Annotated in this window: 45 protein-coding genes and 3 tRNA genes (1 of these 48 running past the window's edge); 29 read left to right on the top strand and 19 right to left on the bottom strand. The window is 48.6% G+C overall.

Annotation, left to right across the window (positions count from 1 at the left end):
* Positions 1–12, bottom strand: partial view of a DUF2288 domain-containing protein gene (locus ACTHRE_RS10570; RefSeq protein WP_377073250.1) — the beginning only. The gene continues 285 nt to the left of window position 1, outside the view; the window shows 12 of its 297 coding nt (coding positions 1–12); it begins with the start codon at positions 10–12; its stop codon lies off the left edge, out of view.
* A 270-nt stretch (positions 13–282) separates the two neighbouring features.
* Here ACTHRE_RS10570 and ACTHRE_RS10565 point away from each other — a divergent pair, with 270 nt between their 5' ends.
* The 4 genes from ACTHRE_RS10565 (at position 283) to ACTHRE_RS10550 (ending at position 4549) form a co-directional block, all read left to right on the top strand.
* The gene (locus tag ACTHRE_RS10565; protein ID WP_188208635.1) at positions 283–1008 is read left to right on the top strand and encodes a metal ABC transporter ATP-binding protein; all 726 of its coding nucleotides are present in this window, start codon (positions 283–285) and stop codon (positions 1006–1008) included.
* A 76-nt stretch (positions 1009–1084) separates the two neighbouring features.
* A complete protein-coding gene (locus ACTHRE_RS10560; protein WP_003747573.1) occupies positions 1085–1960 on the top strand; it encodes a metal ABC transporter permease in 876 nt (291 codons plus the stop codon).
* A gap of 79 nt (positions 1961–2039) precedes the next feature.
* A complete protein-coding gene (locus ACTHRE_RS10555) occupies positions 2040–2945 on the top strand; it encodes a metal ABC transporter solute-binding protein, Zn/Mn family (protein WP_049323129.1) in 906 nt (301 codons plus the stop codon).
* A 266-nt stretch (positions 2946–3211) separates the two neighbouring features.
* A complete protein-coding gene (locus tag ACTHRE_RS10550) occupies positions 3212–4549 on the top strand; it encodes a sodium-dependent transporter (protein WP_049344650.1) in 1338 nt (445 codons plus the stop codon).
* A gap of 127 nt (positions 4550–4676) precedes the next feature.
* Here ACTHRE_RS10550 and ACTHRE_RS10545 read toward each other — a convergent pair whose 3' ends face one another.
* The 3 genes from ACTHRE_RS10545 to ACTHRE_RS10535 form a co-directional block, all read right to left on the bottom strand.
* On the bottom strand, positions 4677–6653 hold the full coding sequence (locus ACTHRE_RS10545) for a TonB-dependent copper receptor (protein WP_440345057.1): 1977 nt from the start codon (positions 6651–6653) through the stop codon (positions 4677–4679).
* 211 nt (positions 6654–6864) lie between these two features.
* A protein-coding gene (locus ACTHRE_RS10540; protein WP_377073245.1) for an IS630 family transposase occupies positions 6865–7712 on the bottom strand; the annotation gives its coding sequence in 2 pieces (ribosomal slippage) (positions 6865–7397 and positions 7397–7712; 849 coding nt in all).
* A gap of 197 nt (positions 7713–7909) precedes the next feature.
* Positions 7910–9553: a lactate permease LctP family transporter gene (locus ACTHRE_RS10535; protein ID WP_070461656.1), complete on the bottom strand. Its 1644-nt coding sequence runs from the start codon at positions 9551–9553 to the stop codon at positions 7910–7912.
* A gap of 393 nt (positions 9554–9946) precedes the next feature.
* Here ACTHRE_RS10535 and ACTHRE_RS10530 point away from each other — a divergent pair, with 393 nt between their 5' ends.
* Both ACTHRE_RS10530 and ACTHRE_RS10525 read left to right on the top strand, forming a co-directional pair.
* Complete coding sequence (locus tag ACTHRE_RS10530) at positions 9947–10720, top strand: FadR/GntR family transcriptional regulator (RefSeq protein WP_070461657.1); 774 nt, start codon at positions 9947–9949, stop codon at positions 10718–10720.
* Positions 10721–10830: 110 nt separating this feature from the next.
* The gene (locus ACTHRE_RS10525; RefSeq protein WP_377073243.1) at positions 10831–12024 is read left to right on the top strand and encodes an amino acid aminotransferase; all 1194 of its coding nucleotides are present in this window, start codon (positions 10831–10833) and stop codon (positions 12022–12024) included.
* 91 nt (positions 12025–12115) lie between these two features.
* Here the strand turns inward: ACTHRE_RS10525 and ACTHRE_RS10520 are convergent.
* Positions 12116–12191, bottom strand: a tRNA-Arg gene (locus tag ACTHRE_RS10520).
* A gap of 285 nt (positions 12192–12476) precedes the next feature.
* On the opposite strand from ACTHRE_RS10520, the gene ACTHRE_RS10515 reads away from it, so the two are divergent.
* Positions 12477–13334, top strand: a complete 858-nt coding sequence (locus ACTHRE_RS10515) for a c-type cytochrome (protein ID WP_377073241.1) — start codon at positions 12477–12479, stop codon at positions 13332–13334.
* Between the two features lie 199 nt (positions 13335–13533).
* Positions 13534–14871: a phosphoglucosamine mutase gene (gene glmM / locus ACTHRE_RS10510; RefSeq protein WP_070646694.1), complete on the top strand. Its 1338-nt coding sequence runs from the start codon at positions 13534–13536 to the stop codon at positions 14869–14871.
* Between the two features lie 76 nt (positions 14872–14947).
* Here the strand turns inward: glmM and lolA are convergent, their stop codons facing one another.
* A complete protein-coding gene (lolA, locus tag ACTHRE_RS10505) occupies positions 14948–15568 on the bottom strand; it encodes an outer membrane lipoprotein chaperone LolA (RefSeq protein WP_070646695.1) in 621 nt (206 codons plus the stop codon).
* 289 nt (positions 15569–15857) lie between these two features.
* Here lolA and ACTHRE_RS10500 point away from each other — a divergent pair, with 289 nt between their 5' ends.
* From ACTHRE_RS10500 to ACTHRE_RS10485, 4 genes are all read left to right on the top strand, one after another.
* The gene (locus tag ACTHRE_RS10500; RefSeq protein WP_070460979.1) at positions 15858–16688 is read left to right on the top strand and encodes a ferritin-like domain-containing protein; all 831 of its coding nucleotides are present in this window, start codon (positions 15858–15860) and stop codon (positions 16686–16688) included.
* Between the two features lie 15 nt (positions 16689–16703).
* Positions 16704–17648, top strand: coding sequence for a cation diffusion facilitator family transporter (locus tag ACTHRE_RS10495; protein WP_377073238.1), 945 nt, complete (start codon positions 16704–16706; stop codon positions 17646–17648).
* 69 nt (positions 17649–17717) lie between these two features.
* Positions 17718–18368, top strand: a complete 651-nt coding sequence (locus ACTHRE_RS10490) for an HAD family hydrolase (protein ID WP_107867444.1) — start codon at positions 17718–17720, stop codon at positions 18366–18368.
* Positions 18369–18467: 99 nt separating this feature from the next.
* Positions 18468–19661, top strand: coding sequence for an amino acid aminotransferase (locus ACTHRE_RS10485; protein WP_070588069.1), 1194 nt, complete (start codon positions 18468–18470; stop codon positions 19659–19661).
* Between the two features lie 66 nt (positions 19662–19727).
* On the opposite strand, the gene ACTHRE_RS10480 is transcribed toward ACTHRE_RS10485, so the two are convergent.
* Positions 19728–20141, bottom strand: coding sequence for a YqaA family protein (locus tag ACTHRE_RS10480; RefSeq protein ID WP_101756118.1), 414 nt, complete (start codon positions 20139–20141; stop codon positions 19728–19730).
* Between the two features lie 274 nt (positions 20142–20415).
* On the opposite strand from ACTHRE_RS10480, the gene ACTHRE_RS10475 reads away from it, so the two are divergent.
* The 4 genes from ACTHRE_RS10475 (at position 20416) to nth (ending at position 24688) form a co-directional block, all read left to right on the top strand.
* Positions 20416–21639 carry a sugar MFS transporter gene (locus tag ACTHRE_RS10475; RefSeq protein ID WP_101756119.1) on the top strand — a complete coding sequence of 408 codons (1224 nt, stop codon included), beginning with the start codon at positions 20416–20418 and terminating at the stop codon, positions 21637–21639.
* 99 nt (positions 21640–21738) lie between these two features.
* Positions 21739–22362, top strand: a complete 624-nt coding sequence (locus tag ACTHRE_RS10470) for an alpha/beta fold hydrolase (protein WP_101756120.1) — start codon at positions 21739–21741, stop codon at positions 22360–22362.
* 180 nt (positions 22363–22542) lie between these two features.
* Complete coding sequence (gene nhaC / locus ACTHRE_RS10465; RefSeq protein ID WP_070607613.1) at positions 22543–23922, top strand: Na+/H+ antiporter NhaC; 1380 nt, start codon at positions 22543–22545, stop codon at positions 23920–23922.
* 136 nt (positions 23923–24058) lie between these two features.
* Positions 24059–24688, top strand: coding sequence for an endonuclease III (gene nth / locus ACTHRE_RS10460; protein ID WP_101756121.1), 630 nt, complete (start codon positions 24059–24061; stop codon positions 24686–24688).
* Positions 24689–24745: 57 nt separating this feature from the next.
* On the opposite strand, the gene putA is transcribed toward nth, so the two are convergent.
* From putA to ACTHRE_RS10440, 4 genes are all read right to left on the bottom strand, one after another.
* Positions 24746–28354 carry a bifunctional proline dehydrogenase/L-glutamate gamma-semialdehyde dehydrogenase PutA gene (putA, locus tag ACTHRE_RS10455; protein ID WP_440345058.1) on the bottom strand — a complete coding sequence of 1203 codons (3609 nt, stop codon included), beginning with the start codon at positions 28352–28354 and terminating at the stop codon, positions 24746–24748.
* A gap of 225 nt (positions 28355–28579) precedes the next feature.
* Positions 28580–30106, bottom strand: a complete 1527-nt coding sequence (gene putP, locus ACTHRE_RS10450) for a sodium/proline symporter PutP (RefSeq protein ID WP_070583822.1) — start codon at positions 30104–30106, stop codon at positions 28580–28582.
* Between the two features lie 455 nt (positions 30107–30561).
* Positions 30562–31356, bottom strand: a complete 795-nt coding sequence (locus ACTHRE_RS10445; RefSeq protein ID WP_377073229.1) for a formate/nitrite transporter family protein — start codon at positions 31354–31356, stop codon at positions 30562–30564.
* A 251-nt stretch (positions 31357–31607) separates the two neighbouring features.
* On the bottom strand, positions 31608–33821 hold the full coding sequence (locus ACTHRE_RS10440; RefSeq protein WP_377073227.1) for a RelA/SpoT family protein: 2214 nt from the start codon (positions 33819–33821) through the stop codon (positions 31608–31610).
* A 245-nt stretch (positions 33822–34066) separates the two neighbouring features.
* Here ACTHRE_RS10440 and ACTHRE_RS10435 point away from each other — a divergent pair, with 245 nt between their 5' ends.
* The 3 genes from ACTHRE_RS10435 (at position 34067) to ACTHRE_RS10425 (ending at position 37472) form a co-directional block, all read left to right on the top strand.
* Positions 34067–34864, top strand: a complete 798-nt coding sequence (locus ACTHRE_RS10435) for a hypothetical protein (RefSeq protein ID WP_377073225.1) — start codon at positions 34067–34069, stop codon at positions 34862–34864.
* 39 nt (positions 34865–34903) lie between these two features.
* The gene (locus ACTHRE_RS10430) at positions 34904–36730 is read left to right on the top strand and encodes a hypothetical protein (protein ID WP_377073223.1); all 1827 of its coding nucleotides are present in this window, start codon (positions 34904–34906) and stop codon (positions 36728–36730) included.
* Positions 36731–36836: 106 nt separating this feature from the next.
* Complete coding sequence (locus ACTHRE_RS10425) at positions 36837–37472, top strand: GrxB family glutaredoxin (protein WP_377073221.1); 636 nt, start codon at positions 36837–36839, stop codon at positions 37470–37472.
* Between the two features lie 55 nt (positions 37473–37527).
* Here the strand turns inward: ACTHRE_RS10425 and ACTHRE_RS10420 are convergent, their stop codons facing one another.
* Genes ACTHRE_RS10420 through ACTHRE_RS10410 form a run of 3 tightly spaced genes read right to left on the bottom strand, consistent with a single transcriptional unit; the run spans position 37528 to position 41014 of the window.
* On the bottom strand, positions 37528–38046 hold the full coding sequence (locus ACTHRE_RS10420; protein WP_070711805.1) for a PqiC family protein: 519 nt from the start codon (positions 38044–38046) through the stop codon (positions 37528–37530).
* Complete coding sequence (gene pqiB, locus ACTHRE_RS10415) at positions 38046–39707, bottom strand: intermembrane transport protein PqiB (protein ID WP_288971516.1); 1662 nt, start codon at positions 39705–39707, stop codon at positions 38046–38048. Before pqiB ends, ACTHRE_RS10420 begins: the two co-directional genes overlap by 1 nt.
* On the bottom strand, positions 39704–41014 hold the full coding sequence (locus ACTHRE_RS10410; RefSeq protein ID WP_377073218.1) for a PqiA/YebS family transporter subunit: 1311 nt from the start codon (positions 41012–41014) through the stop codon (positions 39704–39706). The genes pqiB and ACTHRE_RS10410 overlap by 4 nt, the downstream gene beginning before the upstream one ends.
* Positions 41015–41416: 402 nt before the next feature.
* Between ACTHRE_RS10410 and ACTHRE_RS10405 the strand changes: the two genes are divergently transcribed.
* Positions 41417–42040, top strand: coding sequence for a biliverdin-producing heme oxygenase (locus ACTHRE_RS10405; RefSeq protein ID WP_070646711.1), 624 nt, complete (start codon positions 41417–41419; stop codon positions 42038–42040).
* Positions 42041–42160: 120 nt separating this feature from the next.
* Here the strand turns inward: ACTHRE_RS10405 and ACTHRE_RS10400 are convergent, their stop codons facing one another.
* On the bottom strand, positions 42161–43702 hold the full coding sequence (locus ACTHRE_RS10400; RefSeq protein ID WP_070646712.1) for a surface lipoprotein assembly modifier: 1542 nt from the start codon (positions 43700–43702) through the stop codon (positions 42161–42163).
* Between the two features lie 367 nt (positions 43703–44069).
* Here ACTHRE_RS10400 and ACTHRE_RS10395 point away from each other — a divergent pair, with 367 nt between their 5' ends.
* Complete coding sequence (locus ACTHRE_RS10395) at positions 44070–45062, top strand: Slam-dependent surface lipoprotein (protein ID WP_377073216.1); 993 nt, start codon at positions 44070–44072, stop codon at positions 45060–45062.
* Positions 45063–45116: 54 nt separating this feature from the next.
* Positions 45117–47534 (top strand): TonB-dependent hemoglobin/transferrin/lactoferrin family receptor, encoded by a 2418-nt coding sequence (locus ACTHRE_RS10390; RefSeq protein WP_377073214.1) that lies wholly within the window; start codon positions 45117–45119, stop codon positions 47532–47534.
* 208 nt (positions 47535–47742) lie between these two features.
* Here the strand turns inward: ACTHRE_RS10390 and mnmC are convergent, their stop codons facing one another.
* A complete protein-coding gene (gene mnmC, locus ACTHRE_RS10385) occupies positions 47743–49353 on the bottom strand; it encodes an FAD-dependent 5-carboxymethylaminomethyl-2-thiouridine(34) oxidoreductase MnmC (protein ID WP_377073212.1) in 1611 nt (536 codons plus the stop codon).
* A 125-nt stretch (positions 49354–49478) separates the two neighbouring features.
* Between mnmC and ACTHRE_RS10380 the strand changes: the two genes are divergently transcribed.
* Entirely contained in the window at positions 49479–50069 is a 591-nt protein-coding gene (locus ACTHRE_RS10380) for a phosphatase domain-containing putative toxin (protein ID WP_070646715.1), read from the top strand.
* A gap of 74 nt (positions 50070–50143) precedes the next feature.
* Here ACTHRE_RS10380 and cysE read toward each other — a convergent pair whose 3' ends face one another.
* Entirely contained in the window at positions 50144–50962 is an 819-nt protein-coding gene (gene cysE / locus ACTHRE_RS10375; RefSeq protein WP_377073210.1) for a serine O-acetyltransferase, read from the bottom strand.
* Between the two features lie 150 nt (positions 50963–51112).
* On the opposite strand from cysE, the gene grpE reads away from it, so the two are divergent.
* From grpE to ACTHRE_RS10360, 3 genes are all read left to right on the top strand, one after another.
* Positions 51113–51673: a nucleotide exchange factor GrpE gene (gene grpE, locus ACTHRE_RS10370; protein WP_377073208.1), complete on the top strand. Its 561-nt coding sequence runs from the start codon at positions 51113–51115 to the stop codon at positions 51671–51673.
* 305 nt (positions 51674–51978) lie between these two features.
* Positions 51979–53907: a molecular chaperone DnaK gene (gene dnaK / locus ACTHRE_RS10365; RefSeq protein WP_377073206.1), complete on the top strand. Its 1929-nt coding sequence runs from the start codon at positions 51979–51981 to the stop codon at positions 53905–53907.
* Positions 53908–54177: 270 nt separating this feature from the next.
* The gene (locus ACTHRE_RS10360) at positions 54178–54396 is read left to right on the top strand and encodes a hypothetical protein (protein WP_070843159.1); all 219 of its coding nucleotides are present in this window, start codon (positions 54178–54180) and stop codon (positions 54394–54396) included.
* Positions 54397–54469: 73 nt separating this feature from the next.
* Here ACTHRE_RS10360 and ACTHRE_RS10355 read toward each other — a convergent pair whose 3' ends face one another.
* Together ACTHRE_RS10355 and ACTHRE_RS10350 are read right to left on the bottom strand one after the other, a co-directional pair.
* Positions 54470–55810, bottom strand: coding sequence for a DUF2868 domain-containing protein (locus ACTHRE_RS10355; RefSeq protein ID WP_070843160.1), 1341 nt, complete (start codon positions 55808–55810; stop codon positions 54470–54472).
* A 163-nt stretch (positions 55811–55973) separates the two neighbouring features.
* Positions 55974–56058 (bottom strand) — tRNA-Leu (locus ACTHRE_RS10350).
* A 161-nt stretch (positions 56059–56219) separates the two neighbouring features.
* Here ACTHRE_RS10350 and ACTHRE_RS10345 point away from each other — a divergent pair.
* From ACTHRE_RS10345 to ACTHRE_RS10335, 3 genes are all read left to right on the top strand, one after another.
* Positions 56220–56885: a hypothetical protein gene (locus ACTHRE_RS10345; protein ID WP_070646721.1), complete on the top strand. Its 666-nt coding sequence runs from the start codon at positions 56220–56222 to the stop codon at positions 56883–56885.
* Positions 56878–57471 (top strand): GTP cyclohydrolase II, encoded by a 594-nt coding sequence (gene ribA, locus ACTHRE_RS10340; RefSeq protein WP_063068903.1) that lies wholly within the window; start codon positions 56878–56880, stop codon positions 57469–57471. The genes ACTHRE_RS10345 and ribA overlap by 8 nt, the downstream gene beginning before the upstream one ends.
* 125 nt (positions 57472–57596) lie before the next feature.
* Positions 57597–57669 (top strand) — tRNA-Val (locus ACTHRE_RS10335).
* Positions 57670–57671: the final 2 nt, after the last annotated feature.

The following is a 57671-nucleotide window of genomic DNA, read 5'->3' as shown; positions in this document are numbered from 1 at the left end:
TGGAATAGACATAGGATAATCATCAAATAAAAAATGGATTGTAACCGATATTCGGCCTTTTACCCGATGCCGTCTGAAAACGAAAGAAATTTACAGGGTTAACGTTATACAGTATCATTTTAATGTTTTAATTTTCTTTCAGACGGCCTGTTGTCCGTATTCGGACAAGGGCGGTTTTAGGCTTATGAATTCTGTATTGTTGACCGGATTGCTGCAAAGGCTGCTGATTGCGCTTGTCGCATTGGCAGCGTTGTGGGCTGTATATTTTTGGGCGGTATCGCCATGAGTATCGTGGTGGAAAATCTGACGGTCAGCTATCAGCGCAGGCCGGTGGTGCACCATGTCGATATGGTGTTTGAAGATGGCAAGATGTGGACGATTTTCGGGCCGAACGGCGCGGGTAAATCGACCCTGCTCAAAGCCATTATGGGCTTGCAGAAGACGGATACGGGCAGCGTGCGCTATGAAAATATGGCACGCAAGGATATTGCCTATCTGCCGCAGCAGTCGGACATTGACCGCAGCCAGCCGATGACGGTGTTTGAACTGGCAGCGATGGGGCTGTGGTATGAAATCGGCTTTTTCGGGCGTGTGAACGCGGCGCAGAAAAAGCGCGTGATGGTGGCTTTGGAACGCGTGGAAATGCAGGATTTTGCCACGCGCCAAATCGCGCACTTGTCCAATGGCCAATTCCAACGCGTATTGTTTGCGCGGATGCTAGTGCAGGATGCCAAATTTTTGCTGCTGGATGAGCCGTTTAACGCGGTGGATGCGCGGACGACTTATGCGCTGTTGGAAGTTTTGCGCCAGTGCCATCAGGACGGTCAGGCAGTGATTGCCGTGTTGCATGATTACGAGCAGGTGCGGGCATATTTTGCCAACACGCTGCTTTTGGCGCGTGAAAAAGTGACAGCCGGTGCGACGGAAAATGTGTTGACCGATGAATTTTTGGCACAGGCCAACCGAATGATGCAGAAGCAGGAAGCGGCCGATTGGTGCGCGGTTTAATGGACAAGGCCGTCTGAAAGTAAGTGTTTTTCAGACGGCCTCAGGCTTTCAGAGATTAATAAAAAAGCGATAAAACATGGATTTATATGATTTGGTCGTCGCGCCGTTCGTCGAATTCGACTTTATGCGCTATGCCCTGGCGTCGATTTTCTGCCTGGCATTGAGCGCGGCGCCTGTCGGTGTATTTTTGGTGATGCGCCGCATGAGTTTGGTGGGCGATGCCTTGAGCCATGCGGTTTTGCCCGGTGCGGCCATTGGCTATATGTTTGCCGGTTTGAGTTTGCCTGCGATGAGTGTTGGCGGTTTTGCAGCCGGTTTGCTGATGGCTTTGTTGGCCGGTTTAGTCAGCCGGTTTACTTCATTGAAAGAAGATGCGAACTTTGCCGCATTTTATTTGAGCAGCCTCGCCATCGGTGTGGTTTTGGTCAGCAAAAACGGCAGCAGCGTCGATTTGCTGCATTTGCTGTTTGGCTCGGTCTTGGCGGTGGATATTCCGGCTTTGCAGCTGATTGCCGTTTCTGCAAGTGTCACTATTTTGCTGATGGCGGTCATGTTCCGCCCGCTGGTGTTGGAAAGCATAGACCCTTTGTTCCTCAAGGCTGTCGGCGGTAAGGGCGGCTTTTGGCATGTGTTGTTTTTGGTACTGGTCGTGATGAATCTGGTTGCCGGTTTTCAGGCATTGGGTACGCTGATGTCGGTCGGTTTGATGATGTTGCCGGCGATTACTGCCAGACTGTGGGCGAAAAGCATGGGTTGGCTGATGATTTTGTCGGTCGCATTGGCTTTGCTTTGCGGCTTGGCAGGATTGTTGTTTTCCTACCATATCGAAATCCCGTCCGGCCCGGCGATTATTTTATGCTGCGGCACGCTTTACCTGATTTCCGTCGTGTTCGGTTGGGAAGGCGGCATTTTGGCAAAATGGCTGCGCCGCAAGAAACACCGCACGGCATGATTTTTCAGACGGCCGCTTGAATAATCAGACAGTCTGTCTTATGATGATGTTAATGTTACGTTATATCACTGGAGAGAATATGAAACATTGGAAACTCGGCATCGTTGCCGCATTATTGACCGGTGCCGCTTATGCCGCTCCGTTGCCTGTTGTCACCAGCTTCAGCATTTTGGGCGACGTGGCCAAACAGATTGGCGGCGACCGCGTGGCCGTTCAAAGCTTGGTGGGTGCCAACCAAGACAGCCATGCCTACCACATGACCAGCGGCGACATCAAAAAAATCCGCAGCGCAAAATTGGTATTGCTCAACGGCTTGGGCTTGGAAGCCGCCGATGTACAACGCGCAGTTAAACAAAGCAAAGTGCCTTTCGCCGAAGCGACCAAAGGCATTCAGGCTTTGAAAGCAGAAGAGGGCGGCCATCATCATGACCACGATCATGAAGGCCATCATCACGATCACGGCGAATTTGACCCGCACGTTTGGACCGACCCCGTCTTGATGGGTACTTATGCGCAAAACGTTGCCAATGCGCTGATTCAAGCCGACCCTGAAGGCAAAACCTACTATCAGCAACGTTTGGGCAACTATCAAATGCAGCTGAAAAAATTGCACAGCGATGCGCAGGCTGCCTTTAATGCCGTACCTGCCGCCAAGCGTAAAGTCTTGACCGGACACGATGCGTTCACGTACATGGGCAAACGCTACAATATTGAATTCATCGCCCCTCAAGGCGTGAGCAGCGAAGCCGAGCCGTCTGCCAAACAAGTGGCTTCCATCATCCGTCAAATCAAACGCGAGGGCATTAAAGCCGTCTTTACCGAAAACATCAAAGACACGCGCATGATTGACCGTATCGCCAAAGAAACCGGCGTCAATGTCAGCGGACGTTTGTATTCCGATGCACTGGGTGGCGCACCGGCCAACAGTTACATCGGCATGTACCGCTACAATGTCAAAGTTTTGACTGATGCCATGAAAAAATAAAACGGTTTCAAGATAAAGGCCGTCTGAAACTTGGAAACAAGGTTTCAGACGGCCTTTTATATGCTTATTTTTAAAACAAATCGTCAAATTTAAAATATAAAAATTAGTTTTGTGCTATTAAAAGCTTAATTATCAAAAATTCATGCCAATTTGCTTGATAAGTACGCACCATCCGTGCGAATTGCTTATCGGCTGTCCGTCAGCCACTCACGGCTTGACTTCACCCTGTTACAATTCGGCATCTTCACGTTTCTTAAACTTACATCATGAGCAATCATTCGTCTTGGTCATCCAAAATCGGCTTTGTGCTTGCTGCGGCAGGCTCGGCCATCGGTTTGGGTGCAATTTGGAAATTCCCTTATACAGCCGGTACCAACGGCGGCGCCGTATTCTTTCTTTTGTTTTTGATTTTCACCATTTTGGTGGCTTTACCGGTTCAACTGGCTGAGTTTTACATCGGCCGTACAGGCGGTAAAAACGCCATTGATTCCTTTAAAGTATTGCGCCCGGGTTCGCAGTGGCCGTGGGTCGGCCGCATGGGTGTGGCCGCGTGTTTTATTTTGCTGTCGTTTTATAGCGTGGTCGGCGGCTGGGTATTGAACTACGTCGTGCACAGCTTTACCGGTGAAATTCATGCCGGCGCAGACTTTGAAGCCTTGTTCGGCAACACGATTTCTTCACCGTTTGGTTCGCTGTTTTACCAAGGCTTGTTCATGCTGATTACCATTTGGGTGGTTAAAGGCGGCATTTCAGACGGCATTGAAAAGGCAAACCGCGTGTTGATGCCGGGTTTGTTTATCCTTTTTATCGCGCTGGCTATCCGTTCGCTGACCTTGCCCGGCGCAATGGAGGGCGTGGCATTCTTGTTGAAACCGGATTGGTCGTATTTGAAACCGGGTACGATGCTGACTGCTTTGGGTCAGGCATTTTTTGCGTTGAGTATTGGCGTGTCCGCGATGATTACCTATGCCTCGTATTTGGGTAAGGATCAGGATATGTTCCGCTCCGGCCATATGATTATGTGGATGAACCTGTTTGTGTCGCTGCTGGCCGGTTTGGTGATTTTCCCTGCGGTATTTGCCTTCGGTTTTGAACCCGGCCAAGGCCCTGGTTTGATTTTTGTCGTGTTGCCTGCGGTCTTCATGAAAATGCCGATGGGTACGTATTTGTTTGCCGTGTTTATGCTGTTGGTTGTCTTTGCGACGCTGACTTCCGCGTTTTCCATGCTGGAAACCGTTATCGCGGCAACCATCCGCCAAGACGAGAAAAAGCGCAGCAGCCACGCTTGGGTAACCGGTATTGCGATTTTCATAGTTGGTATTCCTTCGGCGCTGTCATTTGGCGTTTGGGGCGATTTTAAGATTTTCGGAAAAACTATTTTTGATTTGTGGGACTTCATTATTTCTGCCGTCATCATGCCGATTGGCGCATTGAGCGTTGCCGTGTTTACATCATGGGTTCAGGACAAACAGTCTGTCCTGCGTGATGCGGGCATGGGCAGCACCATTCCGAAACAGCTGCTTTACCTGTGGTTGGGTGCGCTTCGCTATCTTGCGCCGATTGCGATTATTGTCGTGTTCATCAACTCTTTGGGTTTGATTTAATCCGATAGAGAGCAAACAGTCCGGCGTTGCATTGTTTCGCCGGACTGTTTGTTTAAAAACATCATTAAAAATATTAAGGCCGTCTGAAAATTTTTCAGACGGCCTTTTTATATACGCATGAGGCTGATTAGAACTTCGCTTGCAGTCTCAGCCATGCAGTACGGCCGGGTTCGTTCACGCGCATGGTTTGTGTACCGGCAGACGGGTCGCCGCCGCGGCTGACGAATTCAGCATAGTTTTTGTTGAACACGTTGTCCACGCCACCTTGTAATGTGGCGTATTTGCTGAATTTCCAACCAGCGTTGAGCGAGAGTACGCCAAAGCCCGAAGAAGCGCCGATGTCTTGGCCGACGATATTGCCTTGGCCTTTGCTGTAACGGTTTTGTTTGGCCACGACGCGCCATAATGCGCCCGCACTGAATTTGCCGTTGTCAAAGGCGAGGGTGTTGTTCCACTCGAGCGGTGGCGTTTGTGCCAAAGGTTTGCCGTCGGTACGGTTTTTGCCGTGGGTGTAGGCGAGGCTGGTGCCGACTTCCCAGTTAGGCGCAAATGTCCATTTGACTTCGGCTTCGCCGCCAAAGCGTGAAGCGTTGATGTTGCGCACGTTGAAAATCTTGTCTTTGCTCTCCATCATGATGAAGTCTTTGATGTCGCTGCCGAATACGGATACGGATGCGTGGAGATTAGGACGTTTCCAGATTACGCCTGCATCGATTTGGCGGTTTTGCTCTGCGCGGATGGCTTTGTTTTCAGAGTGCAGGCGTTCCCAGTAGTCAGGCGCGCGTTCGGCAATGCCGAATCCGGCATAGTATTTCAGACCGTTGTCCGTATTTCTTTCCCAACGCAGGAAGCCTGAGTTCAAATTGAATTTCTGATGTTTCAAAACGGGGTCGGTAACACGCGCGGTATCGTAATGCGCTTTGACTTGGTCATGGCGAAAACCTGCTACCCAGCGTTGATTGTCGGTTTGTTGCCAAGAGGCTTCGGTGAAAATACCCCATTGTTTGAAACTTTGGTTGGGCATGTAAGGCTTGTGGCTGTAGCCGTCGCCGCCACGCTCATGACGCGCGACGTGGACGTCGTCCAAATAATCCAAACCGGTTTGCAGGTTGAGCTTGTCCCAATCGAAAGTGGCTTTCAGACGGCCTGTATCGGTATTGCGTTTAGGGTTGTTGGCATTTTTAATCTGCTTGCCGGCAGGATTGTAGATGGTACGCAGGCTGTATGTGTCCATCACGTGGTCGATTTCGCTTTTACCGTGGCGCAGTTCCAACTCGCTGAACCATGGTGTGAGGTTGCGTTGGGTAAAACGGATATTCCACGCATCACGGTCGAATTTGCTGCCGTCCATCATGCGGTCGGCGTAGGCAACCTTGGCTCTGCTGCGCTCGTATGTGCCGGCAATGGTGGTGTTTTCTGTCGGAGTAACACCCAGTTGCAACATTTGGCTGTCGCGTTTGAAGTGGGAGTGAATGCGGTTGCCGTCGCCGTCTTTGTAATCGTCGGCTTCGTTATGGGAGATATTGGTACGGACGTAGCCGTATTTGCCGCCGAACTCGGCTTCCAACGAGCCGTCAAGACGGTCGTTGCTGCCTGCCGTCAGGGTAGCGTTAACGTTGTAAGGTTTTTCAGTGAAATCAGGGTCTTTGCGGATAAATTGCACCGAGCCGCTGACCAATCCCATGCCTTGGGTTACGGTTTGCGGGCCTTTGGTAACGACAACTTTATCAAACGAATTGGGGTGGATATAGGCAGTCGGCGGGTCCATGCGCATACCGCAACCGCCATAAATAAACTGGTCATCGGCATTGACGGAGAGGCGCGAGCCGCCCAAACCGCGGAACAGCGGATCGCCCGAGCTGCCGCCTTTGCGGATGATGCTCATGTTGGGCACGGATTGTAAAAGGTCTGCCCCGTCTCCGGCAGGGAGGGGTTGCAAAGCAGCTTTGGGGTTGAAAGTAACGCGATTGGCTTTTTCTTGTTGTGTGCCGGTGACGGTGACAGGGGAAAGGGTAACCGTTTCTTCAGGTGTAGGGTTAGTCTCTGCCCATGCTTGGGATACGGCTAAGACGATAGGCAAGATAAGTAATGGTGGGTATTTCATATCGTTTCTCTCTATTATTAGGAATTATATTAACTAATACCTAGGTATTATACATAAAGTCTAGTGAAATAGAAGCAGTGGGATTTTAATCTAAATCAATATTTTCAGATTTTTGGCGTATAGGTTGTTTATTAAGATTGGTCATACCAAAATATTGATTTGAAGACATTGGTGAGGTTAATCAATAAAAATGAATGTGTTTGAATTATAGTCAATTAAAATCAAAATAGGACAGTAACGCATCGTCAAATCGGGCGTAATCAGACAATACGGTTCGCAGATACCGCTTAATATTCGCCCACACCTTCTCAATCGGGTTGAGCTCAGGTGAATAAGGTGCAAGAGGCAATACCTTATGTCCCAATTTTTCCGCCATTTCCCGTAAGACACCCATACGGTGAAATCGCGCATTATCTAAAATAATCACCGATTTTTGAGTCAATGCGGGCCGTAGGCATTGCTGAAACCACTCTTCAAAAAAGACTCCGGTCATCGTATTTTGATAAACCATCGGAGCAATCAGCCGGTTGCCGACTTGTGCGGACACCAGAGATAAGCGTCGGTATCTTTTTCCACTTATCTGCGCTTTCACTATTTGCCCTTTCAGGCTGCGGGCATAGGGACGGAACAGGTAGCGGTCAAATCCTGTTTCATCCAAATAAACGCGTTGGTAGTCGGAAAATTCGGCCAGCTGTGTCAAATAATGCGTTACTTTGGCCGGATCTTGTTCTTTGTAAGTGGTGGTCTTTTTTTGCGCGTCATCCCCATCTGTTTGAGTGCATAGCAAACGGCGGCTGGCGTACAATCAAAATGTTTGGCGATTTTATGCAGATAGGCATCCTGGTGTTGCCCAACATATTGAGCCGGTTTTTGCCTATCCAATTTGACGGCATTTAGACCGGTAACTTGATGTTTTAGGCTGCCTGTTTGTTTTTTAAGGCGAATCCACAGGTAAAGCGTGTTTCTTGACAAGTTAAACGTTGCTGCGGTTTGGCTGATGTTTTTGCATTGTTCGTAATAGTTTAAAGCTTTGTTTCTTAAGTCCGCAGAGTATGCCATGGTTAAACCTTCAAAGTTGAGTATTGTACCATTTTGTTTTTAATTGACTATAACTTAAGCCATCTTCGATTCACGCATTCCCCTACTGTTTAAACGAAACGGAAATGACGGTAAACCCGATCACGCCCACAACGACAAAAAGGTCGTCTGAAACCCAAATTGGATTTCAGACGACCTTTTATTTCAAGCCGGTTGGCTTATTTGTTGAAGAAAACCAGCGTCCACGGCAAAACATAAGCTTGCAGCAGGGTCAGCAGGCCGACGAAGGTACAGAAAATCAAGCTGTGTTTCACGGTGAAGCGGAACAGGTTGGATTCTTTGCCTTCCAGACCGACTGCCGCGCAGGCGATGGCGATGGATTGCGGCGAAATCATTTTGCCGGTCACGCCGCCGGTGGTGTTGGCAGCGACGGTCAGCTCGGGTACGACGTTGATTTGATGCGCGGTGCTGGCTTGCAGCGAACCGAAGAGCGCGTTGGCGGAGGTGTCCGAACCGGTCAGGAATACGCCCAGCCAGCCGAGGAACGGCGAGAAGAACGGGAACACGGTGCCGGTGGCGGCGAGGACGAGTGCCAATGTGGACGACAGGCCTGAATAGTTTGCCACGAATGCAAAGCCAAGTACCAAGCCGATAGACAGGATGGACAGGCGCAGTTCTTTGAGCGTTTCAAAGAAAGTGCTGACGGCTTCGGAGGGTTTCATTTTCAGCAAAGCGGCGGAAACGATGGAAGCAAACAGGATTGCCGTACCGACTGCGCCGAGGAGGTCAATTTTGAACACGGCGGCGTATGGTGTCGGTTCGCTGACGATGGGCGCGGCTTTTTGTACCAAGTTGTGCAGCATCGGCCAGTCGAATTTGATGGTGGCAACGCCCAAAGCCTCTTTAACACCCTTAATCGTCCACACGCTGACGAAAACGGTCAGGATGGCGAAAGGCGACCAGGCTTTGATGATTTGCCCGGCAGTGTATTCGCCCGCTTTGCGTTCGGACGGTTTTTTCATGCCGTTGAAGGTGAAGATTTCTTTAGGCTGCCATTTTTTCAGGAAGGCAGACAGGCAGACCAGGCTGACCAATGCGGAGGTCACGTCGGGTAACTCGGGGCCGATGAAGTTGGCGGTAATGAACTGGGTAGTGGCGAAAGACACGCCTGCCACCAATACGGCAGGCCAAGTTTGGCGTATGCCGCGCATACCGTCCATCATGGCGACCAACCAGAAAGGAACGATAATCGACAGGATCGGCAGTTGGCGGCCGGCGACCTGACCGATGTGGTAAGGGTCGAGGTTGGACACTTGACCGGCAACCAAGATTGGAATACCCATCGCACCGAAAGCCACGGGTGCGGTATTGGCAATCAAACACAAACCGGCGGCGTAGAGCGGGTTAAAGCCTAAGCCCACCAACAACGAGGCGGTAATCGCCACCGGCGCGCCGAAGCCTGCCGCACCTTCGAGGAATGCGCCGAAGGAGAAGCCAACCAGCAACATTTGCAGGCGTTGGTCTTCGGTAATCGAAATCACGGAAGCGCGGATGATGTCGAACTGCCCTGTTTTCACAGTAATTTTATACAGGAACACAGCAGTAACGATAATCCATGCAATCGGCCACAAACCGTAGGCAAAGCCGTACAGCGCGGAAGAAACCGCCATGCCCGCAGGCATTCCGAAACCTAATACGGCAACGCCAAGTGCAATCAGCAGCGTATAAAGCCCCGCCTGATAACCCTTGAGCTTCAAGACGGTCAGTGCAACAAAGAAAAAGATAATGGGCAGGAGGGCCACGGCTGCCGTCAAATACAGGCTGCCGCCCACTGCGGTATAGTTTTGAATCCAAGTTTCCATTGGGAAAATCTCCGAATATTTTTCTAATATACTTTCCTAAATTGGTAAAACCAATTTTTTGAACGGAGGACACTTTACGAAACTTTAATATGGCAGTCAATTATTTTTTTAAGCAACCTTGCTACATAAGTGCAAAATTGTTATTTAATTTTAAATAAAACAAAACATTATATGAATTGTAAAAATGTAACCCGATATAGTTTTAAACCATATTCGGGTAGAACAAGCCATATTGACGGGATATGGCCGGTTAATTAGAATACCGCGACATTGGGCACACCAATTTGGTCATGCCAATTTTGACGCAGATTGCCATTTCAGACGACCTGCCGCATCACATTATCGGATTTGAGTCTTCTTCATAGGAAAATATGAAGAAAAAGAGGAATTACAATGACAAAACTGGTTCGGCCACAAAAAATCAGCGACCAAATATTGTCGATATTAGAAGAACGGATTGCGACTGGCGTTTACGAAAAAGGCGGCAAAATCCCGCCCGAACGTACCTTGGCGGAAGAATTCGGCGTATCGCGCCCCTCGGTCAGGGTCGCGCTGAACATCCTGATTGCGCGGCAGGTTTTGGAAGCGCGTCAGGGCGATGGCTATTACGTTTCCGTCAAACCGCAACAAGATTTCCTCCAAAGCTGGCAGGAATTGCTCGGCAAACATACCAACTGGGAAACCGACGTTTTCGATTTCAGCTGTCACGTTGAAGGCTGTATGGCGGCACTGGCCGCCGAAAGACGGACTGACGCCGACTTGAAACGGATTGACTTTTGGCGGCAGAAATTTGAAGCGGCCTGCGAAAGCGGAAATTTGGAGCATCAAGCCGAAGCAGACGTTAGCTTCCATCAAACCATTGCCGATGCCGCACACAATATCCTGTTCAGCCACCTTTCCAGCAGCCTGCTCAAAATGCTTTATCAGCAAACACGCAGCGGCATTATCTATATCCATCAAACCGAAGACCCGCGCCCGACACTGATTGCCCAGCACAGTGCTATTTTTGAAGCCATTGTCCAGGCCAAACCAGCCGAGGCGGCGGAAGCGGCAAAACTGCATTTGAATTATGTCGCCCGCCGCATTTTGCAGGACAGGGAATATCAAAGCCACAGCGAGCATGCGGACGTATTGGCGCAAAATGATTTGAAACGGGTAGATTGGTAGCGTTTAAAAATAATCAGGCCGTCTGAATTTTTTCAGACGGCCTGATTTTGCAAATAAGGCTTTTTAGTGCCACAATCTTCCCCATTCTGTCTAAAAACAAAGGAAGCACCATGTACCGTCATGTCGAGTATTATCCGGGCGACCCGATTTTGAGTTTGGTTGAAACCTTCAAACGCGACGAGCGTTCTGAAAAAGTCAATTTGAGCATAGGCATTTATTTTGATGGCGAAGGCAAAATGCCGGTTTTGGAATCTGTCCTCCGGGCAGAAGCAGAGCATGCGGCCGTACCGCGCCCATCGCCTTATCTGCCGATGGAAGGTTTGGACACTTACCGAAGCGCGGTTCAGCGTTTGCTGTTTGGGCAGGATAATCCGGCGTTGGCAGAAGGGCGCGTTGCGACCATACAGACCTTGGGCGGCTCGGGGGCGTTGAAAGTCGGTGCCGACTTTTTGCACCGTTGGTTCCCTGAAGCGAAAGCCTATGTCAGCGACCCGACTTGGGACAACCATAAGGGTATTTTTGAAGGTGCCGGTTTTGAAGTGGGGACGTATCCTTATTACAACCCTGAAACCGTCGGCGTAAAATTTGAAGAAATGACTGCGTTTTTCAAGACCTTGCCGGAAAACAGCGTCTTGATTTTACATCCATGCTGTCAAAACCCGACCGGCGTCGATATGTCGCAAGCGCAATGGGATGAGGTGTTGGACATCATCAAAACGCACAAGCTGATTCCGTTTATGGATATTGCCTATCAAGGTTTCGGCGAGGATTTGGACAGCGATGCCTATGCAATCCGTAAAGCCGTCGAAATGGGTCTGCCTTTGTTTGTCAGCAACTCTTTCTCGAAAAACCTGTCGCTGTACGGCGAGCGCGTCGGCGGTTTGAGCGTAGTGTGTCCCAATAAGGAAGAAGCAGAGCTGGTGTTCGGACAGTTGAAATTTACCGTCCGCCGTATTTATTCCAGCCCTGCCGCGCATGGCGCATACATCGCTTCTGATGTGATGAACAGCGAGGAGCTGCGCGCTTTGTGGGAAAACGAGGTTTACGCCATGCGCGACCGCATCCGTGCCATGCGTCAGAAGCTTTATGATGTTTTGACGGCCAAAATTCCCAATCGCGATTTCCGCTATTTCATCAAACAGCGCGGTATGTTCAGCTATACAGGCCTAACCGTAGAGCAGGTACACCGCCTGCGTGACGAGTTTGCCGTTTACCTGCTGGATTCAGGCAGGATGTGTGTGGCAGGATTGAATGCATCGAATATCGATTATGTAGCCGAGGCATTTGCCAAAGTGTTGCAATAGCCATGCAATCTGAAATTGAATGTAGTTTTATTTGAAGTAAATCAAAAGGCCGTCTGAAAAATTTTCATCTTTCAGACGGCCTCTTTATAATTGGCGCACCCAACAGGGATCGAACCTGTGACCTCCAGCTTCGGAAACTGACACTCTTCCAACTGAGCTATGGGTGCGAAAGCCGTAAGGTTAACGCATATTGGCTTTATTGGCAAAGTTTATCTTGAAAGTGTCTGAAAGTGGCATTGGCGGTCACTTTTTTGCATGGCTGGAATAATCAATTAACTACAAAGGCTTATAGATTTCAGATGGCCTTTTTGAGGATTTTTGCGTATCTTTTTCTCAAGATGGATTGGAAAGCCTTTGCGAATTCAGTATAATCCAGCAAAATATTGTTAACTGCGTTTAACACATAAACTATAACTTACAGCACAACCTAACCTAACGGCGAGGCCTACCAAATGAAACAACTCCGCGACCACAAAGCCCAAGGCTCTGCATTGTTCACCCTTGTGAGCGGTATCGTTATTGTCATTGCAGTGATTTACTTCCTGATCAAACTGGCGGGAAGCGGTTCATTCGGCGATGTTGCCGAAACAACCGAAGCTGCGACTCAAACCCGTATCCAGCCAGTCGGCCAACTGAAATTGGGCGATGGTATTCCAGTCGGCGAGCGTCAAGGCGACCAGATTTTCAATAAAATCTGTATCCAATGTCACGCGGCGGACAGCATCGTTCCTAACGCGCCTAAATTTGAAAACAAAGGCGATTGGGCTCCTCGTATCGCCCAAGGCTTTGATACCTTGTTCCAACACGCTTTGAACGGTTTCAACGCAATGCCTGCCAAAGGCGGTGCGGCTGATTTGACCGATCAAGAATTGAAACGCGTGATTACTTATATGGCCAACAAAGCCGGCGGTACTTTCCCCGATCCTGATGCTGTGGCTCCTGCCGATGCCGCTGCTTCCGGCGAAGCTGCTTCAGCTCCAGCGGCTGAGGGTGTGGCTCCTGCAGATGCTCCTAAAGCAGACGCTGCCAAAGCTGAAGACAAAGGCGCAGCTGCCGGTGGTGCAGACGGCAAAAAAGTTTACGAAGCCAGCTGCCAAGCATGTCACGGCGGTGCGGTTCCCGGTGTTCCTCATGTAGGTAAAAAAGAAGACTGGGCTCCTCGTATCAAACAAGGTAAAGACACCCTGCACAAACATGCAATCGAAGGCTTTAACGCAATGCCTGCCAAAGGCGGTAACGGCAGTCTGAGCGACGATGAAGTGAAAGCTGCAGTTGATTACATGGCTAATCAATCTGGTGCTAAATTCTAAGATTTGACTTTGACTCTCGAATAGAAAGCGCATTCTGCATAGGATGCGCTTTTTTCGTGCAGGAAGGCCTGATCTTGCTATAATACGAGAGTACTAGATTGTAGTTTGTCTGAAAGATTCAGACGGCCTTCAAACACAATATTCTTTTAAAGAAGTTTAACTATATTCACATACGACAAAACAATCACGGAGTTATCTCATGGCAAAAAAATATTTCGGTACTGACGGTGTACGCGGCGAAGTCGGTCAATTCCCTATCAATCCTGATTTTGTCTTGAAATTGGGTTATGCGGCAGGTCAGGTTTTGGTACAGCATGAAGGTGAAATTAAACCAACCGTCTTGATCGGTAAAGACACGCGTATTTCAGGCTATATGCTGGAAGCTGCGCTGATTGCTGGCTTTACTGCCGCCGGTGTCAACGTTATTCAAACCGGCCCTCTGCCAACCCCGGGCGTAGCGTATCTGACCCGTGCTTTGCGTTTGTCTGCCGGTGTGATGATTTCTGCTTCCCATAACGTTTATTCCGACAACGGCATTAAATTCTTTGCCGAAGGCGGTGTGAAGTTGAGCGATGAAATCGAGTTGGAAATCGAAGCCAAAATCGATGAAGAAATGAAAACCCAGCCGTCCAGCCGTCTTGGCCGCGCGCGCCGGATTAATGGTGCGGATGACCGCTATATCGAGTTCTGTAAATCCACTTTCCCAAGTCATTTGGACTTGCGCGGTCTGAAATTGGTGGTCGATACCGCCAATGGTGCAGGCTATGCAGTTGCGCCTAAAGTATTCCACGAATTGGGTGCGCAAGTGGTCAGTATCGGTGATGAACCAAACGGCTACAACATCAATGAGAAATGTGGGGCAACCCATCCGAAAGCTCTGCAAGCGGCTGTATTGCAAAATGAAGCCGATTACGGTATTGCCTTGGATGGCGATGGCGACCGTTTGATGATGGTTGACCGCAATGGCAAAGTGTATGACGGCGACAGCTTGATTTATGTGATTGCCAAAGCACGCGCGCACGAAGGCGTGGAAATCGGCGGCGTGGTAGGTACGGTAATGACCAATATGGCGATGGAAGTTGCTTTGAAAGAGCAGGGCGTTGATTTCTGCCGCGCCAAAGTGGGCGACCGCTATGTGTTGGAACAGCTTCATCAACGCGGTTGGCTGATTGGCGGCGAAGCCAGTGGCCATATTTTGTGCATGGACAAACACAATACCGGCGACGGCATCATTTCCGCGCTGCAAGTTTTGGCCGCATTGCAAACCTTGAATCAAGACCTTGCCACCGTTTGCGCCGATTGGCAGCCGTATCCGCAAACCATGATTAACGTCCACATCAAAAAAGGCCAAAACTGGCAGGACGCTTCCAAAGAAGCTTTGGCTGAAGTGGAAAAAGAACTCGAAGGCAAAGGCCGCGTGGTCTTGCGCGCATCCGGTACCGAGCCTGTCGTGCGCGTGATGGTGGAGGCCAAGCAGGCAGACTGGGCGAAAAAAGGCGCAGAAAAAATTGCCGCTGCCATTCAAGGTCAAAAGTAACAGTGTGTTTGATATTGAATTGAACTAAATAAAAGGCCGTCTGTTGTTCAGACGGCCTTTGTGTTTTATTGGAAGCTTAGTTGCTCAAGACATCAACGCCTTTAGGAGGCGTAAATTTGAACATACCGCTGGAAAGGTTAGGCTTGGTGTTCAAACCGCTGAAGCTGATGCTGGTTTGGTTGCCGAAGCTGTCTTTCAGCTGCATGGCGGCGAGGTTGTCGTCTTTGAAGCCGATACGGATGTATTGATAGCCGGCATTGTTTTTCTTAGGCGTAGCCAAAACGTAGTCGATACCGTTGGCAGAACCATCCTCTTTCAGCGTGTAGCTGCTGTCCAATGCCGTTTTGTTGGAGAGGATGGCGGCAGGGCTGTCACCGATGGTTTGGTCTTGTGAGGACTTGGTTACTTGCGCCAAATCTACGTCATAGAGCCAAATGGTTTTGCCGTCGCCAACAATGGTTTGTTTGTAGGGTTTGGTGTATTCCCATTTGAACAAGCCAGGGCGCAGGATTTTGAATGTACCGTGTGTGGTTTGGGTTTTCTTTTTGCTGTGAACGGTTTGGCTGAAGTTGCCGCTGATACCGTCAGCGTCATTATTGAATTTTTTCAGGGCATCCACTGCGCCGGCTTGTGCAAAGCCGATGGCTGAAGAAAGCAGCGCGGCAGCGGTCAGGGTGAACAGTCGGGTAGTTTTCATGTTTTGGTTCCTTGTTCGGAGAGATGGGTTCAGTATAGACGTTATGGTGTAACAGGCAAGGGGCTGAATGGAGGGTTTAATTTGTGTAAATATGAAAAATCCAATCAAGTGACTGAAATAATTTCATTTCTTCAGACGGCCTGCATTTGGTTTTGACGTTTTTTTAATGAAACACATAAGGGCTTGGTGTGGTATTTAATGTCATTTTACGGAAAGCGTGAAATTATAGTCTTTCTGTTTGCTTTTTAAAACGGTTATAATATTTATCTTTTGAAAACAATGGTTTTGTATGTATCTGAATCCTTATCCTTTATTGGAACAGGCTTTGCTGTCGGACAATCCGGATGAAAAAGGAAAATTGACGCAGGCCTTGTTTGCGCAGTTGGGCAAGGCGGAAGGTTTGACGGTTGAAGAGTCGAAACCTGTGGATTGCCGTTTTGCCGGACATCCGCTCCGTCCGCGTTTGGTTGCCCCTTCGGAAGTCACGCCGCGCAAGATGAATACGGTCGAAGGCTATGCGGCGATGTTGCACGCGATTGCGCACATCGAATTTAATGCGATTAATCTGGCTTTGGATGCGGCGTATCGTTTTCGCAATATGCCGTTTCAGTTTGTACGCGATTGGGTAAGGGTGGCGAAAGAAGAAGTGTTTCACTTCGGCTTGATGCGCGGCCGTCTGAACAGCTTGGGCTACGATTACGGCGATTTTGAAGCGCACGGGCATTTGTGGGATATGGCGTATAAAACTGCTTACGATCCCTTGTTGCGTATGGCTTTGGTACCGCGGGTATTAGAAGCGCGCGGTTTGGATGTCACGCCGGGTATTCGTGCAAAAGTGGCGCAGCGTGGCGATGTGGAAACCTGCGATGTGTTGGATATTATTTATCGCGATGAAGTGGGGCATGTCGCCATCGGCAATCATTGGTATCAGCATCTTTGCCGTGAGCGCGGTTTGGAACCGGTTGCCTTGTTCCGCAGCCTGATTGCGCGTTACGATATGTTTATCTTCCGCGGCTACGTCAATATCGAAGCACGGGAACGCGCAGGATTCAGCCGTTTCGAGCTGGATATGTTGGAAGATTTTGAGAAAAGTTTGAAACAGGATAAAAAGGCCGTCTGAAACGGTAAAATCATCATGGCACATCATCACGATCATTCGCACGCGCATACGCATACCGCCAATAAGCAGGTATTGCGTATTTCCTTTTTCGTCATTGCAGGATTTATGCTGGTTGAGGCGGTCGGCGGCTGGCTGACCAACTCTTTGGCCCTGCTTTCCGATACGGGGCATATGTTCAGCGATGCGTTTTCGCTGGGTGTGGCATTGTGGGCATTCAAACTGGGCGAGAAACAGACCACGCTGCAAAAGACATTCGGTTACAAGCGTTTTGAAATTTTGACGGCGATGTTTAACGGATTGTCGCTGGTGTTGATTGCGGCGATGATTTTTTATGAAGCAGTCAAACGATTGTTCTATCCGCCGGAAATTTTGACGGGCGGCATGTTGGTAGTCAGTATCATCGGATTGCTGGTCAACATCGTTGTTGCCGTTTATATGTTGAAAAATAGCGATACTGAAGAAAACGTCAATCTGCGCGGCGCGTATCTGCATGTAATCAGCGATTTGTTCGGCTCGATAGGGGCGATTGTCGCAGCAGTGCTGATAATGGCGTATGGCTGGCAATGGGCGGATACGGTTGCCAGCGTATTGGTGGCGGCTTTGGTAGGGCGCAGCGGCTGGATGCTGTTTAAACAGACTTTGCACATTTTGATGGAAGGCGCGCCGGAAAACATCCATACCGATGAGTTGCTCAGCGTTATCCGCAATACGGAGGGCGTAAAATCTGTTCACGACTTGCATGTTTGGACGATTACCAGCAATATCCACGTTTTATCCTGCCATATTGTTGTAGATGGCAGCATGACGGTTGCAGAGTCCGAAAAAATTGCCTACCGCATCGAACATGAATTGGCGCATCATAACATCGGACATTGTACGATTCAGATTGAAAGCGAACAGCATCCGCATAAAGATGAAGTTTTGTGTTCGCAGGAAATGCACGAACACCATCACCATTAACCATATTCAGGCCGTCTGAAACTTGTTGGATTGTTCAGACGGCCTTCTAAAATCATCAAAGGAACACTTATGACCCAAGCCGTATTATTTGACCTTGACGGCACGCTTGCCGATACCGCACTTGATTTGGGTGGTGCGCTCAACACGGTATTGCGCCGACACGGTTTGCCAGAAAAAAGCATGGATGAAATCCGTCCGCAGGCCAGTCATGGTGCGAGCGGTTTGCTCAAACTTGGTGCAGGCATTACGCCCGATCATCCGGACTATATGCAATGGCGCGAAGAGTTTTTGAATGAATACAGCCGCTGTTATGCCGACCAAACCATCTTGTTCGACGGCGTAAACGAAATGCTGGAAGCCTTAGTTCAACGCGGTATCCAATGGGGCATTATTACCAACAAGCCTATGCGTTTTACCGATATCCTCGTGCCTAAGCTCGGGTTTACCGTGCCTCCTGCCGTCATTGTCAGCGGCGATACTTGCGATGAACCCAAACCCAGCGTGAAGCCTATGTTTTATGCGTGCGAACAGATTGGCGTTGAGGCGCAGCGATGTTTTTATGTCGGCGATGCCGAGCGTGATATGCAGGCAGGCAAAAATGCAGGCATGACGACCGTGCTTGCCGATTGGGGCTATATTTCTGCCGAAGACCAAACCGAAAATTGGCTTGCCGATTTCCGTATTGCCACGCCTTTGGATTTGTTGGCAATCTTGCGTTAAAACCCTGTAATAATCCGTTTTCAGACGGCCTGAAACGGCGTAAAATCGTACAAAGTTTGTATTTTTTCAACCGTTTTACTACTTGTAAAGAGAAAAATCATGTTCTTCAAGCATATCGAAGCTGCTCCTGCTGATCCGATTTTAGGTTTGGGCGAGGCGTTTAAAGCCGAAACCCGTCCGGAGAAAGTCAATCTCGGTATCGGCGTGTACAAAGACGCATCCGGCGCGACGCCTATTGTCAAAGCCGTTAAAGAGGCTGAAAAACGCCTGTTGGAAAGCGAAACAACCAAAAACTACCTGACCATCGACGGCGTTGCCGACTACAACGAGCAAACCCAAATTCTGCTGTTTGGCAAAGACCACGAAATCATCGCCAGCCGTCGCGCCAAAACAGCGCAAAGCCTTGGCGGTACAGGCGCATTGCGTATTGCGGCCGAGTTTGCCAAACGTCAGTTGAACGCGCAAACCATCTGGATTTCCAATCCGACTTGGCCTAACCACAATGCCATCGCCAAAGCGGTCGGTATCCAAGACAAACCGTATCGTTACTATGATGCCGCCAAACACGGTTTGGATTGGGACGGCATGATTGAAGACTTGAGCCAAGCGCAAAAAGGCGACATCGTCCTGCTGCACGGCTGCTGCCACAACCCTACCGGCATCGACCCTACGCCCGAACAATGGGAAACTTTGGCAAAACTTTCTGCCGAAAAAGGCTGGTTGCCACTGTTTGACTTTGCCTACCAAGGCTTCGGTAATGGTTTAGAAGAAGATGCCTATGGCTTGCGCGTGTTCTTGAAACACAATACAGAATTGCTGATTGCCAGCTCTTATTCCAAAAACTTCGGTATGTACAACGAGCGTGTCGGCGCGTTCACTTTGGTGGCTGAAGATGAAGAAACTGCAGCCCGCGCCCACAGCCAAGTCAAAACCATCATCCGTACCTTGTATTCCAACCCGGCTTCACACGGTGCGAACACCATTGCGCTGGTGTTGAAAAATGATGATTTGAAAGCACAATGGATTGCCGAACTCGATGAAATGCGCGGCCGTATCAAAGCCATGCGCCAAAAATTTGTCGAGTTGCTCAAAGCCAAAGGTGCAACCCAAGACTTTGATTTCATTATCGAACAAAACGGCATGTTCTCTTTCAGCGGCTTGACTCCCGAACAAGTTGACCGTTTGAAAAACGAGTTTGCCATTTATGCCGTCCGTTCCGGCCGCATTAATGTTGCCGGCATTACTGATGACAACATCGATTATTTGTGCGAGAGCATTGTGAAAGTTTTGTAATTGTCGAATTAAAGGCAAAAGGCCGTCTGAATTGTTCAGACGGCCTTTATTTTTGACTGTCGAAACTTATCCGGCAACTATGTTCATCCCCCAATAAATCATGGCATAGCGCAGCAGTTTGCCTGTAATCAGAATGATGGCGCAATGCAAGGCATTAAGCTTGAGCCAGCCTGCGGCAAGGGGGAGGGCATCGCCGATAATCGGCAACCATGCAAATAATAGCGGCCAAATTCCCCATCTTTGTATACGCGCCAATACTTTTTCAGACGGCCTTTTCTTGGCCGGAAACATTCTGCCCATGTAATACGAAACCATACTGCCCAAGCCATTTGCCAAACCGGCACACAAACATGCACTGAGGGCATGTTGAGGGTATTGGTACACAAATGCGGCGTATGCTGCCTCGGATGTACCCGGAAGTAGTGTGGCTGAAGTGAAGGCAGAAGCAATCAGGGCAAGGTAAGCGTAAAGAGGGGGCATGTTTTGAGTTACATCAAGTGATATTGTAAAAAAGAAATAACAGGCTTAATAAGAGGATTATGCCTTTATTTTTTAATCTAATAAAAGATAAATCCAATATTATTGAAATTTTTAAAATTAAACGACTGAAGGATAATGTAGTCGGCTGTTAGAAAATAGTTTTCAAAGTGACGGATTATCAGTATGATACGGGCGGCTGTTAATGGGTGTTAAGTTTAATGAACTGATTTAAGCTCATTTTTCCAGCAAATCTTAACAAAACGAAAGGCAAATCATGTCTGCGCATTCACAACAAAATCATACTCCTGCGCTGGTTGTCCTAACCACACTCTTTTTCATGATGGGTTTCATTACCTGCATGAACGATATTTTGATTCCGCATCTGCAGAAAATTTTCACGCTAACCAATTTTCAGGCGATGCTGGTTCAGTTCTGCTTCTTTACCGCCTATGCCATCATGTCGATTCCGATGGGTTTTCTCGTTGGTAAAATCGGCTATAAAAATGGCGTCATCAGCGGCTTCTTGCTGACCGCCGTCGGATGCTTGTTGTTTTATCCTGCCGCAGACAGCCAATCTTATCCTACTTTCTTGGGCGCGCTCTTCATTCTTGCTTCGGGCGTAACCCTGTTGCAGGTTTCGGGTAATCCGTATGTGACCCTGCTGGCGAAACCGGGCAAAGAATCTGCAACGCTGACTTTGGTGCAGGCATTCAATTCATTGGGTACGACTATTGCTCCGAAAATCGGTGCACTTCTCATTTTTACAGATGCGGCTCAGAAAGCTAGCAAAGCCGAGCAAATTGCTTCCGTCCAAATCCCTTATTTAGGTTTGGCGGGATTGTTGATCCTCCTTGCCGTCTTCGTGAAAATGATTCGCCTGCCTGATGCACGCAAAATTGCTGTTGAGGAAAGCGAATATAATCACGACGGCAAACACAGCGTGTGGCAATACAAACACCTTGTTTTCGGTATGGCCGGCATTTTCTGCTACGTTGGCGCGGAAGTATCCATCGGCGCTTTCATGGTCAATATTTTGGGCTTCCTGAAAGGATTGAGTCATTCTGAAGGTGCAGATATGCTGACGTACTACTGGGGTGGTGCAATGTTCGGACGCTTCCTCGGTTCGGCAGTTATGACTCGAGTCGCGCCAAACCGCTACCTTGCCTTTAATGCCTCAGTTGCTACTGCTTTGCTCGTCATTGCCATCATGGTTGGTAAAGGTAATGCCGACGTCGCCATGTGGGCGCTGATTGCCATCGGTTTTTTCAACTCCATTATGTTCCCGACCATCTTCTCGCTGGCAACCAAAAATCTTGGTAAATTCACCAATTCTGCTTCAGGTATTCTTTGTACAGCCATCGTTGGTGGCGCGCTGATTCCTTTATTGCAAGGTAAGATTGCTGATGATTTCGGTATGATGATTTCTTATGTTGCACCTGCCGTGTGCTACCTCTACATCGTCTTCTTTGCCCTCAAAGGTTATAAAGCCGACGAGTAAGCATGGTTTGAACAGAAGGTTGTCTGAAAACTTGGAAATCAGGTTTTCAGACGGCCTTTTTACTTTGTGGCATAATGATTTAAATGACAGGAGGAAAAAATGGCCAAAATCATTTTGCTGCATGGCTTGCACATGCATTCATGGGTAATGAAACCTCTGGCGTATTTGCTGGAACAAGAAGGTTTTGAAGTTGTGCTGTTCGATTATTGCAGTGTGTTGCACTCAATGAATCGGCATGTTGAGGACTTGGCGCGATGGATTGATGAGAACCATGCTGATGAAACGCTGCACTTTGTCGGCCATAGTTTGGGCGGGCTGGTCTTACGCAATTTTGCAGCGGCATATCCGGATAAAGTCAGCGGCCGTATCGTTACCATGGGTACGCCGCATCAAGGCAGCCGTGCCGCGCAACGTGTGCTCAATTTGGGTTTGCAAAAGCCGGTATTGGGCGGCTCTTACAAAGGGGCATTGGACGGCAGTATGCCTGAGTTGCCAGAGGGTGTTGAGCTGGGCAGTATCGCCGGTAACAAACCGTATGGTCTGGGCCGTGTTTTAGGTTTGCATGGCGAACATGATGGTACGGTTTTGGTCAGCGAAACGCATTGTCCGAATATGCGCGATCATGTCGTTTTACCTGTCAGCCATAGCGGTATGCTGTTCAACCGTAAAACGGTCGAACAAGTAGTGGCATTTTTACATGATGGACGTTTTAAAAAGCAATAAAATTCCATTTATTTTAATTAAAAAATATTTTATTTTAAATAATTCGTTTATTTTAAAGAAAATGGCAAGGATTTGTGAGCGTTGTTTTCGTAAAATAATCAACAGGCCGTCTGAAACCGGTTTTTCAGACGGCCTGTTATGCTAAAATCTGTTAAATACTTATTAAAAAGGCAAAGAACAATGTTTGCTTTCAAATCCTTACTTAATATGCCGCGCTTTGAGGCCATCGCTGTGGCCTTGGCTTTGGTGGCGGCAATGGGTTATACGATTATTTCGCTTGAATGGCTGCCGCATATGTCGATTGTGACGGCGATCGTGGTCTTGCTTTTGTACGGTTTGATGCGTGGCTTGAAATATCAAGACATGCAAAACGGTATGATCGGCGCGGTCGGGCAGGGCATGGGCGCGATTTATCTGTTTTTCTTTATCGGCCTGATGGTCAGCGCGCTAATGATGAGTGGTGCGATTCCGACGCTGATGTATTACGGTTTCGGATTGATTTCGCCGACTTATTTTTATTTCTCGGCGTTTGCGCTTTGCTCGATCATCGGTATTTCCATCGGCAGTAGTTTGACGACTTGTGCGACTGTCGGCGTGGCATTTATGGGTATGGCTGCTGCGTTTCATGCCGATATGGCGATGACGGCAGGTGCGATTGTGTCGGGTGCGTTCTTTGGCGATAAAATGTCGCCACTTTCCGATACGACCGGTATTTCCGCTTCGATTGTCGGCATTGATTTGTTCGAACACATCAAAAATATGATGTACACCACTGTGCCTGCGTGGTTGATCAGTGCGGCATTGATGTTGTGGCTCTTGCCCAATGTTGCCGCGCATGACATGAATAGCGTCGAGGCTTTCCGCGCGCAATTGGAAGCAACCGGTTTGGTGCATGCCTACTCGCTGATTCCGTTTGCTTTATTGGTTGTCCTCGCCCTGATGCGCGTCAATGCCATTGTGGCCATGTTGTTTACCGTTGTGGTGGCGCTGATTGTGACTTACTTCCATAGTACGCCTGATTTGAAACAGCTGGGCGCGTGGTTTTACGGCGGATACAAACTCGAAGGCGAAGCATTTAAAGACATTGCCCGTTTGATTTCTCGCGGTGGCTTAGAAAGCATGTTCTTTACGCAAACCATCGTGATACTCGGCATGAGCTTGGGCGGCCTGTTGTTCAGCATTGGTGTGATTCCGTCTTTGCTGGAGGCCATTCGTGCGTTCCTGACCAATGCCGGACGCGCTACTTTCAGCGTGGCCATGACATCGGTCGGCGTCAACTTCCTGATTGGCGAACAATATTTAAGTATCCTGCTTTCCGGCGAAACCTTTAAGCCGGTATATGACAAACTCGGCCTGCATTCGCGCAACCTTGCCCGTACGCTGGAAGATGCGGGTACGGTCATCAACCCGTTGGTGCCTTGGAGCGTCTGCGGCGTATTCATCAGCCATGCCTTGGGTGTGCCTGTTTGGGAATATCTGCCTTACGCCTTCTTCTGCTACTTGAGCTTGGCTCTGACGCTGGTGTTTGGCTGGACAGGACTGACTTTGAGTAAGAAGTAAACAGCATTTAAAATAGCAATGCTTTTATAAAACAAGGCCGTCTGAAAACAACTTCAGACGGCCTTGTTTACTTAAAGTAGCCGTATCAACATGATTTCACTATAATTGCTGCGCCAATAAAAAAATAATCCAAACAATGAACAAACAAATCCGCCAAGAAATTTTCGAGCGTTTCCGCGCTGCCAATCCTCATCCGACTACCGAGTTGAATTTCAGCTCGCCATTTGAGCTGCTTATCGCCGTTTTATTGTCTGCACAAGCAACTGATGTCGGCGTGAACAAAGCGACTGCCAAACTCTTTCCCGTTGCCAATACGCCGCAAGCTATGTTGGATTTGGGGCTGGACGGCGTGATGGAATACACCAAAACCATAGGCCTCTACAAAACCAAGTCCAAACACATCATGCAGACTTGCCGTATTTTGCTGGAAAAATACAATGGCGAAGTGCCTGCTGACCGAGAGGCTTTGGAATCTTTGCCCGGTGTTGGCCGTAAAACAGCCAATGTGGTGTTGAATACTGCATTCGGGCAACCTGTTATGGCGGTCGATACCCATATTTTCCGTGTGGCCAACCGCACCAAAATCGCGCCGGGCAAGGATGTGCGTGAAGTTGAAGACAAGCTGATGCGCTTTATTCCCAAAGAATTTTTTATGGATGCCCATCACTGGTTGATTTTGCATGGCCGCTATACGTGTAAGGCTTTGAAACCGCAATGCAGTAAATGTTTGATTAACGATTTGTGCGAATATCCGGCAAAAATGTAAATAAAAAAACATAAAAAAGGCCGTCTGAATTTCAGACGGCCTTTGATTTGGCTACGATTAGTCGGCAACTGCCATCAGGCTAGCGTTACCACCGGCAGCGGTAGTATTGATACTGCAAGAGATTTCTTCAAATACTTGCAGGATATCCAGACCTTGTTCAGAAGGCAGGATGCGGATGAGCGCACCGTCGCGGCCGGCCAACTCTTGTTTGCGCTCGCTGCTCAAAGGCTCGATAGCGGCAACATGGCTGATGCCTGCGTTTTCGGGTTTGCTGTTGACTTGCAACAAACCGTCCAAATCGGCTGAGTAGGAAGCCAGTGGGCTGTTTGGCTCAACAACGGTTTGGATGCCTGCGGCTGCCAGCTCGGTCAGGGCAGAGAAGGCTTGCAGCAGATTGCCGCCATGTACCCAAACACGTTCTGGAGAGCGCCAGCTCAATGAGTTGCGTTCGCCGGTCGGGCCGACCAATACGGTTTCGGCTTTGCGCAGGGTACGGACGCGTGCGTGACCCAAAGCTGCGGCTGCGGCTTTTTTCTCTTCTGCGTTAAACGGCAGTTTGTGAACCAGGGTTTCCAAACGTTTGAGTGCGTCTTCGTCTGCTTGGCCGATTCGGCTGAGGGTTGGGGCAACCCATTCAGGAGTACGAACCAGGCGTTGCAGATAGAATGAACCGCCTGCTTTTGGACCGGTACCGGACAAGCCATGACCGCCGAAAGGTTGTACGCCGACAACAGCACCAACGATGTTTCGGTTAACGTAGATGTTACCGGCTTCGATACGGTCGCGGATATGGTCGACAGTGCCTTCGATACGGCTGTGTACACCGCTGGTCAAAGCATAGCCTTTGGCGTTGATTTGGTCGATGAGCTGATCCAATTCGCTGGCACGGTAGCGGACAACGTGCAGTACAGGACCGAACACTTCGCGTTGCAATTCGTTCAGGTTGTTCAATTCAAACAGGATTGGACGAACGAAGGTAGAGTTGTTGTCATCAACGTCGGCGGCAGTTTTGATTTCGTGGTAAGCCTTAGCTACGCCTTTCATTCGGTTGATGTGGGCCAACAGGTTTTGTTGGGCTTCAGCATCGATGACAGGGCCGATGTCTGTGGTCAGTTGGGTCGGTTTGCCGACAACCAATTCGTCCATTGCACCTTTGATGATGTTGACCATTTTATCGGCAACATCTTCTTGAACGCACAAGATACGCAGAGCGGAACAACGTTGGCCTGCGCTGTCGAAGGCAGAGTTCAATACGTCGAGGCAGACTTGTTCCGGCAGGGCGGTAGAGTCCACGATCATCGCGTTTTGACCACCGGTCTCGGCAATCAGGACAGGGCTGTCGTCGCGTTTGGACAGGGCTTTGTTGATCAGGCGCGCTACTTCGGTAGAACCGGTAAAGATCACGCCGCCGATGCGGGCGTCGCCGGTCAGGGCAGAGCCGACATCGCCTGCGCCGAGTACGAGTTGCAGCGCAGAAGTCGGAATACCGGCTTGATGCATCAAGGAAACGGCGTAAGTAGCAATCAGGCTGGTTTGTTCGGCAGGTTTGGCGATAACAGTGTTACCGGCTGCCAATGCAGAAACCACTTCGCCGGTAAAGATGGCCAATGGGAAGTTCCATGGGCTGATGGCAACGATTGCGCCAACCGCTTTGGCATCTTTAGGCAGGGTGTTTTCAGCTTCGTTGGCATAGTAGCGGCAGAAGTCAACGGCTTCGCGTACTTCGGCAACGGCGTTGTTCAAGGTTTTACCGGCTTCACGGACAGCCAGCATCATCAATGCAGGCGTGTGTTGTTCCAACAAATCGGCAAAACGGCGCAGGCAGTCGGCGCGTTCTGAAGCAGGTTTGGCGCTCCACTCCGGCAGGGCGGCAACGGCTGCACCAATAGCTTCTTGAGCCAATGCCGCATCAGCAAAGCTGACAGTGCCGACAACATCGTTGTGGTCTGCAGGGTTGCGGACAGGTTGCGCTTCGCCCACGTTACGCGCTTCGCCATTGACGATAGACGCGGCGTGGAAGTCTTCGGAAGAAGCTTGGTTGAGTTTTTCTTGCAGGTTTTGCAATACGTTTTCGTTGCTGAAATCGACGCCTTGGGAGTTCAGACGGCCTTTGCCATACAAATCGCGCGGCAGAGGCAATGCCGGATGCAGGTGGATGCCTTGTTCGGCGATGGTGTCGAACGGGCTCTTAATCAGGCGGTCGATGCTGATGTTCTCGTCAACGATTTGGTTCACGAAAGAAGAGTTCGCACCGTTTTCCAACAGGCGTCGTACCAAGTAGGCAAGCAGGGTTTCGTGTGTGCCGACCGGGGCATACACGCGTACGCGGCGGCCTAAGTTTTGCGGGCCGACCACTTGGTCGTACAGGGTTTCGCCCATGCCGTGCAGACATTGGTGTTCAAAGTCTTTGCCTTTACCCATTTGGTAGATTGCGCCCAAAGTGTAGGCGTTGTGGGTGGCAAATTGTGGGAACACGGCATCTTGCGCATCCAAGAGTTTGCGTGCGCAGGCGAGGTAGGAGATGTCGGTGTGGACTTTACGGGTGTAAGTCGGATAGCCTTCCATGCCGTCTACTTGAGCCCATTTCACTTCGCTGTCCCAGTATGCGCCTTTAACTAAACGGATCATCAGTTTTTGGTTGTTGCGGCGGGCCAGGTCGATCAGATAGTCGATAACGAACGGGCAACGTTTTTGGTAGGCCTGAACAACGAAACCGATACCTTTGTAGCCGGCCAAGTCAGGGTCGGAAACCAAAGCTTCCATCAAGTCCAAAGACAATTCGAGACGGTTGGCTTCTTCGGCGTCGATGTTGATACCGATATCGTATTTTTTACCCAAAAGGAACAATTCTTTCAGGCGCGGCAACAATTCGCTCATAACGCGTTCGTGTTGGGCGCGTGAGTAGCGTGGATGGATGGCGGAAAGTTTGACGGAAATACCGTTGCCTTCGTAAACGCCTTGGCCTGCGGCATCTTTACCGATGGCGTGAATGGCTTGAACGTAGTCGTTGTAGTAGCGGTTGGCATCCTCTTCGGTGTATGCGGCTTCACCCAACATATCGAAAGAGAAGCGGTAACCCATTTTCTCGCGTTCTTTACCGTTTTGCAGCGCTTCTTCAATGGTTTGGCCGGTTACGAACTGTTTGCCCAACAGGCGCATTGCGTAGTTCACACCTTGACGGATCAGAGGCGCCCCACCTTTGCTGATCATGCGGCTCAGTGCAGAACCCATGTTTTTCTCAGAAGTGTTGGTGGTCAGTTTGCCGGTAATCAACAGACCCCATGCAGCCGCGTTAACGAAGAGGGAAGGGCTGTTGTTCAAGTGGCTTTTCCAGTTGCCTTCGGAGATTTTATCGGCAATCAGGCGGTCGCGGGTGGCATTGTCCGGAATACGCAGCAGGGCTTCGGCCAGACACATCAGTGCAACACCTTCTTCACTGGAGAGAGAGAACTCGTGCATCAAGGCATCTACGCCGCTTGCTTTGGTGCGGCTGGAGCGGACTTGAGTAACCAAACGACGGGCAAGCTCGGAGGCAGCATTGCGCTCTTCGTCGGTCATCTGTGCACGTTGCAACATATCCTGAACGGCTTCGATTTCATCGCGGCGGTAGGCATCAGTTACAGCTTGACGCAGAGGAGTTTGTGTTGGAAAAGCGAAGTTAAACATTATTTATGTTCTCCAAAGGTTTTTTTCATGGTTTCAGACGGCCTGACTTTAAGACTGCTAAAACAGACATTCTGAAGGATAGTAATATCGTAATAAAATTATGATGCGGATACAAGATGCATCCGCATAAATTGCTGTTTTTTCTGATAAGGCTCAGATTATTTTGAAACAGTTTATTTCATAAAGACGGCCTGCACCGAATCATGCAGGCCGTCTGAAAACGTCTTATTTAGAAGCGCGGTATTCTGCGTCTGCTTTTTCGAAACGTTCTTGCAATTCGCGTGAAGGTTTTTTGTCGATCAGGGACACCAAAACAATCACGAGGAAACAAGCGATGAAGCCGGGAACGATTTCATAGACAGTAGCGAAACCTGTTTCTTGTGCGGCTAAAGCAGGTTTTTTGATCCACTCAGCCCAAACTACTACAGTCAGTGCACCTGCAATCATGCCGGAGAGTGCGCCGTAGGCAGTAATGCGTTTCCACAGTACAGACAGGATAACAACCGGACCGAATGCGGCACCAAAACCTGCCCATGCGTAAGCCACCAAGCCCAATACTTTGCTGTTAGGATCAGAAGCAATCAGGATGGAAATCACGGCAATCGCCAAAACCATCAGACGGCCAATCCATACCAACTCGGCTTGTTGTGCTTTTTTACGCAGGAAGCCTTTGTAGAAGTCTTCGGTAATCGCGCTGGAGCAAACCAACAATTGGCAAGACAGAGTGGACATTACGGCGGCGAGAATCGCGCTCAAGATGATACCGGCAATCCAAGGGTTGAAGAGCAGGGTAGCCAAAGCGATGAAGATACGTTCGTGGTTGCCGTTCATTTCTTCAACGTGAGCAGGGTTGGCACCGAAGTAGGCGATACCGAAGTAGCCGACAGCCACAGCACCGGCCATACACAGAATCATCCAAGTCATGCCGATACGGCGTGCAGAAACCAGAGATTTAGCGCTTTCGGCAGCCATGAAACGGGCCAAAATGTGTGGTTGGCCGAAATAGCCCAAGCCCCAAGCGGCGGTAGAGATAATGCCGATGAAAGTAGTACCGGCAAACAGGCTGCCGTATTCTTTACCGGTAGAGGCGGCAACTTGTTGGATGGCCGCATTCATTTGATCTGCACCGCCCAAACCCAAATACACCATTATAGGAGTCAGTACCAATGCAAAAATCATCAAAGAAGCTTGCAGGGTATCGGTCCAGCTTACGGCCAAGAAACCGCCCAAGAAAGTGTAGGCGATGGTTGCGCCGGCACCCAGCCACATGGCTTGAGTGTAAGACAGATCGTGGAACAGGCTTTGGAATAGGGTAGCACCGGCTACGATGCCTGAAGCACAGTAAATAGTGAAGAAGAACAAGATAATCAGTGCAGAAACCACTTTCATCAAGTGACCGCCGGCACCAAAGCGGTGGAAGAAGTAATCAGGAAGCGTCAGCGCGTTGTTGGCGTATTCGGTATGTACGCGCAGACGGCCTGCGACCAAAAGCCAGTTGAGGTATGCACCCACAATCAGACCAATGGCAATCCAAGCTTCATTCAAACCGCTCAGGTAAATGGCACCTGGCAAGCCCATCAAAAGCCAGCCTGACATATCGGAAGCACCGGCAGACATCGCGGTCACGAATGGACCCAAGCTGCGGCCGCCGAGGATGTAGTCATCGAAGTTTCGTGTTGAAAAATAGGCGGCCAGGCCGATCAGTAATACGGCGACCAAATAGATCGCGAAAGTGATATACATGGGATTCATGTACTTATTCCTCATCTAACTTATAAATACGGGTTTTGAAATTGCAAGCAATTCATACCCAAACTTTTTTCTAATAAAAATACAGCTTAAAAATCCTGTTTTTTGCGAGAGAGACAGGATAAATTATTTTCAAATACAATAAAATACGAAATTTTAATGCATTAAATTGTAAATAATTTAAACCAGCATACCGCAAAAAGTCGCTTTTGCAAAGCGAAGAACTCAGCCTTTATTCGAAATTGATGCCGCCTTTTGGCTAAGTCATTTAAAAACATAAAAATATATAAATTTTTACTGATGATGACGAAGGAAAGTGTGTGAAACTATCTTTCCTGATGTTTTTTGAGGATTAAAGAGAAAAAGTAATTAAACGACTTGGACTTTCAGACGACCCTGTGCAGAAACCCCGTATCTGTGTCGGGCAGATACGAGGTTTTTAGAAAAAAAAGACTACATTAAATAGAAAAATCGTCTTTTAATAAGTGTTTGTAAGCAAAGAGATAAGAGGCTGCGACAAAGGATGACCCGCCCAGGACGTTGCCTAAGAAGACGGGAATCATATTGTAGAAAAATTGACCCCAGCTGACATTTGCACCCGCCCAAATGCCGGCCGGAATGATAAACATATTGGCAACAAAGTGTTGAAAGCCGATTAATACGAAGATCATAACCGGGAACCACATGGCTAAGATTCGTCCTGAAGTATGGCGTGCGCCGAAGTAAAACCAGATGCCCATACACACCATCCAGTTACATGCGATGGCAGAAACGAATGCGCGGCCGAAGTCCATATTGACTTTAGCTTCGGCAATGGCAATGGTTTTCGCTGCGGCCGGCCCTTCGGCAAGGCCGACATAGTGGCCGAGGAAATAGGCCATGGCAACGGCGCCTGCCAGATTGCCCAAGCTGACAATGAGCCAGTTGCGTACCAGTTTGTAGGTGCTGACACGGCCGGTCAATCTGCCCAAAGCCATAATCATCATATTGCCTGTTGCCAGCTCACCGCCACCGATTAAGATACAAATCAGCGCGATAGGGAATACGGACGCGCCCAAAAGAGCGGCCAGGCCGTTCCATTCGGCAGGAATGCCGCTGATGACGCGCAGGCAGGCAAGATAGCCGAAGCCGACATAGCCGCCGCCTAAAAAACTCAAAATCACCAACATTTTGATGCTGAACTCAGACTTGGCGCAGCTCTTGCCGATGGCTTCCTGCAAAATCTCGTGAGGGTACAAATCTCGTGTATTCATGAGGCTCCCTTAAATTGGAAATATCTTGTTTATCATGAGGATAATAAGTTTGCCTGAGAATGATGCCGGTAGGAAATAACAACTGGTTGTAAGGATAGAAGAGGGGGTTATATATTGAAGCGGCTAAGGCTGCGGCTGACTTTTTAAGAAAGATAAGTTGAAGCGTTGAGATATTGGTGTGTTAAAAACTTAAAAGGCCGTCTGAAAAAGTTGCTTTCAGACGGCCTTTAGATTTGCTTGGTGCGTTAGAACTACAAGCGCGTTACGCTTAAAACGCCTTTGATGTCGCCTAAGCTGGCTAATACGCGCGGCAGGTCATTGACTTGGCGGACTTCAAGGGTAAAGCGCATACTGGCTTCCAAATCACGCGATTGGGTTTGCACCGCGGTAACGTTGAGTTTATGACGTGCCAGCGCATCCGAAACATCGCGCAGCAAACCGGAGCGGTCTTGGGCGCGGATTTCAACATCGACAGCAAACACTTGTCCTTCTTGCAAGGCTGCCCAGCTCGCATTCAACACTTTTTCCGGTGCCTGTTCGGCAAGGTGGCGGAAAGAAGGGCAGGTGTTGCGGTGGACGGAAATACCGCGGTCGCGCGTAACGAAACCGATAATGTCGTCCGGAGGTGCCGGTTTGCAGCATTTGGCAAGCGTGGTCATCAGACCGTCTTCGCCGTCAATCAAAATGCCGTTTTTGCCGCCTTTTTTGATTTTTGACTGCTTGACGATATTGGTTTCATCAATCGGCACAGGAGGCGGTTCATTCAGCGCGCCGCAGGCTTTATGGATGGCGCGGTTGGAAACTTCGCCCTGACCGATGGCCGTATAGAGTTCGTCGGTTTTTTTGAAGCCGAGTTTTTCCGCCAATGCTTGCAGATTGGGTTTGGGGAAGATTTTTGACAACTGTTTGTCCAACTGGGCGCGGCCGTCTTCACGCACGGTATCTGCATTTTGCTGGCGGATGTAGGCACGGATTTTGCTGATGGCGCGGTTAGATTTGACCCAGCCTTCGTAGAGCCAGTTGACGGAAGGATTTCCCTCTTTGGCGGTAATGATTTCAACGCGTTGACCGTTTTCCAAAGGCGTGGACAGCGGCACGATTTGTCCTTCGACTTTTGCGCCGCGGCAACGGTCGCCTACGCTGCTATGCAAGGCATACGCAAAGTCGATGGGGGTAGCGCCCGTAGGCAGGGAGAGGACTTTGCCGTGCGGAGTCAAAACGTAAATCGTATCGTTGAACAGCTCGGTTTTAAAGGCGGCGGCGAGGTCTTCCTTGCCGCTTTCGGCCATGTTTTCGCGCCAGTCTAGGAGTTGGCGCAACCAAGCGATTTTTTGTTCGTAGGCGGAATCGCCCTTGCCGCCTTCTTTATAACGCCAGTGGGCGGCAACACCGAATTCGTTGAATTGGTGCATATCGAAGGTGCGGATTTGTACTTCCACGCCTTTGTCTTCCGGACCGACGATGACGGTGTGCAAACTTTTATAGCCGTTGCCTTTCGGGTTGGCGATATAGTCGTCGAACTCGCCCGGAATCGGCTGCCAGAGGCTGTGGACAATGCCCAACGTGGTGTAACACTCGGGAATGGTGTCCACCAAAATCCGTACGGCGCGGATGTCGAACAAGCCGTCGAAAGTGAGCTTTTTCTTCACCATTTTTTTGTAAATGGAGTAGATATGCTTCGGTCTTCCGGCAACTTCAAAATGAATATTGTATTTTTTCAGTTCCGTACGCAGGATATTGAGGAAGTTTTCGATGTATTCGAGGCGCTCGGTGCGTTTTTCGTCCAAAAGCAGGGCGATTTCGCGGTATTTTTCCGGCTCTTGATGACGGAAGCCCAAATCTTCGAGCTGCCATTTGAGTTGCCACACGCCCAAGCGGTTGGCGAGCGGGGCAAAAATGTCGAGGGTTTCTTTGGCAACGGCGCGCTTTTCAGGATTGTCGGGAACGTTGCTTAAGAATTGCAGGGTGCGCGTACGCATGGCCAGTTTGATCAGGACGACGCGGATGTCGGTAACCATCGCCAACAGCATTTTACGCATGGTTTCGGCTTGTTGGGCGCGCTCTTCCGGCGTGGCAAGGCTGTCTACGCGGGCGAATTGGGTCAGTTTCTGTACTTCGTCCACGCCTTTGACCAGCTCGCAAACGGTACTGTTGCAGCGTTCGGTAACCAATTCGCGCCAAGTGGGAACGTATTTGCCGATGTCGGACAAAATCGTAGCGGCCACGGCATCAGGCAAGAGGTCGAGTTCGCTGACGATTTGCATCGAGCCGAGGAAATGTTCCAGCAATGGCTCGCCGTAAGTCGTTAGTGCATCGGCGGGGTAATGTTCTTTAGCTAAGTCAAAGGCCGTCTGAATCAGGTTTTTATCGGAATCGGGCAGCGCGGCAACATAGCCGTCGAACCAAGCGAGGAGGCCTTCCAGCGTTGCACTCGATGTTTGGGGCGTTTGGCGAATAGTGGTCATGGCGTGCGTTTTTTCTTTTTGATAAAAACGTTGCCATTGTAACAGTTTCTTGCCGACAGCCCTAGATTTGTATGCGAATGCTGCACTATGTTTCAGGAAGTCTTGTTTCAGACGGCCTGGGCTACCCAACTTGCAATAACATATAAACATCAAAATAAAACAAACAATTAGCGTGTAAATGTGCTTGCAGTGAAAAAATATTGGGAATAATATCAAAGCAAGTAATAATTTTTATCAAGAAGGAGATGAGTGTGAGATTTTTAGCTGCTTTGCTGTGGCCGGCCATGTTGCTGCCCATTTTGTCTCATGCTTATAGCGGCATTCAGACGGTCTCTGTTTCTCAAGCATATGCGGATGACGCAACGGGCTGCGGGCAGCTTTATCCTGTAAATAGCTTCGAGAGTTTGTTCAGACAGATGGCCGGCACGCTGCATAGTGCCTGTTTGCTTGATATGCCGCCTGAAGATTTAGCGAAAAAGTGGCAGATTCCCGTGTACCGGCGATATCTGCGGCTTTCCGGCCGTTTGCGGCCTGACGGAGAAAAACAGGCGGTACTCAGATGGAAAGACAAGGCAGAGCGGCAGAAATGGCTCAAACACAGGCGGCGTAAGCTAAAACGGCCGACCGACGGCTTTACGGTAGTGCATCAGACCAACTACAACGGCAGTACTTTTTTAGAAATCGAAGCAACGCCTGATTATTTAAAGCATTACCGTTCGCTGTTTCCTGACAACCGTTATCCCGAGGATTTGCCCCTGCCAAGCATTGGTTGGCATCCAATGTTTAGACCGATATTTTGTTCTGATTCTGCTGTAAGTTTTGGAAAATCATTAAAGGATATTGACAACTTAGAAAAATCATTAGAGGCTATTGACAACAACGGTCATATTAAGAATTTTCATGCAAGATTGTCTATTCATGATAGTGTATCTCTATACTTTATGCATGATAACCAAGAAAATATGAGATGTAGCAAGGAAATATCTTATATTCAATATAAAAAAAATTATTTATATAAAAAAGATTATTTTATCACCAATTAAAATTAAAAATTTACTCAAACAATTAATAGGAGAATTATTATGGCAACAGTTCAAAATGCACAAATTCGGCAGCATTTTATTCGCATGGGCATGCCTAAAAAGGAGATTGATAGCATCATGCGGGATAATGTTATTATGCAAAAGACTCATATTTTTATCAATAAATGGGGGCTATCAAGTATTCGTGTCGATCATCATGTTCCAGCCACTTATACAACGAGAAAATTAAGAGGAGACATTGAATACCGTGAGATGGTATTTGGAAAAGATTATCTTACGGCTTCTGATTATGCCCATGAAATCGAGCATGGTATTTCTGATACTCTTTATAGACTAGATCTTGCTGATGAGAGAAATCCAACAAAAAACCTTACTGCAAATGAGTATGCCCGCCGTTTTTTGTATGAAGAAGGAAAAGCCGAATACAACCGTTTTCAGTTTGATTTGCGGAACAATCCCAAAGAAACCAAATACGGATCGGATACGGCAGCAATCAAGGCGATGAACCAACAACAGGCTGTTGATTATTTTGCCCACAAAATGAAAACCCAAAACCCCAGCGGACAGCCCGACCATACTTATTGGACATGGGCGAAATCTGTATTCCTTAAGGAAACCAATCCAAACCTGCTAAACGGTAAAACTCCGGCCGAAAAGCAAAAAATTCTGCAATCAGGAATGGATGAAGCAGCGCCTGACTATCCCAACAGACTGTTTGGCGTAGGTGACGAGCGGGTTCGCTTTCAGAAAACCGATCCAAATATGCCGCTTAGTCTGATGCCGATGATGGCGCGTGGAAATCCTACGCTGATGGTGGTATTTGTACCTGCCAACAGCCGTTTGGCAGACGGTACGGTAACGACGGCTGCAAGAACAGCGTTATATTATTCTTCAGGCGGAAAGCAGGGGGCGATTGAATTCGGTATCGGTGGCGCGGGCAAGAGTGTCAGCTTCAACGATAATTTAGTAAATTACTCAAAAAGTGCGTATGCGGCACTGATTACTTCAGCCAGTAGGCTTCATTCCAATGCAGTGAACCGCTTGGCTACTTTGGTCGAACAGCAAAAATCCGAACAGGCATCAGGAAAAGGCAAAGAAATTCATAATGAAAACGAAGCTTTGAAAGCTTTGCAGGATTTACTGAACAAAGCCAATATTTCACTTGATTTGCAGGGCGGAGTGGATAATCTTCAGCAGAATTTTGACCAAATTGCCAAAAATTACCATACTCCTCTTGCTATCGAGCTGTATGGAGAAGAGTTGCTCACGACTTCGGTGGAGGATGGAGTGAGTTTTGATATGGATGGCGACGGGATGGCCGAACAGACGGCTTGGCTCAAAAAAGGCAGCGGTTTTTTGGTTTGGGATAAAAATGGAGACGGCATGGTAAACGACGGAACGGAGATGTTTGGTGAGGCAACAGTTATGTCTGACGGCAAGCGCGCAGAAAACGGCGTAGAAGCTTTGAAAGATTTGGACAGCGACAATAATAATATCATTAATCAATATGATGAATTGTGGGGCGAGCTAAGAATCTGGCATGACGAAAACAGTAACGGGAAAACGGAGGAAGGAGAGCTTTCTCTATTGTCCGACTGGGATATCCAGTCGATCTCTTTGGATTTTGCAGAAATCAATCTGAAAGATGAAGCCGATAATAAAATATTATTTGAATCAGAAGTGGTTTTGGAAAACGGGGAAAGGCGTAAGGTTGCCGATATTGATTTCCAAAACGACAAAGGAATTTACAATGAGTTGGCAGGTGAAATTTCAGCAGAGACAGCCGCTGATGTCGTGTATCCGACGGAAATTTCAACATCGGTTATACTGCCCGGAGACAATACTGCATATATCCCGGCCGTATAAACACGTTATCAGATATGGTTTCCAAAGATATTTGGCAGGATAATCCTTTTGCGTGAGGCATTCAGACGGCCTTTGCCCAATCAAACCCATTTTCGGAGGATTTTTAATGAAACTGTATATTTACGACCATTGCCCGTTTTGTGTTCGTGCGCGGATGATTTTCGGCTTGCGTGATGTGGCGGTGGAAGAGGTTGTCTTGGCAAATGATGACGAAGCCATGCCGATTGGCATGATTGGCTCAAAACAAGTGCCGATTTTGCAAAAAGAAGACGGTTCGTTTATGGGCGAAAGTTTGGATATTGTCCGCTATATCGATCAAGGCCGTCTGAAAGAGGAAGTTCGTCCAGAAATGCAGGCTTGGTTGGATAAAGTGGGCGAATACAATAACAAATTGGTACAGCCGCGCATGGTCAAAATCGGCCTGCCCGAATTTGATACCGATGAGGCGAAAAAATACTTTATCGACAAAAAAGAGAAAAGTATCGGCAATTTCGAGACTAATCTGAACAAAACGGCGCAGTATCTGGAGCGTCTGCATCAAGACTTGGCAGAACTGGAAGCGCTGGTGTGCGAAGGCGAGGGCTTGGGCGGTGAAATCAGTTTGGAAGATATCCTGACTTTCCCTATTTTGCGCAACCTGACCGTTGTGCGCGGTATTCAATGGCCGCAAAAATTGATGGATTATTTGTTGGCGATGAGCGAGCGTTCCGGCGTGGCTTTGTATTTTGACCGCGCGTTGTAATGAATGTTTGAAACATGAAAAAGGCCGTCTGAAAGTTTTTCAGACGGCCTTTTGTTTAATAGGCAATCGTATCGGCAACCTGTGACAAACCGTTTTCCAACGATTCGAGCATGGCGGTATAGCCGTCGCCTTGTTGCGGCGTAATGGCATTAAACGGTTTGCTGCGTCCGTCCGGCCATAGTGCATAACCGCTGATGGTGGTCTGCCCCTGATAGCTGCCTTGGAAGGCTTCGATATAGACTTTCAGGGTTTGGCTGCTTTGGCTGCGTGAAGCAGGCACGAAGGTGCGATGCGGATTGAGGCGGTTGAGCTTGTTGCTGAGGTTTGCTGCCAACGCGCCATCGAGCGGAGCTGCCCAAAGGTGGTTTTTCGCCAGATTGACATGGTAGGCATCGGTTTGGTAAACGAGGCCGCCGTTGGCAAGCGGTTCGGCAAGGTTGACTTTGACCGCGATTTCGTTGCCATGCGCAGCAGGTCGGATGTATTGACTGTCGGGCAGAACGAAATATTGTGTGCTTTGAGCAGTGCCGCAGGCGGCAAGCGTCAGGGCGGCGGCAATCGGGAAGAGGCGCATTATCGGCTTCCTTTCGGGATAGGGTCTTTGCTGCTGCTGTTGAAAATCAGCGCATTGGGTTTTTCTTTCAAAGTATTAATCACGGGTTGAACATCTTTTAAGGTTTTGTCCAAACTTTGCAGCGTATTTTGTACGTCGCCGTAGATAGGCGATTGCGGCGATACGCCTTGCAGGGTTTGACGCAATTCTTTCAGGGTTTGGTTCAGCTCGTTCGGAATGTTTTGTGTCTGCGGTTTGCCGACCAGTTTGTCGATGGAGCTTAGGGCGGCATTGGCAGATTTGAGTGTGGATTTGAGCTCGGCAAGCGAGCCGTTCAAGCCGGCAACGGTTTTATCCAGTGGCAGATTGTTGAACTTGTCTAACAAATCGGCCACTTTTGCCTGTAAATCGTCCAAACCGCCGCCTTGGGTTGCGATAACGGTATCGCCTGCATAAACGGTATGCGGTCGCAGCTTAGGCGATGCGGAAGGCTGATCGTTCAACTCAATCATTTTGCTTCCGGTCAACAGGTTGTTGCTGGAGATGGTGGCAGTCAGGCCTTTGTTTAAGGCCGTCTGAAATTGTTGTTTCCAATGTTCTTTACTTTGCTCGTCGGCATTGATTTCCAAACGGGAAGGCTCGATGCGGATGCGTACGGGAATCCAACCGTTTTCAAATAAGTGCAGGCTGTCGTTGCGGTCGAAATAAGGGACATCGGAAACCACGCCGACATTCAGGCCTTTGTATTCGACAGGCGAACCGGCAGTCAGGCCGCGTACGGATTGTTTGAAGAATGCGGTGTAGTACAGCGAGCGGTCGTCAGGCAGGTTGGCGACTTCGCTGCGGCTATCGTAAAGCGTGAAGCTGTCTTCGCTTTTGACGTTTTTGCTGTCGCTTGTTTTGGGCGAGTCAAAGGAAATTGCGCCGGACAGCAGGGCAGGCAGAGGGGCGGAATTGAGTTTGACACCGCTGCCTGTAGTTTCGATATTGATGCCACTTTCCAGCCAAAAACGGCTGGCGGAATTAATCAGTTTGTCGTTGGGGCTTTGGATGAAAATGGTGTAATGCACGCTTTGGTCGGACGGGTCGAAATGCGCGCTTTCTACTTGGCCGACCATAAAGTTTTCATACAAAACAGGGCTGCTGACGTTGAGGATGCGGTCGTTTTTGCCGATCAAATTCAGGCGCAGGCCGCTTTGACCGATGGCGGCAATCGGCGGAATGTCTTGGACGACAAATACATCTTTGGTTTCTTGGCTTTTACCTGGTGTAAATGCAATATATGAGCCGGAAAGCAAGGTTCCCAAGCCGGTAACGCCGCTTTGGTCGATACGAGGTTTGACCACCCAAAATTGGGTATCGCTGCGGATAAGGTCTTTGGCATCGGCGCTGAGTTGGGCCGTGACTTCCACGCCTTTTTGGTCGTCGCGCAATTTGATGCGGGTAACGTGTCCGACATCGACGTTCAGCACCTTAATAATGGTGTTGTTGACCTCGATGCCTTCGGCGCTGTCCATCAACAGCGTAACGACAGGGCCGCGGTTGCGGATGTCTTTAACCAAAAGCCAGCCGCCGGCAATCAGCGCAATCAGCGGAATCAGCCACACGATAGATGTGAAGACATTGGTTTTCTTGACACGCGCCGGGGCGTGATAATTGGGTGAAGAATCGTGTTTTTTCATTGTTTTAAGGTCTGGTCAGAATCAAGGCCGTCTGAAAGCTGCTGTTGCTTGTCCCAAATCAGACGGGGATCGAAATAATAGGCCGAAAGCATGGTCAAAATAACGACCAGGCAGAAGTAAATCGCCGCCCCCCCGGGCACGACGCGCGCCATATTGGTGTGGAACGAACTCATCAAAATAATAATCACAAAAATATCAATCATCGACCAGCGGCCGATGGATTCGGTAATCCGATACAAAACCGACATTTTGTCCACGCTCATCACGGGTTTGAAGTATGCGGAATAAATTAAAACCGCCATCGCAATAATCTTCAAAACCGGCACCATAATACTGGCGCTGAAAATAATCACGGCAATCAATCGGTCGCCGTCGTCCCACATATAAACAATGCCGTTGAAAATCGTGTTGATCTCCAAGGCCGTCGGGTTGGACGAAATCATAATCGGCAGGATGTTGGCAGGGAAATACAGGATAAATGCCGTGACTAAAAATGCCAGCGAAATACTCAGGCTTTTGGGGCGGCGACGGTATAAGTCCGCACCGCATACGCCGCAAGGCTGCTCGTCTTTATCGCGGAAATACAGGCAGCGGCTGCAACAGATTTTGTCTTCAGTGGCCGTCTGAACCGCATGGCCGCCGGTTAAACGGTGAATCTTATAATAAACCCAATGCTGCGGAATCGATACCGAAGTCCGAATCAGCATGACCGACAACGGAAACATCAGATAAAACGCCGAGCCGAATTCCACTGTAGCAACGGACGAGAGCTTGATATATGCCACCAAAGTGGAAATGAAAAACACATCCACCATAATCCAATGGCGCAGCCGCACCAATACACGCGTTGCAAAGCGCAGCGCAGGGTAGGCCTTTTCGCGTATCAAAGCCGTATAAACATACAGGCAGAGCAGTAAAAACAGTAAAGGCGCACCAAAGGTGAGGATAAACATCACTTCCGCCAGAAAACCATAATCCAGCGAAATCAAAAGCCGCATCATTTGCGGGAGCGACAAAATCGATGTCACGCCGAATAAATCGACGCGGATATACACCATATTGTACGCGAACGCCATCAGAATCAAGGTTGTCAGCGCATAGGCAATCGGCGCGATATACGGATTGTTTTCCACCTCCACAATTTCATGGTTGCATACCGGACAATGTGCTTCCTGTCCCTGACGCAGGCGCGGAATATCCATACGGCAGCCGCAATCCGGGCATTCCACCGTATGTGCAGGCAGCGTCGCATCAGGAAGATAAGACTTGTAGCGCCACCAGCGATGGTAGGCAGGAATCCGTTTCATGGTTCGGCAGGGGATAAAGAAGGTGCAAAGAGTGTCGCATTATAAAGGAAAACAGAAGGATAGCCCAAATTTAGGTCGATATTTGATTGAATGGCGGCTGCTTAATAAGGTTTGGGCCGTCTGAAAAGTTTGAAAAGACTTCAGAAGGTTATTGCTATGAGCCGTTAAATTTTATTAATAGGTCTTAGTTTGGTTTATTGCCATTAGGATAAAATAAGATATATTCTTAATATTTAAAAACACGATAATCCTTGTAGATTTGTGGAAGGTACACGGTCAACGAACCTGAAGTAGGCTAAAAATTATCTTCTTTGTTTTTAAAACGATTCTTTTCAAATTAGACGGATTTTTAACCATAAAGGCCGTCTGAAACCATTAGTCTCTTAATTCAAAGGAAACATCATGAGTGAAACCCAAGAGCTGACTTTCGCCAAACGCTTGAAAGAGCAAACCACGACAACGCACGACAGCGTTGATAACTTGGTTATGTCCGTTCAACCTTTTTCCAGCAAAGAAAACTACATCAAATTCTTGAAACTTCAATCTGTTTTCCACAAGGCTGTTGATCACATCTATAAAGATGCCGAATTGAACAAAGCCATTCCCGAACTTGAATACATGGCGCGTTACGATGCCGTGACTCAAGACTTGAAAGACTTGGGCGAAGAGCCTTACAAATTTGACAAAGAATTGCCACACGAAACCGGTAATAAAGCCATCGGCTGGCTGTATTGTGCCGAAGGTTCTAATTTGGGCGCGGCATTCTTGTTCAAACACGCTCAAAAACTCGAATACACCGGCGAATTCGGCGCACGCCACCTGGCTCCTCATCCGAACGGCCGCGGCAAACACTGGCGCGCTTTTGTCGAGCATCTGAACGCTTTGAACTTGACTCCCGAAGCCGAGGCGGAAGCCATTCAAGGTGCGTGCGAAGCGTTTGTCTTCTATAAAGTGATTTTGCGCGAAACTTTCGGTTTGCCGGAAGGTGCAGAAGCGCCTGAAGGTATGACACCGCACAGACTCTAAAAAATAATTAAATCAAACAGACAAGGTCTCGGCGTAGATGTTTGCAGAGACCTTTAATTACACTACAAAGTTTTGTTTGAACGGGTTGCTGTCTTATACCTACTCAGATTTGATTCTCTTTTAAAAATTCCATTCACCACCTAATGACCATTGATGAATATTACGCATTGCATAGGGTGCATTGCTACGGGTGTGACTATAACTATAATTCAAAGTAGGGGTAATGCCTTTATAAGATAATTTGTTGTGACTAAGATTGATAGAGAGAGCGCGCTCCCGATTGCGTTGCGGCTCCGTGCCGAATGCCATAATGCCTTTATAGCGACGGTTGGCAAATGAAGCGGTAAGTCTGCTGTTAAGCCCACCTAAAACCTGCCATTGCTGTATCCAACCTATATTGAAACCGTTGCGGTGGTAGGCTGCATTGTTCTCAATATTGTGTATGTTTTTGTTTTCAGGAACAAAGCGGTTGTATTGCCAACCGCCGAACAGAGTCGTGTTGCCAAAACGGCGAGCCAGGGAGAGATAGGTACTGTCGTGCCAACCATCGTTGCGCAGTGCACGATCAGTTTCTCGATAGTTTTGGCGGTAGCGTTCCAGTGAGTAGTAAAGTTGAGTCGCATTGCCGAGATTGACCATATGCGAAAGCTGTACGCCAACTCCGTGAGCCAGCATATAAGGTGCAACGCGGCGGTTATTTTCTTTTTTGCTGTCAAACTCGCTGCTGCCTGCCAACTGTGCCTGATAAAACGGTAAAACGCTGACGGTTTGTTTGCCGTCCTTGCGTTGCCAGCCCAAATAAGCTCTGCCGAACGCATCGTCGTAAGCCGATTGGCGGTCGAAAAAATAGCTTGTGCCGCTGAGGTTGGCGCGGAGTTTGATAGCGTGATGCCCATGCAATGGGGTGAGTTTTTCGGTGTTCAATTCGTAATTCAAGCCGTTGGCACTGACAGGTAAGGTAACACTGCATGCGGTTTGCCCCCTTGTTTCGATGCAATAACGCGGAGCAGCGTTGTTGGCATTATCGTTATGCACGGGGCTGATTCCACCAGACCATTTCCATTCTGTCTGCCGTTTGACGGCTTCTTGAAAACGTTTGACATTTTCCAAAACGGGGGCAGGTATATCGCGTTGCGCGGCATGACGAAAATGCATCGTTGCCTCACCCAAGCGATGGTCCTGAAACTCTGCTGCTGCCAAATCCAACAATATGCGGTCGTCTGAAACGTCAGATTCATAAAGGGTACGATAACGTTCGACCGCTTCGGAAGTCCGTCCTTTCAACTTTGCCAGCAAAGCATCGGCACGTGCAATCAGTTTGGGATTGTGGTTGGGCTGTTTACGGTAAAGGGCGACAAGCGAGGAAACCAGGTCTGCGCTATTGCCGTTAAGTGCTTGAACCAGTGCGTCTTCAAGAATATGCGGGTTTGCCGCTAAAAAATCATCATTAACCAGAGTTGGTCTGCCTATATTCTCATTCTTTTCAGGCGACCTTTCCTCCTCAGATAGAATATCTAACCATTGTTTCTGTTGTACTTGTACAGCAGTATTCTGAGAAGAAATATTCTGCCGAACACCCTCTTCGGGAAATTCAGCAAAGGCTGCTGACGGCAATAGGTAGCACAAAGAAGCTGAGACAATTTTTTGTTTTATTTTTAGCATTTAAAGTCATCCGAAATATATGTATATCTGAGGGCAAATCGTTTCTAATAAGGAATTTGCTCTTGTCATAAAACTGCCTGAAACATCTCAGGTGATTTTATTTTTGCATAAAAAATACAGATTCGTATTTAGATTTATCATTATAACGGCAAATTTACGAAATAAATATAACTTATTTATTTTTATAGGATTATAAATTGCGTAAATATATTTAACAGAGAGAGGATGGCATAAAGATTCACCCTAACTACTGATATAAAAAATATTGGTATTGCTAAAATAAAATATTTGTTACACAATATTGCATATTATTAGTAATACTTATCATTATTGTATCTGAGAAGCTTGTATTTTAGAGAGATTGGTTATGAAAATTAATGTATTTATAGTGCCTATTGCAACTACCTTTATTTTGACTGCATGTGCAGGTGGAGGTGCATCTGAGCCCAAAGTTCCCGTTGCTATTCCGACAGCGCAACCTATCGCCAATGTTAAGTTGAGTGATGAAAGCAGTGCGATACAGACCATCAATACCCTTTCCGGAAAAGGTGGCAGCCTGCATGAAGCGGAGCTCGAAGTGAAAACATCATGGGGCAGCTATACCGATAAACAATATGTCTATCAAACCCCTTCTGGTAACTATTACAACATTAGTTCATATTCTGATCCGATTGTCCCATCATATTCCAGCCCATCTTATGCCCTTCGTACCCGCCATGAAGGACAACCTTTATCTGAAGGTGGCAAACTGTTTGTCTGTTGCAGTAGTTCGGGACAGTTCACCAATGCCCCTGCAACCAAACATGATCACCTTAAATTTGGCGCATGGATAAGTTCAGACGGTACGGCAGACCTGTTTGTCGGCGGCAAACCTGTCGGAACGGCGAAACCGTCTTATTACACTCCGTCTGACAGTACTGTGGCAAAAGGCAAAACTACATACGAAGTTTGGGCGGTTCGCGTCCGCAACGGCAATATCGTTACCTCTACCTACGAGCCCAAAAAATCCTATGGGGCCTCTGAAAAAATCGCTCCCAAACTTTCACTGCTGACAGCCAATTTCAACACCAACAAACTCGGCGGCACGATTTTGGGTAATGCGGATTACGGTCCGGACGTTGTGATGAAAGATGTAGGCATCAACGGCGTTGATTTCTCAGGCACTGCCGAATCCGATGGTAAAAACGGCAAAGTCGAAGGGAAATTTTTTGGTCAATTTAACGGCGATAAAACAGAAGTCAGTATAGGCGGTAAAGTTACCTTTGATGCCGATAAATCGTTGGATACCGTGTTCGGCGGCGTGAAGAATGATGACGACCGCAATACGACGGATACAAGTTTGACACCTGTCAGCAAGTAACTGCACATCAAGCATTCCAATAATAGATAATCAATATATATTAAGAGGCAAAAAATGTCCTTCCATTTTAAACCTGTACTGCTGGCAGCTATTGTCAGCCAAACTTTCCCTGCCTTAGCGGCCGATCCTATTCCTCAAGCTTATCAGGAGTTGAATGAAGTCAAAGTCATTGGCGGCCGCAAAGTACAAAAACTTGGTGAAGAAAAAATCCGCCGTCAGGCTTTGGATAAACAAATGGTCTCCGATGAAAGCGACTTGGTGCGCTACGATCCGGGCATCAGCGTCGTTGAAGGCGGGCGCTCAGGTTCTAACGGTTTTACCATACGCGGTGTCGATAAAGACCGCGTTGCCATCAACGTGGACGGACTGGCACAAGCAGAAAGCAGGTCGTCTGAAGCATTCCAAGAGTTGTTCGGCGCATACGGCAACTTCAATGCCAACCGCAACACTTCCGAACCCGAAAATTTCTCGGAAGTAACCCTCACCAAAGGTGCGGACTCGCTCAAATCCGGCAGCGGTGCATTGGGCGGTGCCGTCAACTATAAAACCAAATCCGCAAGCGACTATGTTTCCGAAGAAAAGCCCTACCATTTGGGCATTAAAGGCGGCTATATCGGACGCAACAGCCAGAAATTCAGCAGCATAACCGCCGCAGGAACTTGGCTGGGTCTGGATGCATTGATGGTTTATACCCGCCGTTTCGGTAAAGAAACCAAAAACAACAGCGACGCTGCCGATACCGTCATCACCGACAACAAACAAAGCTGGAACCCGAATGCCGGCAGCACCAACTACGGCAGCCGCGGCGTAGCCCGCAGCAAACCCGATCCACAAGATTGGGTAAACAAAAGCACCTTATTCAAACTGGGTTACAACTTCAACGATAAAAACCGTATCGGTTGGATTTACGAGGATTCACGCACCGACCGCACGACGACTGAATTATCCAATATGTGGGCGGCAAACTGGAAAGGTGAGGCTCTGGGCGATACCCGTTCCCGTCAAGATATTTCCTACCGCAAACGCATCGGTTTCGAATACAAAAACCAACTTGACCAAGGACCATGGGACAGCCTCAACCTGCGTTACGACCGTCAAACCATCGACATGAGTACCTGGACTTGGGACTTGCCGACCGATTACGCCCAAAACGGTATCAATAGCGACGTATATCATATGTTCCGCAACATCCGTCAAAAGACCGCACAATATAGTGTAGACACCGAAAAACAAATCGACTTCTCCAAATCGGTATGGGCTATGCAATACGGATTGGGCGGTTCTAAAAACGACAACGGTAATAGCGACCATAGCTATTGGGTACGCCTATATGACCCGAAATATCAAACGTCCAACAACCAAGAATTGACTATGCTGGTCGAAAGCTCGTCCAAAAACCGTTTTGCCTACTGGAACAACACCTTCCAATTCGGCGACAGCAGCCAATACCGCCTCAATGCCGGGGTTCGTTACGACAACAGCAGCAGCAAAGCCAAGGATAACCCCAACTATACCCCTGCTATCCGCGGTCAAATCCCCTATCTTGGCAGCGAGCGTAAACACAGTGGTTTCAGCTACGGTTTAGGATTAGACTGGAAATTCACTCCGCATTTGAATCTTCTGGCGAAATACAGTACAGGCTTCCGCGCGCCGACTTCGGATGAAACCTGGCTATTGTTCCCGCATCCTGACTTCTACCTTAAAGCAAACCCTAACCTTAAGGCAGAAACCGCCAAAAACTTCGAGCTGGGACTTGCCGGCAGTGGCAAAGCCGGAAACTTTAAACTCTCCGGCTTCCAAACCCGCTACCGCAACTTTATCGAACTGACCTACATGGGCGTGTCCTCAGACAACCCCAACAGCCCTAATTATGCGCCGATTTCCGACGGTACCGCATTGGTCAGCTCACCCGTTTGGCAAAACCAAAACCGTTCCTCCGCATGGGTGAAAGGTTTGGAATTTAACGGCACATGGAACCTCGATAGCATCGGTTTGCCGCAAGGCACGCACGCAGGTGTCAATGTCAGCTACATCAAAGGCAAAGCCAAACAGACCAACGAACAGGAAACCCCGATTAACGCACTTTCGCCGTGGTCTGCCGTTTACAATCTGGGCTACGACGCTCCTTCCAAACGCTGGGGTATCAATGCGTACCTGACACACACTGCAGCTAAAAAACCGTCTGACACCGTTCACAGCAGTGATGATTTGAACAACCCATGGCCATTTGCCAAGCACAGCAAAGCCTATACGCTTTTCGACCTGACAGGCTACGTCAACTTGGGCAAATACTTCACTGTACGTGCTGGTGCTTATAACATCGGTAACAAAAAATATTACACTTGGGAATCTCTACGTAGTATCCGTGAATTTGGTACAGTTAATCGTGTCGATAATAAGACACATGCAGGTATAGAGCGTTTCTCTTCACCAGGAAGAAGTTACAACTTTACACTTGAAGCCAAGTTCTAAGGTAATTAGAACAGAAAGGAAGGTTGGTAAAGCTACAGCACCACCAACGGCGTTGACCGCGATGGCAAAGGCTTAGATCGCTACCGTGCCCAGGTCGCAACTATGCCGTGTCTTTGGAATGGAAATTCTAAGCAGTTAACGGATAGCTAAAGGCCGTCTGAAAGTTTTAATGACTTTCAGACGGCCTTTTTTATTTACAGCGAAATCCTTAATCGGATAACAACGGTTGCTGCCGAACAATCGCGCGGATGATGGCGCGGTTGGGGTGTAGCGTGGTTCTCAGCCTTTGCGATAGCGGATGCGGCAAGCCGAGTATTTCGGCTGCAATGGCGGCGGCGCAGATGGGGGCTGTCGCCAGTCCGCGCGTGCCGTGTGCCGTATTGATGTAGGCATTGGGCAGGTAAGGGCAGGGAATACTGTCGAGGCGGTAGTTCTTGTCTAATGCCAGCTTGGTGTAGGCGGACTGCATGGTGGCGATGTCGCCGAGCGCGCCGACAACGGGCAAATGGTCGAGGCTGTCGCAACGTAGGGCGGCATGGCCTTGTGTGGTTTGAAGGCTGTCTGAAAACGAATTTTGCTCAAACAGGGATTGTGCCAATGGCGGATTGAGCTGGTGCAGGGCGACGCGGTTTTCAGTTTCTTCGTGCGGATACCAAGTTTCATCGTTGCTGTTGAGGATAAATGTCGCGCCGTAGCAGTGGCGGCCTTGCCAGCTCGGACTGATGTAGCTTTCTCCGGAAATGGCGCAACGCAGTTTTTGTGAAAACGGGCTGGCAGGTACGACGCCGGTTTGTCCGCGGATTTGGCGGAAAGGCAGGGCGGAGACGTTGGTGTCGGCGGCAGTCGGGCTGTGTGCGCCCATACAGTAAACGATATGGCTGGCATTGAAATGCACGTTCGGCGTGTGTGCCGTCCATTGTATACCGTCATGCAATACTGCGGTCAGCGGCGAGTGTTCGTGCAACTCAATCAGCGGATGATTCAATAGGGTATGCACGACAGTGGGTGGATTCAGCCATACACCTTGCGGCCAGTAAAGGCCGTCTGAAAATACGTCTATGCCTGCAATGTGCGCAGCCTCTTCGGCAGATACGCTGCGGTAGAGGTGTTTATGCTGGTGTTGCAAACCCAAGGCCTGATTGCGTTTGCGTTCACTGTCATCAAAATTCAAATGCAATACGCCGTCGCCGCCCCATACGTCGGAGTCGGGCAGCAAGTCTTCCAGCAATCGGCGCGTGTAGCCGTAGCCTGTCAGCAGCAACTCGGTTTGTTCGGTATCGTGTGGCGAGATTTTGGCGTAGAGCAAGCCTTGGCGGTTGCCGCTGCCTGCCTGCGCCGCTTTGCCTGCCTCCAAAACCGTAACGCGTACGCCGTGTTCAGCCAGTTTGCGCGCAGTCGCTGCGCCGGCAATGCCTGCGCCGATAATCAGGACGTGTTCGGGCGCGGCTTGATGTTCAGGCCGTCTGAACCAAGGTTTTAGAGGAATAGGGGCGGATTGGGGTATGGCTTCGGTTTGCCATTCGATATGATGGAAATGTTCGTGTAAGCGGTCGGCGCGGTGTGGCGGAATCAGCCAGAGATGCACATCAGGCAATAGGTTTTCTAAAACATTGACGCTGTTGAACTGAAGGCATTTCATGGCTTGAGCGAGACGGTTGTTCAGACGGCCTTCAAGCTCGGAGGGATGATTTGACAGCGGAAAATCGGGAATACGGTTTTCAGGCAGGCAGACAATCAAATAAAGCGGTACGGTATGTTGTTCGATTGCGCGGCAAAGGGTAGCAAGGGAAGGCGTGGTGTTCCAAGCAAGGTAGGTCATGATGAAAGGCCGTCTGAAAAAAGAGGCTTTATTGTAACGCGGTTTGCGCGGATAGAATATCCGAACGGGTTTTGATAGAATCGCATGATATTTTGATTTCCAATTGATTTTCATACAGGAATTTTATGCGCCGTCTTTTATTGTGCCTTCTCGCTTCCGGCTTGCCCATCGCTTGTTTGTCCGCGCCGCCGGATAACGGCAGCAAAGCCGTTCAGTCCGAACGCTGGGCAACGCCCGTCAAACACGATGCCAACCTTTATCGCATCGACGACAAGCTTTACCGCAGCGAGCAGCCTGTTGCCGAAGATGGCGAAGCCATTGTCAAGCTGGGCATTCAAAGCGTGATCAACCTGCACTTTTTCGACCGCAACGATGACGACCATTTGAAGGCGTATGGTTTGACCTTGCTAAACCGTCCGTTGCTGTCATGGAGCATTAAGCCGAAAGAGATTGCGGAAATCCTATACCTGATTGAAAAACAACAGCAAAACGGCGCAGTGCTTATCCATTGTTATCACGGCGCGGACCGTACCGGTTTGATTGCCGGAATGTACCGCATTATTTATCAAGGCTGGTCGGTGGAGGAGGCAAAAGCCGAAATGCAACATGGGCCTTACGGTTATCACAGCATTTGGAAAAACATTGCCAACCTGTTTACCGAAGAGAAAGTCAAGCAGGTTAAAATGCACTTGGAAGCCTTGCGCAAACGCGGTTAATACTAAGATTTAAATCATAAAAGGCCGTCTGAAAGATTTGTTTTTTCAGACGGCCATTTTTAATGGCAGATAACTTAAATCACAAAATCCGTAGTCGATAATTGAATGCTTTGATCCATATCGGCAGACGGAGTTTTGGAAGAGCGGCCGACCGGTTTGGCCGGTACGCCGACAACGGTAATCGAAGACGGTACGTCGGCAACCACCACGCTGCCTGCGCCGATTTTGGCATTTTCGCCGATGCGGATGTTGCCCAAAATCGAAGCATTCGCACCAATCATCACGCCATTGCCGATTTTCGGGTGGCGGTCGCCGCTTTCTTTGCCCGAACCGCCCAGCGTTACGCCGTGGAGGATGGAAATATTGTTGCCCAAGACGGCGGTTTCGCCGGCCACAAAACCGGTGGCATGGTCGAGCATCAGGCCGTGACCGAAACGGGCGGCCGGGTGGATATCGACACCGAAGACTTCCGACATGCGGTTTTGCAGGAAATACGCCAGCGTTTTACGGCCGTTTTGATAGAGCCAGTGGTTGATGCGGTGTGCCTGTACGGAGTGGAAACCTTTGAAATACAACAGCGGCAGCGAATATTCATCACAAGCCGGGTCGCGCTCGTAAATGGCTTTTAAGTCGGCCTCAACACATTTGCTGATACGGGTGTCCACGCTCAAAGCCTGCTGATAAATTTCAAACAGCGCGCGCACATCCATAATCGGGCTGCCGAGTTTGCTGGAAAGATGGTAGGCAAGTACCGAATCGAGCGAATCGTGGCGCAACACGGTTTGGTGCAGGAAGCTTGCCAGCATCGGTTCGGTCGCGGCGGCCGCTTCGGTTTCTTCGCGGATTGTGTGCCACAGATTAAAATCGGTTGAATTCAAATGGTCTTTTTTCATGTTTGAGGCCGTCTGAAGAATAAAATCAGATGGCTATCTTACCGTTTTCCAACGTCTTTTAACAAGGCATTTGATAATCGGTATTCAAATGCTTGAAGTTTTTTCAGACGGCCTTATATATGAAACATCGAATATCAACACGCTAAAAGGATGTCAGAAATGACGGAGCATAACGAACAACATCAACACGAAGCAGAAGAAGTGGCAGCCGTAGAAACTGCCGAAACCGTTGAAACCGAACAAGCAGAACCGACTTACGAAGAGCTTCAGGCGCGTATTGCCGAGTTGGAAGGCCAGCTCAAAGACAGCGAGTTGCGCGGTTTGGCAAATGAGCAAAACCTGCGCCGCCGCCATCAGCAAGAGATTGCCGATACACATAAATTCGCTGGACAAAAATTTGCGGCCGAAATGCTGCCTGTCAAAGACTATCTTGAAATGGCGCTGCTCGACCAAAGCGGTAATTTCGATGCCCTGAAAATGGGCGTGCAAATGACTTTGAACGAGCTGCAAAAAGCATTTGATGCCACACACATTAAAGAAATCAACCCACAGCCGGGTGACAAACTCGATCCGCACCAACATCAAGCGATGCAGGCAGTCGTCAGCGAGCAAGAGCCGAATACCATCGTCAGCGTGATGAAAAAAGGCTACACACTATCTGACCGCGTGCTGCGTCCTGCGATGGTTGTCGTGGCGAAAAAAGAAGATTGAAGGCACCGCTTGATAAAGTTTATCAAGCATAAAATCTTCAGACGGCCTTATCCGGTTTCAAAGCCCGATGTTCCGCTATTGGAAAATCATTCCGATAAACCGGAATCGGAAAATTAAAGCCGGCCGTCTGAAAAAAGAATAAACGGCTTGTGGATAAATAAATCAAGTATTTGAATTTAATTTAAAAAAAAATTCAAATTAAGCCTTGAAAAAAAATGAAGCAACCTTATTTACAAGCCATCGGAACGAAATGTTCCACAGGATTATTAATTTAGAAAAGTTTATTTATTTAGGAGCAATATAATATGGCAAAAGTAATCGGTATTGACTTAGGTACAACCAACTCTTGTTTGGCCATTTCTGAAAACGGTCAAACCAAAGTGATCGAAAATGCAGAAGGTGCACGCACCACTCCTTCCGTTATCGCTTATTTGGACGGCGGCGAAATCCTCGTTGGCGCGCCTGCCAAACGCCAAGCGGTAACCAACGCTAAAAACACTATCTACGCCGCCAAACGTTTGATCGGCCACAAATTTGAAGACAAAGAAGTTCAACGCGACATCGAATCTATGCCTTTCGAAATCATCAAAGCCAGCAACGGCGACGCATGGGTGAAAGCGCAAGGTAAAGAGCTGTCTCCTCCTCAAATTTCCGCAGAAGTTTTGCGTAAAATGAAAGAAGCCGCTGAAGCTTACTTGGGCGAGAAAGTCACCGAAGCCGTGATTACCGTTCCGGCCTACTTCAACGACAGTCAACGTCAAGCGACTAAAGACGCAGGCCGTATCGCAGGTTTGGAAGTAAAACGTATCATCAACGAACCAACCGCAGCCGCTTTGGCATTCGGTATGGACAAAGGCGACAGCAAAGACCGTAAAATCGCCGTATATGACTTGGGTGGCGGTACTTTCGATATTTCCATCATCGAAATCGCCAACATCGACGGCGACAAACAATTCGAAGTATTGGCTACCAACGGCGACACCTTCTTGGGCGGCGAAGACTTCGACCAACGCTTGATCGACTACATCATTGACGAGTTCAAAAAAGAACAAGGCATTGATTTGAAACAAGACGTCATGGCTCTGCAACGCCTGAAAGAAGCTGCCGAGAAAGCTAAAATCGAATTGTCCAGCGGTCAGCAAACCGAAATCAACCTGCCGTACATTACTATGGACGCAACCGGTCCTAAGCACTTGGCCATGAAAATTACCCGTGCCAAATTCGAAAGCCTGGTTGAAGATTTGATCCAACGTTCTATCGAGCCTTGCAAAATCGCATTGAAAGATGCCGGCTTGAGCACCAGCGATATCGACGACGTGATTTTGGTCGGCGGTCAAAGCCGTATGCCGAAAGTACAAGAAGCCGTTAAAGCCTTCTTCGGTAAAGAGCCTCGTAAAGACGTAAACCCTGACGAAGCTGTTGCCGTAGGTGCAGCAATTCAAGGCGAAGTATTGAGCGGCGGCCGTAGCGACGTATTGTTGCTGGACGTAACGCCTCTGTCTTTGGGTATCGAAACCATGGGCGGCGTGATGACCAAGCTGATTCAAAAGAACACTACTATTCCGACTAAAGCGTCTCAAGTGTTCTCAACTGCCGAAGACAACCAAAGCGCAGTAACCATCCATGTACTGCAAGGCGAACGCGAACGCGCTTCTGCCAACAAATCTTTGGGTCAGTTCAACTTGGGCGACATCGCACCTGCACCACGAGGTATGCCACAAATTGAAGTTACTTTCGATATCGACGCCAACGGTATCTTGCACGTTTCTGCCAAAGACAAAGGCACCGGCAAAGCCGCCAACATCACCATCCAAGGTTCTTCAGGTTTGAGCGAAGAAGAAATCGAACGCATGGTGAAAGATGCCGAAGCCAATGCTGAAGAAGATAAAAAACTGACTGAATTGGTCGCTTCCCGCAACCAAGCCGAAGCCCTGATTCACTCTGTGAAAAAATCTCTGGCTGACTACGGCGACAAACTTGACGCTGCCGAGAAAGAAAAAATCGAAGCTGCGTTGAAAGAAGCTGAAGAAGTAGTTAAAGGTGACGACAAAGCCGCTATCGATGCCAAAGCCGAGGCTTTGGGCGCAGCCAGCCAAAAATTGGGCGAAATGGTTTACGCTCAAGCGCAAGCCGAAGCCCAAGCAGGCGAGGGTGCACAAGCCGAGTCTTCCGCTAAGAAAGACGACGACGTTGTAGATGCTGACTTTGAAGAAGTAAAAGACGACAAAAAATAATTGATGCCGTCTGAAAAAAAGCGCGAATCGAAAGGTTCGCGCTTTTTGTCGTTTGGGAAATGTGTAAAGACGCTTTGTCAAAATTGACGGCAAACTTTCAAAACCATGCTATATCATCGTGTCGCCATACTTCTATTGCCGAATTTTGAACAGATTTCGCCGAATGCTGACAGCAGCTGACAGTCAAAGCCATTAATATTTGTCCATCGCTAATGAATGTGAATAAATTCTTATTTTTACCTCAAATCAACCCCTTGAAAGAAGATAAATATGAAAAAACTGATTCAAATGACCTCTTTGATAGTTGCGGCTGTCGGTTTGGTATTGGCTCCTGTCGCTTCTGCACACGGCAAACACGAAATGCATCCGAAACAAGAGCGTATGTACAAAAAAGCCAAACCGCAAAAAATGAAAAAACCTGCACCTAAAGCCAAACACCACGCAGCCAAGCCTAAACATCATCAAGAGCATCGCCACGAACATCATTAAGATGAATCCTCAACAATAAATAAGGCCGTCTGAAACCCAAACATCAGGTTTCAGACGGCCTTCGGTTTATCTGTCAAATAGCGCTTTGCCGTTTTTCTTGTGCAAAACGGGTTGGCTCCAGCCAGGCAATGTTTCTTTCTGCCAGCGCATCGCGCCAATAATCCAGTTTGGTATCCAAATCTTCAGAGAAACTGTCTTGATTCAAAAGCTGAATGATAACGCCGCCATCCGTAGCCTCGGCCAAGCGGCTGATTTGACGCAAAATGCCGCGATCGGGAACAGTTTGCGTGCGTACGCCGATGAGAAGTTGCGCCGGAGTTTGTTTCAATTCGGCTTCTAATTGTTCCAAATCTTTTCTGCCGGCAGCCACGCCTTTGTCTATCCATTCTTGCGCCAAAACGCCGGAAAACCAAAGCGGATCAGGCCATTCCGTTTCCAGTGTAACAGCCCATTTAGGAGCATTATTCAGCGTAATTTTAGACGAAACGGGAACAATGTTTTCCTGAAAATCATCGGCATCAACAATCTTCGTTTGCCATGCGCGAAGGATGTTTTGATAGTAGGGCTGATTCAAATCCAACCATTCGCGAAGGGTTTTTAAAGTAATCTTGCAAGCCAGCCAAGCAAGCAAGCGTGGCAGAATGCCATAGCAGATAATGCTGCCGATGAGTAAACCAGCCCAAGCGCGCGCATCTTCGATATGGTTGTTCAGACGGCCTGCAATCACAGCCTGACTGTCGGGAACAGGAAAGCCCAAACGTTCCGGCAGCCATGACAAAGCCTCAACCGTTTTCACCAATGCCGTATTGCTTAAAAGCGTACTTTCCCAGTTGAACGTATATTGACGCACCAAAAGCAGCAGCAAAACAGAAACCAACATTCCCGACAGCGTACAAAGCCACAGGCCGTGTGAAGTTGCACCAATCAGCCAACGCGTTTGCGGTTTGCGCCATTCATTCACATAAAGCCGCAAAATTGCCTGATTGACCGGGTCTTTACCTCGGAACCAAGTTGCCGGACTGCTGATAAAGTGCACATTTTTCAAACGTAGGAATAAAGTCGCCAGCCACACCAGCAGCATGACTGTATTCATGCCCAAAATCCCGGCCAAGACCAGAAAAAAGTTCAGCCCCTGATTGTCCATCAAAAGATAAGTGCTGGAAAAACCGACCGTAAATAACAACGTCGCCGCAACAATCCAAAGCCAAAACGAGCCTGTCTCCACCTGTTGCAACGCATATTTCAAATGCTGGTCGCGGTCAATAATTTGGGCGCGGCGTATCAGTTTTTCCTCATTGCCGCCATCAATATGTCGCAACGCTTCCGTCGCCTGCACAGGATCTCCCGGAAAAATATAGGCACGTTCTTCAAGGATACGGACCAATTCGACAAGTTTTTGCGATGGATTCAACATAAATGATAGGCCGTCTGAAAGATAAAATGGAAACGTCTGTTATACCCACAAATAAACCCCTTTTTTGCAAAGGTCAAAAAATTAAAAGCAGTTTTGATTTTGAATAGGGTATATAGTGGAATAGATGTAAAAAAAGCAGCCCGAAAGCTGCTCATTTTGAGTGTGGTGCGGACGGAGAGACTCGAACTCTCACACCTCGCGGCGCCAGAACCTAAATCTGGTGCGTCTACCAATTTCGCCACGTCCGCACTAATTTGAACCGTGGATTATACACAAGATTAATGGGGGCGCAAAGTCTTGTTTGCTTGAATTTTTCGGTTTATCCCTTATATAATGGTTTATTCCGGCCGTCTGAAAGCAGGGTTTGTTTTCAGACGGCCTCAACTTTACTATTGGTGAGGAAGGGCAGATGCCTGCTTTATTGATTAAAGATTTTTTGCAGACGCAAGGTTTGAAGTTGCCTGCGGATGAGATACATGTTGCTTATTTGACTACCCAGGCTGTGATTAAAATGGGCAATGCTTCGGTTGAGCGTTCGATTTTGTGGCCGTCTGAAGACGGTTGGCAGTTGGCGGATTATGTTGATGCCGAACATGAATGGTTGCTGAAACAGATTTTTATGGCTTTGGATTCGGTTGCCGAGCGCACCGAGCATTTGAAAAGCGCAGCGGTTTATACAGCGTTTCCGAAAGATGGCGCGTTGTCTCTGGTTCGACTGAGCCGTTGGGGCGTGCCGTTGGAAAATGTGATTCCAATCGACGAGCAGTCCGGACAGGCTTTTTTGGCTGTGCGTACGGCGCAAAGCGGCTGGATGAATGTTTGTCAGAATGTGGCGTATTGGCAGGAAATTGGTGAATTGTCGGACGAACGCAATCATCCCGGTTTGAGTCAGATTTCTGTTCCTGTCTGTATGCCCAGCGGTGCGGTTTTGGGTGTGGTACATGCCGAGTTTGATGTCAAAGACGGTGCGCCTGATGAAGTATTGGTGGCTTGGATTGCCCTTGCCTTGGCTCTGTCGGATTCTTTGAAAAATCTGTTGGGCGTGGCTGAAAAAGAGGAAGCGGAAAATGAGTAACGCCTTGAAGTTTGTTGCGTCATGCCGTTTGCCTACGGAATGGGGCGAGTTTACCATGCACGGCTTTGAAGAAGAGGGCGGTCAGGAACATGTCGCATTGACGATGGGCGATGTTTCAGACGGCCTGCCTGTGTTGTCGCGTATTCATTCCGAGTGCTTGACCGGCGATGCTTTATTTTCGGTGAAATGTGATTGCGGCCCTCAGCTTCAAGCGGCGATGCAGGCTGTTCAGAAAGAAGGGCGTGGCGTTATCGTATATTTGCGCCAAGAAGGCAGGGGCATTGGTTTGATAAACAAAATCCGTGCTTATCGTCTGCAAGATCAAGGTTTGGATACGGTTGAGGCCAATGTAGCGCTCGGCCTTCCTGTTGATGCGCGCGACTTCACTTTGGCCAAGCAGATTTATGATTATCTGCATATTCGTGAAGTCAAGTTGTTGACCAATAATCCTGAAAAAATCCAAACGTTGAAAGATTCCGGCATCAATGTGGTCGAACGGATTGCATTACATGTCGGCGAAAATGTGGAAAATGAACGTTATCTGCATACTAAAGCGGATAAATTGGGGCATTTGATTTTTGATTGATAGATGGGCATAACGGTAATTTTTGCGGTTAAATAAAATATTCTATATTCTTTCAATGGGATATATTTTTATTTAAATAAAAACCTTGCGCGTAGCCTGATTTTTTGATTTAATGTCGGCTTATCGGGTGATTAGCTCAGTTGGTAGAGCGTCTGCCTTACAAGCAGAATGTCGGCGGTTCGACTCCGTCATCACCCACC

Source organism: Neisseria sp. P0001.S007, from assembly GCF_051963655.1.
Lineage (GTDB): Bacteria > Pseudomonadota > Gammaproteobacteria > Burkholderiales > Neisseriaceae > Neisseria > Neisseria subflava_A.
Note: the sequence above shows the minus strand (reverse complement) of the source record. Positions and strands in the feature narration are given on the sequence as shown.

Excerpts from the sequence above, each read along its gene's own strand:
- ACTHRE_RS10565 (WP_188208635.1), top strand. The coding sequence starts at position 283 with ATGAGTATCGTGGTGGAAAATCTGACGGTCAGCTATCAGCGCAGGCCG.
- ACTHRE_RS10560 (WP_003747573.1), top strand. The coding sequence starts at position 1,085 with ATGGATTTATATGATTTGGTCGTCGCGCCGTTCGTCGAATTCGACTTT.
- ACTHRE_RS10555 (WP_049323129.1), top strand. The coding sequence starts at position 2,040 with ATGAAACATTGGAAACTCGGCATCGTTGCCGCATTATTGACCGGTGCC.
- ACTHRE_RS10550 (WP_049344650.1), top strand. The coding sequence starts at position 3,212 with ATGAGCAATCATTCGTCTTGGTCATCCAAAATCGGCTTTGTGCTTGCT.
- ACTHRE_RS10545 (WP_440345057.1), bottom strand. The coding sequence starts at position 6,653 with ATGAAATACCCACCATTACTTATCTTGCCTATCGTCTTAGCCGTATCC.
- ACTHRE_RS10535 (WP_070461656.1), bottom strand. The coding sequence starts at position 9,553 with ATGGAAACTTGGATTCAAAACTATACCGCAGTGGGCGGCAGCCTGTAT.
- ACTHRE_RS10530 (WP_070461657.1), top strand. The coding sequence starts at position 9,947 with ATGACAAAACTGGTTCGGCCACAAAAAATCAGCGACCAAATATTGTCG.
- ACTHRE_RS10525 (WP_377073243.1), top strand. The coding sequence starts at position 10,831 with ATGTACCGTCATGTCGAGTATTATCCGGGCGACCCGATTTTGAGTTTG.
- ACTHRE_RS10515 (WP_377073241.1), top strand. The coding sequence starts at position 12,477 with ATGAAACAACTCCGCGACCACAAAGCCCAAGGCTCTGCATTGTTCACC.
- glmM (WP_070646694.1), top strand. The coding sequence starts at position 13,534 with ATGGCAAAAAAATATTTCGGTACTGACGGTGTACGCGGCGAAGTCGGT.
- lolA (WP_070646695.1), bottom strand. The coding sequence starts at position 15,568 with ATGAAAACTACCCGACTGTTCACCCTGACCGCTGCCGCGCTGCTTTCT.
- ACTHRE_RS10500 (WP_070460979.1), top strand. The coding sequence starts at position 15,858 with ATGTATCTGAATCCTTATCCTTTATTGGAACAGGCTTTGCTGTCGGAC.
- ACTHRE_RS10495 (WP_377073238.1), top strand. The coding sequence starts at position 16,704 with ATGGCACATCATCACGATCATTCGCACGCGCATACGCATACCGCCAAT.
- ACTHRE_RS10490 (WP_107867444.1), top strand. The coding sequence starts at position 17,718 with ATGACCCAAGCCGTATTATTTGACCTTGACGGCACGCTTGCCGATACC.
- ACTHRE_RS10485 (WP_070588069.1), top strand. The coding sequence starts at position 18,468 with ATGTTCTTCAAGCATATCGAAGCTGCTCCTGCTGATCCGATTTTAGGT.
- ACTHRE_RS10480 (WP_101756118.1), bottom strand. The coding sequence starts at position 20,141 with ATGCCCCCTCTTTACGCTTACCTTGCCCTGATTGCTTCTGCCTTCACT.
- ACTHRE_RS10475 (WP_101756119.1), top strand. The coding sequence starts at position 20,416 with ATGTCTGCGCATTCACAACAAAATCATACTCCTGCGCTGGTTGTCCTA.
- ACTHRE_RS10470 (WP_101756120.1), top strand. The coding sequence starts at position 21,739 with ATGGCCAAAATCATTTTGCTGCATGGCTTGCACATGCATTCATGGGTA.
- nhaC (WP_070607613.1), top strand. The coding sequence starts at position 22,543 with ATGTTTGCTTTCAAATCCTTACTTAATATGCCGCGCTTTGAGGCCATC.
- nth (WP_101756121.1), top strand. The coding sequence starts at position 24,059 with ATGAACAAACAAATCCGCCAAGAAATTTTCGAGCGTTTCCGCGCTGCC.
- putA (WP_440345058.1), bottom strand. The coding sequence starts at position 28,354 with ATGTTTAACTTCGCTTTTCCAACACAAACTCCTCTGCGTCAAGCTGTA.
- putP (WP_070583822.1), bottom strand. The coding sequence starts at position 30,106 with ATGAATCCCATGTATATCACTTTCGCGATCTATTTGGTCGCCGTATTA.
- ACTHRE_RS10445 (WP_377073229.1), bottom strand. The coding sequence starts at position 31,356 with ATGAATACACGAGATTTGTACCCTCACGAGATTTTGCAGGAAGCCATC.
- ACTHRE_RS10440 (WP_377073227.1), bottom strand. The coding sequence starts at position 33,821 with ATGACCACTATTCGCCAAACGCCCCAAACATCGAGTGCAACGCTGGAA.
- ACTHRE_RS10435 (WP_377073225.1), top strand. The coding sequence starts at position 34,067 with ATGAGTGTGAGATTTTTAGCTGCTTTGCTGTGGCCGGCCATGTTGCTG.
- ACTHRE_RS10430 (WP_377073223.1), top strand. The coding sequence starts at position 34,904 with ATGGCAACAGTTCAAAATGCACAAATTCGGCAGCATTTTATTCGCATG.
- ACTHRE_RS10425 (WP_377073221.1), top strand. The coding sequence starts at position 36,837 with ATGAAACTGTATATTTACGACCATTGCCCGTTTTGTGTTCGTGCGCGG.
- ACTHRE_RS10420 (WP_070711805.1), bottom strand. The coding sequence starts at position 38,046 with ATGCGCCTCTTCCCGATTGCCGCCGCCCTGACGCTTGCCGCCTGCGGC.
- pqiB (WP_288971516.1), bottom strand. The coding sequence starts at position 39,707 with ATGAAAAAACACGATTCTTCACCCAATTATCACGCCCCGGCGCGTGTC.
- ACTHRE_RS10410 (WP_377073218.1), bottom strand. The coding sequence starts at position 41,014 with ATGAAACGGATTCCTGCCTACCATCGCTGGTGGCGCTACAAGTCTTAT.
- ACTHRE_RS10405 (WP_070646711.1), top strand. The coding sequence starts at position 41,417 with ATGAGTGAAACCCAAGAGCTGACTTTCGCCAAACGCTTGAAAGAGCAA.
- ACTHRE_RS10400 (WP_070646712.1), bottom strand. The coding sequence starts at position 43,702 with ATGCTAAAAATAAAACAAAAAATTGTCTCAGCTTCTTTGTGCTACCTA.
- ACTHRE_RS10395 (WP_377073216.1), top strand. The coding sequence starts at position 44,070 with ATGAAAATTAATGTATTTATAGTGCCTATTGCAACTACCTTTATTTTG.
- ACTHRE_RS10390 (WP_377073214.1), top strand. The coding sequence starts at position 45,117 with ATGTCCTTCCATTTTAAACCTGTACTGCTGGCAGCTATTGTCAGCCAA.
- mnmC (WP_377073212.1), bottom strand. The coding sequence starts at position 49,353 with ATGACCTACCTTGCTTGGAACACCACGCCTTCCCTTGCTACCCTTTGC.
- ACTHRE_RS10380 (WP_070646715.1), top strand. The coding sequence starts at position 49,479 with ATGCGCCGTCTTTTATTGTGCCTTCTCGCTTCCGGCTTGCCCATCGCT.
- cysE (WP_377073210.1), bottom strand. The coding sequence starts at position 50,962 with ATGAAAAAAGACCATTTGAATTCAACCGATTTTAATCTGTGGCACACA.
- grpE (WP_377073208.1), top strand. The coding sequence starts at position 51,113 with ATGTCAGAAATGACGGAGCATAACGAACAACATCAACACGAAGCAGAA.
- dnaK (WP_377073206.1), top strand. The coding sequence starts at position 51,979 with ATGGCAAAAGTAATCGGTATTGACTTAGGTACAACCAACTCTTGTTTG.
- ACTHRE_RS10360 (WP_070843159.1), top strand. The coding sequence starts at position 54,178 with ATGAAAAAACTGATTCAAATGACCTCTTTGATAGTTGCGGCTGTCGGT.
- ACTHRE_RS10355 (WP_070843160.1), bottom strand. The coding sequence starts at position 55,810 with ATGTTGAATCCATCGCAAAAACTTGTCGAATTGGTCCGTATCCTTGAA.
- ACTHRE_RS10345 (WP_070646721.1), top strand. The coding sequence starts at position 56,220 with ATGCCTGCTTTATTGATTAAAGATTTTTTGCAGACGCAAGGTTTGAAG.
- ribA (WP_063068903.1), top strand. The coding sequence starts at position 56,878 with ATGAGTAACGCCTTGAAGTTTGTTGCGTCATGCCGTTTGCCTACGGAA.